46 protein-coding genes and 8 pseudogenes (2 of these 54 cut by a window edge) are annotated in these 57,671 nt (G+C 55.1%); 43 read left to right on the plus strand and 11 right to left on the minus strand.

Translation table 11 applies throughout. The annotated features are described in order from the left end of the window. The 6 genes in view from E4P00_RS01915 to E4P00_RS01940 are tightly spaced (at most 31 nt apart) and all read left to right on the plus strand, a layout consistent with a single transcriptional unit that may run on beyond the window. Positions 1-372 carry the 3' portion of a proline iminopeptidase-family hydrolase gene (locus E4P00_RS01915; RefSeq protein WP_248130566.1) on the plus strand. It extends 516 nt beyond the left edge of the window, so the window shows 372 of its 888 coding nt (coding positions 517-888); its start codon lies off the left edge, out of view; its stop codon occupies positions 370-372. Between the two features lie 3 nt (positions 373-375). Further along, positions 376-1,323, plus strand: a complete 948-nt coding sequence (locus E4P00_RS01920) for an ABC transporter permease (protein WP_148852332.1) — start codon at positions 376-378, stop codon at positions 1,321-1,323. Continuing rightward, a complete protein-coding gene (locus tag E4P00_RS01925) occupies positions 1,320-2,177 on the plus strand; it encodes an ABC transporter permease (RefSeq protein ID WP_103733563.1) in 858 nt (285 codons plus the stop codon). Before E4P00_RS01920 ends, E4P00_RS01925 begins: the two co-directional genes overlap by 4 nt. Continuing rightward, positions 2,174-3,130 (plus strand): ABC transporter ATP-binding protein, encoded by a 957-nt coding sequence (locus tag E4P00_RS01930; protein WP_248130567.1) that lies wholly within the window; start codon positions 2,174-2,176, stop codon positions 3,128-3,130. The genes E4P00_RS01925 and E4P00_RS01930 overlap by 4 nt, the downstream gene beginning before the upstream one ends. Next, positions 3,127-4,098: an ABC transporter ATP-binding protein gene (locus E4P00_RS01935; RefSeq protein WP_032877183.1), complete on the plus strand. Its 972-nt coding sequence runs from the start codon at positions 3,127-3,129 to the stop codon at positions 4,096-4,098. The genes E4P00_RS01930 and E4P00_RS01935 overlap by 4 nt, the downstream gene beginning before the upstream one ends. A 31-nt stretch (positions 4,099-4,129) precedes the next feature. After that, positions 4,130-5,644 (plus strand): ABC transporter substrate-binding protein, encoded by a 1,515-nt coding sequence (locus E4P00_RS01940; protein ID WP_248128204.1) that lies wholly within the window; start codon positions 4,130-4,132, stop codon positions 5,642-5,644. Between the two features lie 131 nt (positions 5,645-5,775). Here the strand turns inward: E4P00_RS01940 and E4P00_RS01945 are convergent, their stop codons facing one another. From E4P00_RS01945 to E4P00_RS01960, 4 genes are all read right to left on the minus strand, one after another. Continuing rightward, positions 5,776-6,516 carry a YciK family oxidoreductase gene (locus E4P00_RS01945; RefSeq protein WP_032877181.1) on the minus strand — a complete coding sequence of 247 codons (741 nt, stop codon included), beginning with the start codon at positions 6,514-6,516 and terminating at the stop codon, positions 5,776-5,778. Between the two features lie 186 nt (positions 6,517-6,702). Then, positions 6,703-7,374, minus strand: coding sequence for an N-acetylmuramic acid 6-phosphate phosphatase MupP (gene mupP / locus E4P00_RS01950; protein WP_032877180.1), 672 nt, complete (start codon positions 7,372-7,374; stop codon positions 6,703-6,705). Positions 7,375-7,378: 4 nt separating this feature from the next. Beyond that, positions 7,379-8,077: a bifunctional 2-polyprenyl-6-hydroxyphenol methylase/3-demethylubiquinol 3-O-methyltransferase UbiG gene (ubiG, locus tag E4P00_RS01955; RefSeq protein WP_003172645.1), complete on the minus strand. Its 699-nt coding sequence runs from the start codon at positions 8,075-8,077 to the stop codon at positions 7,379-7,381. 64 nt (positions 8,078-8,141) lie between these two features. Further along, entirely contained in the window at positions 8,142-9,473 is a 1,332-nt protein-coding gene (locus E4P00_RS01960; protein WP_103733568.1) for a TRZ/ATZ family hydrolase, read from the minus strand. A gap of 109 nt (positions 9,474-9,582) precedes the next feature. Here E4P00_RS01960 and mtnA point away from each other — a divergent pair, with 109 nt between their 5' ends. From mtnA to E4P00_RS02110, 30 genes and pseudogenes are all read left to right on the plus strand, one after another. After that, positions 9,583-10,653, plus strand: coding sequence for an S-methyl-5-thioribose-1-phosphate isomerase (mtnA, locus tag E4P00_RS01965; RefSeq protein ID WP_078820661.1), 1,071 nt, complete (start codon positions 9,583-9,585; stop codon positions 10,651-10,653). A gap of 424 nt (positions 10,654-11,077) precedes the next feature. Continuing rightward, entirely contained in the window at positions 11,078-13,732 is a 2,655-nt protein-coding gene (gyrA, locus tag E4P00_RS01970) for a DNA gyrase subunit A (RefSeq protein ID WP_005786294.1), read from the plus strand. A gap of 245 nt (positions 13,733-13,977) precedes the next feature. Then, positions 13,978-15,063, plus strand: a complete 1,086-nt coding sequence (gene serC / locus E4P00_RS01975) for a 3-phosphoserine/phosphohydroxythreonine transaminase (protein ID WP_032877177.1) — start codon at positions 13,978-13,980, stop codon at positions 15,061-15,063. Then, positions 15,063-16,157, plus strand: coding sequence for a prephenate dehydratase (pheA, locus tag E4P00_RS01980; RefSeq protein WP_003172650.1), 1,095 nt, complete (start codon positions 15,063-15,065; stop codon positions 16,155-16,157). The genes serC and pheA overlap by 1 nt, the downstream gene beginning before the upstream one ends. Positions 16,158-16,166: 9 nt before the next feature. Continuing rightward, positions 16,167-17,279, plus strand: a complete 1,113-nt coding sequence (gene hisC, locus E4P00_RS01985; RefSeq protein WP_032877176.1) for a histidinol-phosphate transaminase — start codon at positions 16,167-16,169, stop codon at positions 17,277-17,279. A gap of 28 nt (positions 17,280-17,307) precedes the next feature. Continuing rightward, positions 17,308-19,518, plus strand: coding sequence for a bifunctional prephenate dehydrogenase/3-phosphoshikimate 1-carboxyvinyltransferase (locus tag E4P00_RS01990; protein WP_248130593.1), 2,211 nt, complete (start codon positions 17,308-17,310; stop codon positions 19,516-19,518). Beyond that, positions 19,515-20,204, plus strand: a complete 690-nt coding sequence (cmk, locus tag E4P00_RS01995) for a (d)CMP kinase (protein WP_005786302.1) — start codon at positions 19,515-19,517, stop codon at positions 20,202-20,204. Before E4P00_RS01990 ends, cmk begins: the two co-directional genes overlap by 4 nt. Before the next feature lie 120 nt (positions 20,205-20,324). Further along, positions 20,325-22,010 (plus strand): 30S ribosomal protein S1, encoded by a 1,686-nt coding sequence (gene rpsA / locus E4P00_RS02000; RefSeq protein ID WP_005786304.1) that lies wholly within the window; start codon positions 20,325-20,327, stop codon positions 22,008-22,010. Positions 22,011-22,170: 160 nt separating this feature from the next. Then, a complete protein-coding gene (locus tag E4P00_RS02005; protein ID WP_248130568.1) occupies positions 22,171-22,455 on the plus strand; it encodes a hypothetical protein in 285 nt (94 codons plus the stop codon). A 131-nt stretch (positions 22,456-22,586) separates the two neighbouring features. Then, the gene (gene ihfB / locus E4P00_RS02010) at positions 22,587-22,883 is read left to right on the plus strand and encodes an integration host factor subunit beta (RefSeq protein ID WP_003189779.1); all 297 of its coding nucleotides are present in this window, start codon (positions 22,587-22,589) and stop codon (positions 22,881-22,883) included. A 24-nt stretch (positions 22,884-22,907) separates the two neighbouring features. Beyond that, a complete protein-coding gene (locus tag E4P00_RS02015; protein WP_248130569.1) occupies positions 22,908-23,138 on the plus strand; it encodes a lipopolysaccharide assembly protein LapA domain-containing protein in 231 nt (76 codons plus the stop codon). 332 nt (positions 23,139-23,470) lie between these two features. Further along, entirely contained in the window at positions 23,471-24,853 is a 1,383-nt protein-coding gene (locus E4P00_RS02020) for a Wzz/FepE/Etk N-terminal domain-containing protein (RefSeq protein WP_248130570.1), read from the plus strand. A gap of 510 nt (positions 24,854-25,363) precedes the next feature. Then, positions 25,364-26,500 (plus strand): UDP-N-acetylglucosamine 2-epimerase (non-hydrolyzing), encoded by a 1,137-nt coding sequence (gene wecB, locus E4P00_RS02025; RefSeq protein ID WP_248130571.1) that lies wholly within the window; start codon positions 25,364-25,366, stop codon positions 26,498-26,500. A 2-nt stretch (positions 26,501-26,502) separates the two neighbouring features. Next, positions 26,503-27,768, plus strand: coding sequence for a UDP-N-acetyl-D-mannosamine dehydrogenase (gene wecC, locus E4P00_RS02030; protein WP_248130572.1), 1,266 nt, complete (start codon positions 26,503-26,505; stop codon positions 27,766-27,768). Next, positions 27,765-29,213, plus strand: a complete 1,449-nt coding sequence (locus E4P00_RS02035) for a mannose-1-phosphate guanylyltransferase/mannose-6-phosphate isomerase (RefSeq protein ID WP_034126694.1) — start codon at positions 27,765-27,767, stop codon at positions 29,211-29,213. Before wecC ends, E4P00_RS02035 begins: the two co-directional genes overlap by 4 nt. Positions 29,214-29,239: 26 nt before the next feature. Beyond that, a complete protein-coding gene (gene gmd / locus E4P00_RS02040) occupies positions 29,240-30,277 on the plus strand; it encodes a GDP-mannose 4,6-dehydratase (protein WP_248130573.1) in 1,038 nt (345 codons plus the stop codon). Then, positions 30,261-31,175, plus strand: a complete 915-nt coding sequence (locus E4P00_RS02045) for a GDP-mannose 4,6-dehydratase (protein WP_248130574.1) — start codon at positions 30,261-30,263, stop codon at positions 31,173-31,175. Before gmd ends, E4P00_RS02045 begins: the two co-directional genes overlap by 17 nt. 81 nt (positions 31,176-31,256) lie before the next feature. Further along, the gene (locus E4P00_RS02050; RefSeq protein WP_248130575.1) at positions 31,257-32,237 is read left to right on the plus strand and encodes a glycosyltransferase; all 981 of its coding nucleotides are present in this window, start codon (positions 31,257-31,259) and stop codon (positions 32,235-32,237) included. 46 nt (positions 32,238-32,283) lie between these two features. Then, positions 32,284-33,531, plus strand: coding sequence for a hypothetical protein (locus tag E4P00_RS02055; RefSeq protein ID WP_248130576.1), 1,248 nt, complete (start codon positions 32,284-32,286; stop codon positions 33,529-33,531). Positions 33,532-33,548: 17 nt separating this feature from the next. Further along, positions 33,549-34,859, plus strand: a complete 1,311-nt coding sequence (locus E4P00_RS02060; protein WP_248130577.1) for an oligosaccharide repeat unit polymerase — start codon at positions 33,549-33,551, stop codon at positions 34,857-34,859. A 10-nt stretch (positions 34,860-34,869) separates the two neighbouring features. Next, positions 34,870-36,798: an asparagine synthase (glutamine-hydrolyzing) gene (gene asnB / locus E4P00_RS02065; protein WP_248130578.1), complete on the plus strand. Its 1,929-nt coding sequence runs from the start codon at positions 34,870-34,872 to the stop codon at positions 36,796-36,798. A 99-nt stretch (positions 36,799-36,897) separates the two neighbouring features. Then, positions 36,898-39,042, plus strand: coding sequence for a bi-domain-containing oxidoreductase (locus E4P00_RS02070; protein ID WP_248130579.1), 2,145 nt, complete (start codon positions 36,898-36,900; stop codon positions 39,040-39,042). Positions 39,043-39,323: 281 nt separating this feature from the next. Further along, positions 39,324-40,868 carry a heparinase II/III-family protein gene (locus E4P00_RS02075; protein WP_248130580.1) on the plus strand — a complete coding sequence of 515 codons (1,545 nt, stop codon included), beginning with the start codon at positions 39,324-39,326 and terminating at the stop codon, positions 40,866-40,868. Positions 40,869-40,870: 2 nt separating this feature from the next. Then, positions 40,871-42,088: a glycosyltransferase family 4 protein gene (locus tag E4P00_RS02080; protein ID WP_248130581.1), complete on the plus strand. Its 1,218-nt coding sequence runs from the start codon at positions 40,871-40,873 to the stop codon at positions 42,086-42,088. Then, positions 42,085-42,681 carry a sugar transferase gene (locus E4P00_RS02085; protein WP_034126702.1) on the plus strand — a complete coding sequence of 199 codons (597 nt, stop codon included), beginning with the start codon at positions 42,085-42,087 and terminating at the stop codon, positions 42,679-42,681. The genes E4P00_RS02080 and E4P00_RS02085 overlap by 4 nt, the downstream gene beginning before the upstream one ends. Then, entirely contained in the window at positions 42,678-43,304 is a 627-nt protein-coding gene (locus tag E4P00_RS02090; RefSeq protein WP_248130582.1) for an acetyltransferase, read from the plus strand. The genes E4P00_RS02085 and E4P00_RS02090 overlap by 4 nt, the downstream gene beginning before the upstream one ends. 99 nt (positions 43,305-43,403) lie before the next feature. Continuing rightward, positions 43,404-44,582 (plus strand): DegT/DnrJ/EryC1/StrS aminotransferase family protein, encoded by a 1,179-nt coding sequence (locus E4P00_RS02095; RefSeq protein ID WP_047710372.1) that lies wholly within the window; start codon positions 43,404-43,406, stop codon positions 44,580-44,582. Between the two features lie 151 nt (positions 44,583-44,733). Beyond that, a complete protein-coding gene (locus E4P00_RS02100; protein ID WP_248130594.1) occupies positions 44,734-46,728 on the plus strand; it encodes a nucleoside-diphosphate sugar epimerase/dehydratase in 1,995 nt (664 codons plus the stop codon). Between the two features lie 241 nt (positions 46,729-46,969). Next, positions 46,970-47,209, plus strand: a complete 240-nt coding sequence (tnpB, locus tag E4P00_RS02105) for an IS66 family insertion sequence element accessory protein TnpB (protein ID WP_248130583.1) — start codon at positions 46,970-46,972, stop codon at positions 47,207-47,209. Positions 47,210-47,249: 40 nt separating this feature from the next. After that, positions 47,250-48,766: pseudogene (locus tag E4P00_RS02110) on the plus strand (IS66 family transposase). 20 nt (positions 48,767-48,786) lie between these two features. Here E4P00_RS02110 and E4P00_RS02115 read toward each other — a convergent pair. From E4P00_RS02115 to E4P00_RS02125, 4 genes and pseudogenes are all read right to left on the minus strand, one after another. Then, a pseudogene (locus E4P00_RS02115) lies at positions 48,787-48,984 on the minus strand (transposase domain-containing protein); the annotation flags it as partial. Positions 48,985-49,103: 119 nt separating this feature from the next. Further along, positions 49,104-50,141, minus strand: a complete 1,038-nt coding sequence (locus E4P00_RS02120) for a hypothetical protein (protein ID WP_248130584.1) — start codon at positions 50,139-50,141, stop codon at positions 49,104-49,106. Positions 50,142-50,297: 156 nt separating this feature from the next. Then, positions 50,298-50,516, minus strand: a pseudogene (locus E4P00_RS29015) (hypothetical protein); the annotation flags it as partial. Next, positions 50,429-50,701: a hypothetical protein gene (locus tag E4P00_RS02125; RefSeq protein ID WP_348984602.1), complete on the minus strand. Its 273-nt coding sequence runs from the start codon at positions 50,699-50,701 to the stop codon at positions 50,429-50,431. The gene E4P00_RS02125 and the pseudogene E4P00_RS29015, both read right to left, overlap by 88 nt. 154 nt (positions 50,702-50,855) lie before the next feature. Here E4P00_RS02125 and E4P00_RS02130 point away from each other — a divergent pair. Next, positions 50,856-51,194, plus strand: a pseudogene (locus tag E4P00_RS02130) (integrase); the annotation flags it as partial. Positions 51,195-51,294: 100 nt separating this feature from the next. On the opposite strand, the pseudogene E4P00_RS02135 reads toward E4P00_RS02130, so the two are convergent. Next, positions 51,295-51,414, minus strand: a pseudogene (locus tag E4P00_RS02135) (maturase); the annotation flags it as partial. A gap of 2 nt (positions 51,415-51,416) precedes the next feature. On the opposite strand from E4P00_RS02135, the pseudogene E4P00_RS02140 reads away from it, so the two are divergent. Further along, a pseudogene (locus tag E4P00_RS02140) lies at positions 51,417-51,599 on the plus strand (integrase core domain-containing protein); the annotation flags it as partial. Between the two features lie 30 nt (positions 51,600-51,629). Here the strand turns inward: E4P00_RS02140 and E4P00_RS02145 are convergent. Continuing rightward, positions 51,630-52,754, minus strand: a complete 1,125-nt coding sequence (locus tag E4P00_RS02145; protein WP_248130585.1) for an acyltransferase — start codon at positions 52,752-52,754, stop codon at positions 51,630-51,632. A 620-nt stretch (positions 52,755-53,374) separates the two neighbouring features. On the opposite strand from E4P00_RS02145, the pseudogene E4P00_RS02150 reads away from it, so the two are divergent. The 5 genes and pseudogenes from E4P00_RS02150 to E4P00_RS02170 all read left to right on the plus strand — a co-directional run bounded on the left by E4P00_RS02150 (position 53,375) and on the right by E4P00_RS02170 (position 57,592). Then, positions 53,375-54,861, plus strand: a pseudogene (locus E4P00_RS02150) (IS66 family transposase). A 3-nt stretch (positions 54,862-54,864) separates the two neighbouring features. Continuing rightward, positions 54,865-55,425 (plus strand): annotated as a pseudogene (locus tag E4P00_RS02155) (plasmid pRiA4b ORF-3 family protein). Between the two features lie 186 nt (positions 55,426-55,611). After that, positions 55,612-55,944 carry a ComEA family DNA-binding protein gene (locus tag E4P00_RS02160; protein ID WP_005786335.1) on the plus strand — a complete coding sequence of 111 codons (333 nt, stop codon included), beginning with the start codon at positions 55,612-55,614 and terminating at the stop codon, positions 55,942-55,944. Positions 55,945-56,084: 140 nt separating this feature from the next. Beyond that, on the plus strand, positions 56,085-56,729 hold the full coding sequence (locus tag E4P00_RS02165; protein WP_103733583.1) for a GntR family transcriptional regulator: 645 nt from the start codon (positions 56,085-56,087) through the stop codon (positions 56,727-56,729). A gap of 14 nt (positions 56,730-56,743) precedes the next feature. Beyond that, entirely contained in the window at positions 56,744-57,592 is an 849-nt protein-coding gene (locus E4P00_RS02170; protein ID WP_032877162.1) for a DUF1989 domain-containing protein, read from the plus strand. Between the two features lie 8 nt (positions 57,593-57,600). On the opposite strand, the gene E4P00_RS02175 is transcribed toward E4P00_RS02170, so the two are convergent. Further along, positions 57,601-57,671: the final stretch of a DUF2897 family protein gene (locus E4P00_RS02175; protein ID WP_003172675.1), read on the minus strand. 97 nt of this gene lie beyond the right edge of the window; only the last 71 of its 168 coding nucleotides appear in the window; its start codon lies off the right edge, out of view — the gene reads right to left on this strand; it ends in the stop codon at positions 57,601-57,603.

Raw genomic sequence — 57,671 nt, forward strand, 5'->3', positions numbered from 1 at the left:
CAGGCCGCCATCACCTTGCTCAACTACCGCCATGTGTGCCGCCTCGACGAGTGGCCGGAGCCGCTCAAACGCTCCCTGGGCGACTGGAACATGGGGCCCTACGCAACCATGCAGGGCCCCAACGAGTTCCTTTATATCGGCAATCTCAAGGACTGGAACCGCCTCAAGGAGATGGCTGAATTCAGGATGCCGATCCTGATCACTACCGGCCAGCACGACGAACTGACCCCCGCCTGCGCCATGCGCATGAAGCTGGCCGCCACACACGCCGAACTGCACGTATTCCCCAATAGCAGCCATATGCCGTTTTATGAGGAACCTCAAGCGTACTTCCCGGTGCTGCTGGACTTTCTCGCTCGCAACCGAGGCTGACGGATGAACCTGGCGCGTTACCGTTTTGTCCTGTCCCGGCCGTTGCAACTGCTGCCGGTGCTGTTTGGCATCAGCCTGATCACTTTTGTGTTGGTGCGCTCGATCCCCGGCGACCCAGCGCGGGCTTTGCTTGGCTCGCGCAGTACGCCGGATGCGCTGTTGAAAATCCGTGCCCAGTTCGGCCTCGACCAGCCCTTGTGGCTGCAATACTTCTACTTCCTGAAAAACCTGCTCAAGGGCGACCTGGGCCAATCGCTGCTGTACAAGGTCGACGCGCTGAAACTGATCGTTACCCGCATCGAGCCGACGCTGGTGCTGGTGCTGGGCAGCGTGGCCCTGGCGTTGCTGATCGCGGTGCCGCTGGCGACAGTAGCGGCGCGCCACAAAGGCGGTTGGGCGGACAACCTGATCCGCGTTTTCACCACGGTCGGCCTGGGGATGCCGGCATTCTGGCTGGGCTTGATGCTGATCCTGCTGCTGAGCGTGCAATGGGGCCTGTTCCCGGTGTCTGGCTATGGGCGGACCTGGCTGGACAAGGCCCACCATATGGTGTTGCCGTGCCTGACCATCGCCCTGGCGCTGTCGGCGGTGCTGGTGCGCAACCTGCGGGCGAGTATGTTGATGGAGCTGCAGGCCGATCATGTCACCGCCGCCCGGGCCCGAGGCTTGTCCGAGGCTGCGGTGTTTCGTCGGCATGTACTGCCCAACTCGCTGGTGCCGGCCGTCAACCTGCTGGCGGTCAACATCGGCTGGCTGATCAGCGGTACGGTGGTCATCGAAAGCCTGTTTGCGATTCCGGGCATCGGCCAATTGCTGGTGCGCGGTATTTTCACCCGTGACTACATGGTGGTGCAGGGCGTGGCGATGGTGCTGGCCTGCGCCACGGTGGTGGTCAACTTCGTCGCCGACGTAGTGACGGTAGCGCTCGACCCTCGGGTGAAGATGCAATGAGCAGCCGCCCACTGATTGCACCCTGGCGCTTGCGCCTGCGCTTTGGCTTTCGCAATGGCCGCCTGACCGCCGCCTGGGGCCTGCTGATCCTGTTGACGTGGCTGGCCCTGGCGCTGTTTGCGCCGTGGATCGCACCGTTTGACCCCATCGCGCAAAACACCGACATGAGTTTGCTGGCGCCCAGCCTTGCCCATCCGCTGGGTACCGACAATTACGGCCGGGATGTGTTATCGCGGGTGATCTGGGGCGCGCGCATCGACCTGCAACTGGCGATTGTCGGGGTGATTTTCCCGTTCATCATCGGCACTTTCGTCGGCGCGGTGTCCGGTTATGTGGGTGGGCGTTTCGACAGTTTCTGTATGCGCGTGATCGATGTGGTGCTGGCGTTCCCGTTCCTGGTGCTGATGCTGGCGATCATGGCCATTCTGGGGCCTGGCTTGCAGAGCTTTTATATCGCCATGGCACTGGTGGGCTGGGTGTCGTATGCGCGGTTGATTCGCTCGCAGATCCTGGTGCTCAAGGAAAGCGAGTTTGCCCTGGCCGCCAAGAGCCTGGGGTTTGGCCATGGGCGCATTCTGTTCCGGCATTTGCTGCCCAATGCCCTGTTTGGCTCCATCGTGTTTTCCATGTCCGACGCGGTGCTGGTGCTGCTCAACGGCGCCGCCGTGAGTTACCTGGGCCTGGGCGTGCAACCGCCTACCGCGGAATGGGGGACGATGGTGGCCGAGGGGCAAGCCTTTATCACCACGGCCTGGTGGATCTGCACCTTCCCGGGGTTGGCCGTTGTGACCCTGGCCATGGGCTTCAGCCTGTTGGCCGACGGTGTCGCGCAAGTGTTGGGGGACCGCTCGTGAGCCTGCTGCACGTGCGCGACCTCAGCGTGATCGCCAACAACAGCGGGCGTGATGTCACCTTGGTGGATCGCGTGTCCTTCGACCTGGCCGAAGGTGAGATTCTCGGCCTGGTGGGTGAGAGCGGGTCGGGCAAGACCATGGCCTGCCGCGGCTTGATGCGCCTGCTGCCATCGCCCAGCCTGCGTGTGCAAGGCGGCGCCGTACGCCTGGCCGGCCAGGACCTGCTGCAACTGGATGACGCCGGTATGCGCGCCGTGCGTGGCGGGCAACTGGGCATGATCTTCCAGAACCCCAGCAGCCACCTGGATCCGCTGATGCGCATCGGCGAGCAGATCGCCGAGGGCATCCGCCTGCATCAAGGTGCGTCGAAAAAGGACGCCCGCTTGCAGGCTATCGAGGTGCTGCGCCAGGTCGGGATTCCTGACCCGCAGGCGCGGGTCGACAACTATCCCCATGAGTTTTCCGGCGGTATGCGCCAGCGCGCGATGATCGCTGTGGCCCTGGGCTGCAACCCGAAAGTGCTGATTGCCGACGAGCCGACCACGGCCCTGGATGTGACGGTGCAGGCGCAAATCCTGCGCCTGTTGCTCGACCTGCGCGACCAGCGTGGCCTGTCGATCATCATGATCACCCATGACCTGGGCGTGGTCGCGCAAACCTGCGATTCCATCGCGGTGATGTACGCCGGGCGCCTGTGCGAGCACGGCAGCAAATACGAACTGCTGGCGCGGCCGCAACATCCCTATACCGCTGGGCTGATCGACTGCCAGCCGGCCCACTGCAGCGGTCATGCGTTGTTGCGCACCATCCCTGGCCAGCCGCCGTTGCTCGATGCCTTGCCTGACGGTTGCCGCTTTAATCCGCGTTGCCCGCAGGCCGGGGCCTTATGCACCGAGCTGTTGCCCCAAGGCGCACGCGTGGCCTGTCACTATCCACTGGGAGGTCGCCCATGAGTCTGTTGCAGATCAAGGACCTGGAGGTGCGCTTTGCCGCGTCCGGCAGTGGCCTGCTCGGCCTGAACAAGCAGTGGGTGAGGGCGGTGAACGGGGTGTCGCTGAACCTTGCCGCCGGTGAAACCCTCGGCTTGGTGGGCGAGTCCGGCAGCGGCAAGAGCACCCTGGGCCGGGCGATTTTGCACCTCAACCCGATCAGCGCCGGCCAGGTGCTGTTTGACGGTATCGATATGGCGCACGGCAGCGCCATCGACATCGCCCGCCTGCGGCATGAAACCGCGATGATTTTCCAGGACCCGTACGCCGCGCTGAACCCCCGGCACAGTATTGGCGAAACCCTCGCCGAGGTGTTGCGCGTGCAGCGCAAGGTGGCTGTGGAGCAGATCCCGGCACGCGTCAACGAGCTGCTGGAACTGGTGGGCCTGCGCCCCGAGTTGGCCGGGCGCAAACCGGGCTCCCTCAGCGGCGGCCAATGCCAGCGCGTGGGTATCGCCCGGGCACTGGCGGTGGAGCCGCGCCTGATCATTGCCGATGAATGCGTGGCCGCGCTGGATGTGTCGATCCAGGGCCAGATCATCAACTTGCTGCTGGAACTGCAACAACGCATGAACCTGGCGATCCTGTTTATCGCCCATGACCTGGCCATCGTGCGGCGCCTGTGCGACCGCGTGGCGGTGATGTACCTGGGCAAGATCGTCGAAGAAGGGCCGGTGGAGGCGGTGTTCACCACGCCGCGTCATCCGTACACGGCGGCGTTGATCGAGGCGATTCCCGAGATTGACCCGCATCGGCCATTGCCCGCGCACCCCTTGCCGGGTGAGCCACCAAGCCCACTGAATCTGCCTACAGGCTGTGCGTTTCACCCGCGTTGCCGGTATGCGCGAGCCGTGTGTTCCGCGGTGTTGCCGCCGACCCATTTCCTGCACGAGCATCGGTACAGTTGCGTGCTTGAAGAACCTTTGCCTTGACCTCTGCCATTCATTAACAAGGAGTTGTGATATGCAATCGCGCCACTTGAAGTTGCTCGCCGCCGCTACGCTGACCGCCTGGTCGCTGACCGCAGGACTGGCCCAGGCCGCTGGTGTCCTCACCATCGGCTGCCGTGAAGACAGCACCACCTTTGACCCGATCAAAAGCGCGCAAAACCGCGACACCTGGGTGTTTGCCAACGTCTACGACACCCTGGTGCGCGTGGATAACCTGGGCACCAAGATGGAACCGGGCCTGGCCGAGAGCTGGGAGATATCCGAGGATGGCTTGACCTACACCTTCAAACTGCGTGAAGCGAAGTTCTCCGACGGATCAAAGATCACCGCGGCCGACGCGGCGTTCAGCCTGTTGCGCATCCGCGACAACAAGGCGTCGTTGTGGAGCGATCCGTTCAGCCTGATCAACACCGCCAAGGCCAGCGATGCGAAGACCCTGGTGGTCACTCTGAAAACCCCGGCGGTGGCCTTCCTCTCGCAATTGGCGTCGCCGACGGTGTCGATCCTGTCGGAAAAAGCCATGACCACGATGGGCGAAGACGCCTACTCGGAAAACCCGGTGACGTCCGGCGCGTTTACCGTGGAAGAGTGGCGCAAGGGCGACCGGGTCATCCTGAAGAAGAACCCGAATTTCTGGCAGGCCAATAACGTCAGCCTCGACGGCGTGGAGTGGGTGTCGGTGACCGACGACAACACCCGTATGCGCATGGTGCAGAACAACGAACTCGACACGGCGATCTTCGTACCGTTCTCGCGGGTCGAAGAGCTGAAGAAAGACAAGAACGTGGTGATCCACGCCGACCCGTCTACCCGTGAAGATCACTTGTTGATCAACCACGAGCACGGCTTGCTCGCCAAGCCGCAGGTGCGCCAGGCATTGGACATGGCCATCGACAAACAATCGCTGGTGAAAACCGCTACTTACGGTCAAGGCACCGTGGCGTATTCCTACATTCCCAAAGGCTCGCTGTACCACTACGCCAACAACCTGCAACGTCCTTATGACCCGACTGAGGCCAGGAAACTGCTGGAGGAGGCTGGTGCCAAGGACTTGAAGCTCAACTACGTGGTCAACGCCGGCAACGAGGCCGACGAGCAGATTGCGGTGATCATCAAGGACCAGTTGGCCAAGGTCGGTGTGACCGCCAACCTGCAAAAGGTTGACCCGACCCAAAGCTGGCAGATGCTGGTGGACGGTGAGTACGATATTTCGGTGATGTACTGGACCAACGACATCCTCGACCCGGACCAGAAGACCACCTTCGTGCTGGGCCACGACACCAACCAGAACTACATGACCCGCTACAAGAACGACAAGGTCAAGGCGCTGGTAGCTGCGGCGCGAGTCGAGGCAGACCCGGCCAAGCGTGAGCAGATGTATGTCGAGTTGCAGAAACTGGCGAAACAGGATGTGAACTGGATTGACCTGTACTACAGCCCGTACATCAATATTTCACGCAAGAATGTGAGCAACTTCCTGCAGAACCCGCTGGGCCGTTTCACCCTTGAAGAAGTAGTCAAAAACTAAAGATTGCTGGGAATCAATGTGGGAGGGGGCTTGCTCCCGATAGCAGTGGATCAGTCAATAAATGCAGTGACTGATCCACCGCTATCGGGAGCAAGCCCCCTCCCACATTTTGATCTGGGTTGTGTCAGTTATTATTGCGCGTCAAACGCCTGCCCATTGATGCCCGCACTGTCCGGCCCCATCAGGTACAGGTACACCGGCATGATGTCTTCCGGCGCCGGCCTTTCCATCGGATTCTCACCGGGATACGCCTGGGCCCGCATACTCGTGCGTGTACCGCCCGGGTTGATGCTGTTGGCGCGCACTGCCGCTACATCTTCCAGCTCATCGGCCAGGGTTTGCATCAAGCCTTCGGTGGCAAACTTCGATACACCATAAGCCCCCCAGTACGCCCGCCCCTTGCGCCCGACGCTGCTGGAGGTGAACACCACCGATGCATCCTGGGACAGCTTGAGCAGCGGCAGCAAGGTGCTGGTCAGCATGAACATCGCGTTGACGTTCACATGCATCACGCGCATGAAATTCTCGCCGGACAACTGCTCGATGGGCGTGCGTGGGCCGATGATCGAGGCGTTGTGCAACAGGCCGTCGAGGCGGCCGAATTCTTTTTCGATCATCGCTGCCAGCTCATCGTATTGATGGGGCAGGGCGGTCTCCAGGTTGAACGGGATCACCACCGGTTGCGGCTGGCCGGCGGCTTCGATCTGGTCATACACCTGGGCCAGGTTGGCTTCGGTCTTGCCCAGCAACAGCACGGTCGCGCCATGGGCGGCATAGGTCTTTGCCGCTGCTGCGCCAATCCCGCGGCCGGCGCCGGTGACCAGGATGACCCGGCCTTTGAGCAGTTCTGGAGGGGCAGAATAATCAAACATAAATAGCCTCGACAAAATTCAGTAGGTAATACCAATTTTGAGTGCATTGAAAATCCAATGTGGGAGGGGGCTTGCTCCCGATAGCAGTGTGTCAGTCACTGCATTTACTGACTGACCCACAGCTATCGGGAGCAAGCCCCCTCCCACATTTTTTAATCTTCATGGGTCATTAGAGTGTGGGAGCCATCAGCAACTGCACAGCGCGTTATCCAGCACCTTGCGCAATTCCAGCGGGTGATCCACCACCACATCCGCGCCCCAGTGACGTGGGTTGTCATCCGGGTGGATATAGCCATAGGTGACCGCCGCCGTGCGCGTACCGGCATCGCGGCCGGATTCGATATCACGTAGGTCATCGCCCACGAACAATACGCTCGCCGGGTCGAGGTCGAGCAGCTTGCACGCCAGAATCATCGGCTCCGGGTCCGGCTTGCTGTTTTTCACGTGGTCCGGGCAGATCAGCACGGCCGAGCGCTCGGCCAGGCCCAGTTGCTGCATGATCGGTTCGGCAAAGCGCACGGGCTTGTTGGTGACCACACCCCAGATCAACTTGGCCTTCTCGATGTCTTCCAGCAACTCGGCCATGCCGTCGAACAGTTTGCTGTGCACCGCGCAGCCCTTGAGGTAGCGATCGAGGAATTCCTGGCGCAGCTCTTCAAAGCCTGGCGATTCAGGATCCATCGAAAAGGTCACGGCAACCATCGCCCGCGCACCGCCGGAGATTTCATCGCGGATGTGCTGCGGGTTGATCGGTTCCAGGCCGCGGTCGGCGCGCATGGCCTGGCAGATGGCGATAAAGTCCGGCGCGGTATCCAGCAGGGTACCGTCCATGTCGAAGAGAACCGCTCGCAACTTCACAGGCTTACTCCTCGCGCAGGGTCTGGATCATGTAGTTGACGTCAACATCGCTGGCCAGCTTGTAGTGCTTGGTCAGCGGGTTGTAGGTCAGGCCGATGATGTCCTTGACGGTCAGTCCGGCCTGACGGCTCCACGCACCCAGCTCGGAGGGGCGGATGAATTTCTTGAAGTCATGGGTGCCACGCGGCAGCAGCTTCATGATGTATTCGGCGCCAATGATCGCGAACAGGTAAGCCTTGGGGTTGCGGTTGATGGTGGAGAAGAACACCTGGCCGCCCGGCTTGACCATACGGAAGCACGCACGGATGACCGAGGATGGGTCCGGCACGTGTTCCAGCATCTCAAGGCAGGTCACCACGTCGAACTGCTCGGGCATTTCCTCGGCCAGGGCTTCGGCGGTGATCTGGCGGTATTCCACGCTCACGCCGGATTCGAGCTGGTGCAACTGCGCCACGGCCAATGGCGCTTCGCCCATATCGATGCCCATCACGGTCGCGCCGCGTTGAGCCATGGCTTCGCTGAGGATGCCGCCGCCGCAACCCACGTCCAGCACCTTCTTGCCGGCCAGGTTGACGCGCTCGTCAATCCAGTTGACCCGCAACGGGTTGATGTCGTGCAGGGGTTTGAACTCGCTCTCGCGGTCCCACCAGCGGTGGGCGAGGGCTTCGAATTTGGCGATTTCGGCGTGGTCGACGTTGCTCATGATGAATCCTCTAAATCTGAAAAATCGGTGAGTGGGTGCCGAGCGCATGGGCTCAGCGCCTTCGTTATTCGCTGTGCCCGCTGATGCGTTGGCCCCAGGCAATGGCGGTGGCGGTCAACTGTTGTTCATCCATGCGGGTCAATTGCCGGTCGTCGAGCAATAGCTTGCCGGCGACCCAAAGGTGTTTCACGCAATCGCGTCCGGTGGCATATATAAGCTGTGAGACCGGATCGTAGATCGGTTGTTGCGCCAGCCCCGACAGATCGAAGGCGACTATATCTGCGGCCTTGCCGACTTCCAGCGAGCCAATCTCGCTTTCCAGGCCCATGGCCCGTGCACCGTTGAGCGTTGCCATGCGCAGGGCACGGTGGGCGTCCAGGGCGGTGGCCGAGCCGGCGACGGCCTTGGCCAGCATCGCGGCGGTACGGGTTTCGCCCAGCAGGTCCAGGTCATTGTTGCTGGCGGCGCCGTCGGTGCCGATGGCCACATTGACCCCAGCCTGCCACAAGCGCTCAACCGGGCAAAAGCCGCTGGCCAGTTTCAGGTTCGATTCCGGGCAATGGATGACGCTGGTGTTGCTTTCTACCAGCAAAGCCAAGTCTTCTTCGCTGATTTGGGTCATGTGAACGGCCTGGAAGCGCGGCCCGAGCAAGCCGAGGCGACCCAGGCGCGCCAATGGCCGCTCGCCGGTCTGCTCCACGGCTTGTTGTACTTCAAAGGCGGTTTCATGCACATGCATATGGATCGCGGCGTCCAGCTCTTCGGCGATCACCCGGATCTTTTCCAGGTTGGCGTCGCACACGGTGTAGGGCGCGTGAGGGCCGAAGGTGATCTTGATGCGCGGGTGGTGCTTGAGGTCGCCGAACAGCTCGATGCCCTGGCGAAGCGCCTCGTCGGCAGTGCTGGCGCCGGGAATCGGGAAGTCGAGGATCGGCATCGCGATCTGCGCGCGCATACCGCTATTGTGCACGCAATCGCTGGCGACCTTGGGGAAGAAGTACATGTCGGAGAAGCAGGTGATGCCGCCCTTGATCTGTTCGGCGATGGCCAGGTTGGTGCCGTCGCGCACAAAGGCTTCATCGACCCATTTGGCTTCGGCCGGCCAGATGTGTTTTTCCAGCCAGGTCATCAACGGCAGGTCATCGGCCAAGCCACGGAACAGGCTCATTGCCGCATGGCCGTGGGCGTTGATCAAGCCGGGGCTGAGCAACATGCCGGGCAGTTCGCGCACCTCATTGGCCGCCAGCTTCAATGCGGCGGCCCGTGGGCCGATAAAGGCAATGCGCCCATCGCGGATGCCCAGACCATGCTCTTTGAGCACCACGCCGGCAGGTTCGACCGGTACCAGCCAGGTCGGCAAGAGCAACACGTCGAGCGGGGCGGCAGTGGAGGTCATCGCAGGCTTCTTCCCAGGCAGCTATAAAAGAAGGGCGAAGTATACCCGAGCGTCCTGGCTGGCGGATCGCTATAATCCGCGGCTTTTGTTCATGAGTGCGGGGTAAGGGATGCGCGACCGACTGTTGGCTGCAGAGAAAGTGAAGGCCATCGATTGGCGTGACGGCGCGCTGTACCTGCTCGATCAGCGCGTGTTGCCGTCCCGGGAGAGCTGGGTGGCCTGCCATACCGTCGCGGCGGTGGCCGAGGCCATTCGTTCGATGGTGGTGCGGGGCTCAGCAGCCATCGGCATCAGTGCCGCCTATGGCCTGGTGCTGGCTGCCCGTGAGCGCATTGCCGAGGGTGGCGACTGGCAGGCAGCGTGGGAAGAAGACTACGCGCTGCTGGCCGATAGCCGCCCGACCGGGTCGAATCTGTTCTGGGCACTCAAGAATATGCGCGACTGCCTGGACCGCCTCAAGCAGCACGCCGACCCGGTTGCCGTGCTGGAAGCCCAGGCCATTGTGATCCATGAAAGCGACCGGGAGGCCAATGTGGTCATGGCCCAGTTGGGTATGGAGCGGATTCGCAAGCACCAGGGCAACGCCCAGGCGATCCTCACCCATGGCAACGCCGGTGCATTGGCCACGGGCGGTGTCGGCACGGCCCACGGCGTGATTCGCGCGGCGTTCCTGGAGGGGCTGGTCGAGCAGGTCTATGTCAACGAAACCCGTCCATGGCTGCAAGGCTCGCGCCTGACGGCGTGGGAGTTGGCGGGCGAGGGCATCCCGGTGACGGTGAATGCCGACTCCGCCGGGGCGCATATCCTCAAGACCAAAGGCGTGACCTGGGTGGTGGTCGGTGCTGACTGTATTGCCGCCAATGGCGACGTGATCAGCAAGATCGGCACTTATCAGCTGGCCGTCTGTGCCATGCACCATGGCGTGCGCTTTATGGTGGTGGCGTCGAGTTCGACGCTCGATTTGATGATGGCTACTGGCGATGATGTTGCACTGGAGGCGCGCGATCCCGCTGAGCTGCTGGACGTCATGGGGCAGCGCCTGGAGGTGGATGCGTTTAATCCGGTATTTGATGTGACCCCGGCCGACCTGATTGATGTGATCGTGACCGAGAAAGGCGTGGTCGAGCGGCCGGATACTGCCAAATTGGCCAGGTTGATGTGCCGTAAGCGGCTGCATTGAGGACAGTGGTGTCTGTGAAATAGCAATCGGGGGCAAGCCCCCTCCCACATTTTGACTGTGTTCACAATTCAAGTGTGGGAGGGGGCCTGCCCCCGATTGGGCCCGAAAGTCAATAAAACCCTCGGATCCATCCTCAAAAAACAGCATCACCCCACCTCTGAGCCCCTCTCGTCCCCTTCAAGCCTGTCATCCGTCAAATTACTAGCCTCCATGCGCATCAGGGGGATAGGTGCGTGGCGGCGATTGTGATAACATCCGGCGGTTTCCAGGGCTGCCCCGAGGGGTTGCTCATAACGCGCAGATCCGTGTCATAACTCGTTGATTTGTCGTAAGTCGTTGTCAGGCACCGTGCCGGCAGCGGCGAGCTTCGTTCGTCCCGAATGGATGTGACGAGGTTTCACCCGAAAAAGGAATCAGGCTTCTCATGGGCGAACTGGCCAAAGAAATCCTCCCGGTCAATATCGAAGACGAGCTGAAACAGTCCTACCTCGACTACGCGATGAGCGTAATTGTCGGTCGGGCACTGCCTGATGCGCGCGATGGCTTGAAGCCCGTGCACCGGCGTGTGCTGTTCGCGATGAGCGAGCTGGGTAACGACTGGAACAAGCCGTACAAGAAATCTGCCCGTGTTGTCGGTGACGTGATCGGTAAGTATCACCCTCACGGCGACACTGCGGTGTACGACACCATCGTTCGGATGGCCCAGCCGTTTTCCCTGCGCTACCTGCTGGTAGACGGCCAGGGCAACTTCGGTTCGGTCGACGGCGACAACGCCGCGGCCATGCGATACACCGAAGTGCGCATGACCAAGCTGGCGCACGAGCTGCTGGCCGACCTGCATAAAGAAACCGTGGACTGGGTGCCGAACTACGACGGCACCGAAATGATCCCGGCCGTCATGCCCACCAAGATCCCCAACCTGCTGGTCAACGGCTCCAGCGGTATCGCCGTGGGCATGGCCACCAACATCCCGCCGCACAACCTCGGTGAAGTCATCGATGGTTGCCTGGCCCTCATCGACAACCCCGAGCTGACTGTCGATGAGCTGATGCAGTACATCCCCGGCCCGGACTTCCCGACCGCCGCGATCATCAACGGTCGCGCCGGCATCATCGAAGCCTACCGCACCGGTCGCGGGCGCATTTACATGCGTGCCCGTTCGATGATCGAAGACATCGACAAGGTCGGTGGCCGCCAGCAGATCGTCATCACCGAACTCCCGTACCAGTTGAACAAGGCGCGTCTGATCGAGAAGATCGCCGAGCTGGTTAAAGAGAAGAAGCTCGAAGGCATTACCGAACTGCGCGACGAGTCCGACAAAGACGGTATGCGCGTGGTGATCGAACTGCGTCGTGGCGAAGTGCCTGAGGTGATCCTCAACAACCTCTACGCCCAGACCCAGCTGCAAAGCGTGTTTGGTATCAACGTGGTTGCACTGATCGACGGCCGCCCACGCATCCTGAACCTCAAGGACCTGCTGGAAGCCTTCGTACGTCACCGTCGCGAAGTGGTCACCCGCCGTACCGTGTTCGAACTGCGCAAGGCTCGCGAGCGCGGCCACATCCTGGAAGGCCAGGCCGTTGCGTTGTCGAACATCGACCCGGTGATCGCCCTGATCAAGGCCTCGCCAACCCCGTCGGAAGCCAAGGAAGCGTTGATCAGCACGCCTTGGGAATCCAGTGCCGTGGTGGCCATGGTTGAGCGCGCAGGCGCCGATTCTTGCCGTCCGGAAACCCTGGACCCGCAATACGGCCTGCGCGAAGGCAAGTACTTCCTGTCGCCGGAGCAGGCCCAGGCCATCCTGGAACTGCGCCTGCATCGCCTGACCGGTCTTGAGCACGAGAAGCTGCTTGCCGAGTACCAGGAGATCCTCAACCAGATCGGCGAGTTGATCCGCATCCTCAGCAGCGCCGTGCGCCTGATGGAAGTGATCCGCGAAGAACTGGAAGTGATCCGCGCCGAGTACGGCGACGTGCGCCGCACCGAAATCCTCGATGCGCGCCTGGACCTGACCCTGGGTGACATGATCCCGGAAGAAGAGCGCGTCGTGACCATCTCCCACGGTGGCTATGCCAAGACCCAGCCGTTGGCTGCGTATCAGGCCCAGCGTCGTGGCGGTAAAGGTAAGTCGGCTACCGGCGTCAAGGATGAGGACTACATCGCTCACCTGCTGGTCGCCAACAGCCACACCACGCTGCTGCTGTTCTCCAGCAAGGGCAAGGTGTACTGGCTCAAAACCTACGAAATCCCGGAAGCTTCCCGTGCTGCCCGTGGTCGCCCATTGGTCAACCTGCTGCCGCTGGACAGTGATGAATACATCACCACCATGCTGCCGGTCGAGGAATACACCGAAGGTCACTTCATCTTCATGGCTACCGCCAAGGGCACCGTGAAGAAGACCCCGCTGGAATCCTTCAGCCGTCAACGCAGCGTGGGCCTGATCGCCCTGGAACTGGATGAAGGTGACGTACTGATTTCCGCCGCCATTACCGATGGTGAGCGCGAAGTCATGCTGTTCTCCGATGGCGGCAAGGTTACGCGCTTCAAGGAATCCGACGTGCGCGCGATGGGCCGTACCGCCCGCGGTGTACGTGGTATGCGCCTGCCGGAAGGGCAGAAGCTGATTTCGATGCTGATCCCGGAAGAAGGCAGCCAGATCCTCACCGCTTCCGAGCGTGGCTATGGCAAGCGCACTGCCATCAGCGAGTTCCCGGAGTACAAGCGTGGCGGCCAGGGCGTGATCGCCATGGTCAGCAACGACCGCAACGGCCGCCTGGTTGGCGCGGTACAGGTGCTTGATGGCGAGGAGATCATGCTGATTTCCGACCAGGGCACCCTGGTGCGTACCCGTGTGGCTGAAGTGTCGAGCCTGGGCCGTAATACCCAGGGCGTGACCCTGATCAAGCTGGCCAAGGATGAAAAACTGGTCGGCCTGGAGCGTGTGCAGGAGCCTTCGGAAGTTGAAGGTGAAGAGCTGGAAGGCGAGGAGTTCGACGGCGAGGTGATCGCAGCCGGCGATGACAACGTCGACGAGCCAACCCTCGATGCTGCCGCAGACGAAGAAGAACCGCAGGAATAAGCGGACACACAGGGGGCGGATGAAGATTCGCCCCCTTGTTGTTTGTCCCCTTTGAAAAATACACGTCCTTTGCCTGGACGCGGTCCATGTGGGAGCTGGCTTGCCTGCGATAGCATCACCGCGGTATCACTGGAACTACCGAGGTGCCTGTATCGCAGGCAAGCCAGCTCCCACATGGGTTGGCTTCAGAAAAAGGGTGTTGCCGAACATGATTGCAGCCCCACCAGATCAGAGTGAGATTGGATGTGAGCAAGAGAGCCTATAACTTCTGTGCCGGTCCCGCGGCGCTTCCTGAAGCAGTCCTGCAGCGTGCGCAGGGTGAACTCCTCGACTGGCATGGAAAAGGCCTCTCCGTGATGGAAATGAGCCATCGCAGCGATGAGTTCGTGTCCATCGCCACCAAGGCCGAGCAGGACTTGCGCGACTTGCTGGACATCCCCTCCGACTACAAAGTGTTGTTCCTGCAAGGCGGCGCGAGCCAGCAGTTCGCTCAGATCCCACTGAACCTGTTGCCCGAAGAGGGCACTGCCGACTATATCGACACCGGTATCTGGGGTCAGAAAGCCATTGAAGAGGCCTCGCGCTACGGTCACGTCAATGTGGCCGGTACCGCCAAGCCCTACGACTACTTCGCCATTCCAGGTCAGAACGAGTGGAAGCTGACGAAGGACGCGGCCTACGTTCACTACGTCGCGAACGAAACCATCGGTGGCCTGGAATTTGATTGGGTGCCTGAAGTCGGTGACGTTCCGCTGGTGTGCGACATGTCCTCGGACATCCTCTCGCGCCCGATCGACGTGTCCCGGTATGGCATGATCTACGCCGGTGCGCAAAAGAACATCGGCCCGAGCGGCATCCTGGTCAATATCATCCGCGAAGACCTGCTCGGCCGCGCCCGTTCGCTGTGCCCGACCATGCTCAACTACAAGGTCGCGGCCGATAACGGCTCGATGTACAACACCCCGCCGGCGTTTGCCTGGTACCTGTCCGGCCTGGTCTTCGAATGGCTCAAGGAGCAGGGCGGTGTGGCTGCGATGGGCAAGCGCAACGAAGAGAAGAAGCGCACCCTGTACGACTTCATCGATGCCAGCGGCCTGTACAGCAACCCGATCAACCTTACCGACCGCTCGTGGATGAACGTGCCGTTCCGCCTGGCCGATGATCGTCTGGACAAGCCGTTCCTGGCCGGCGCCGACGAGCGTGGCTTGCTGAACCTCAAGGGCCACCGCTCGGTCGGTGGTATGCGCGCCTCCATTTATAACGCTGTCGACATCCACGCCATCAACGCGCTGGTTGCCTACATGGCAGAGTTCGAAAAGGAACACGGCTAATGTCTGAGCAAGAACTCAAAGCCCTGCGCGTACGCATTGACAGCCTGGACGAGAAAGTTCTGGAGCTGATCAGTGAGCGCGCGCGCTGCGCCCAGGAAGTGGCTCGGGTGAAAATGGCGTCCCTGGCGGAAGGCGAAGTGCCGGTGTTCTACCGGCCTGAGCGCGAAGCCCAGGTGCTAAAGCGCGTGATGGAGCGCAACAAGGGGCCGCTGGGCAATGAGGAGATGGCGCGGTTGTTCCGTGAAATCATGTCTTCGTGCCTTGCCCTTGAGCAGCCGCTGAAAGTGGCCTACCTGGGCCCCGAAGGCACTTTCACCCAGGCGGCGGCCATGAAGCACTTCGGCCACGCGGTGATCAGCAAGCCGATGGCGGCCATCGACGAAGTGTTCCGCGAAGTGGCGGCCGGCGCGGTGAATTTTGGCGTGGTGCCGGTGGAAAACTCCACTGAAGGCGCGGTCAACCACACGCTGGACAGCTTCCTCGAGCACGACATGGTGATCTGTGGCGAAGTCGAGTTGCGTATTCACCACCACCTGCTGGTGGGCGAGAACACCAAGACCGACAGCATCAGCCGTATCTACTCTCACGCTCAGTCCCTGGCCCAGTGCCGCAAGTGGCTGGACGCCCATTACCCGAATGTCGAGCGCGTGGCGGTGTCCAGCAACGCCGAAGCGGCCAAGCGGGTCAAGGGTGAGTGGAACTCGGCGGCGATTGCCGGCGATATGGCTGCGGGCCTCTACGGGCTGACACGCTTGGCCGAGAAAATCGAGGACCGCCCGGACAACTCCACGCGCTTCTTGATGATCGGCAGCCAGGAAGTGCCGCCAACCGGCGACGACAAGACTTCGATCATCGTTTCCATGAGCAACAAGCCCGGCGCGTTGCATGAGCTGCTGGTGCCATTCCACGACAACGGGATTGACCTGACGCGCATCGAGACTCGTCCTTCGCGCAGCGGTAAATGGACCTACGTGTTCTTTATCGACTTCATCGGCCACCACCGCGACCCGCTGGTCAAGGGCGTGCTGGAGAAGATCAGTCAGGAAGCCGTGGCACTCAAAGTGCTGGGCTCCTACCCGAAAGCGGTTTTGTGAGGCTTTGACATGAGTGGCAACTTCCTCGCCCTGGCTCAGCCGGGCGTGCAACAACTCTCGCCTTACGTTCCAGGCAAGCCTGTGGACGAACTGGCCCGTGAGTTGAATCTGGACCCGTCCAGGATCGTCAAGCTGGCGAGTAACGAAAACCCGCTGGGTCCGAGCCCCAAAGTATTGGCGGCGATTCGGGAGGAGCTTGCCGAGCTGACCCGTTATCCCGACGGCAATGGCTTTGCCCTCAAGTCCCTGCTGGCAGAAAAATGCCGGGTCGAGCTCAATCAGGTGACCCTGGGCAATGGCTCCAACGACATTCTTGAACTGGTCGGGCGTGCCTACCTGGCGCCCGGTTTGAATGCGGTGTTCAGTGAGCATGCATTCGCGGTCTACCCGATCGTGACCCAGGCCGTAGGGGCTGATGCGCGCGTCATTCCTGCCAAGAACTGGGGCCACGACCTGCCGGCGATGCTGGCAGCGATCGATGCGCAAACCCGCGTGGTGTTTATCGCTAACCCGAACAACCCGACCGGCACCTGGTTCGATGCGCAGGCCCTGAACGAGTTCCTGCAGAACGTGCCGGAGCATGTGCTGGTTGTGCTGGACGAAGCCTACATCGAGTACGCCGAAGGCGGCGACCTGCCCGATGGCCTGGATTTCCTCGCGGCCTACCCGAACCTGCTGGTGTCGCGCACCTTCTCCAAGGCTTATGGCCTGGCGTCGTTGCGGGTTGGCTACGGCCTGTCCACAGCGGTAGTGGCCGATGTGCTGAACCGCGTACGCCAACCGTTCAACGTCAACAGCCTGGCCCTGGCGGCTGCGTGTGCGGCGGTGAAGGATGCCCAATACCTGGAAGAAGGGCGCCGCCTTAACGAAAGCGGCATGTTGCAGTTGCAGGACGGCTTTCGCGAGTTGGGCCTGGGCTGGATTCCGTCCAAGGGCAACTTCATCTGCGTCGACCTCGGCCAAGAGGCTGCACCGGTATTTCAGGGCTTGTTGCGCGAAGGCGTGATCGTGCGTCCGGTGGCCAACTACGGTATGCCGAACCACCTGCGTATCACCATTGGTTTGCCGGCCGAGAACAGCCGCTTCCTGGAGGCGTTGGCCAAGGTTCTGGCCCGTGGTTGATGTCACTGCATTGCAACCTGCTGTGCCTATGATCGGTCGCCTGGTGGTGGTCGGCCTGGGGTTGATCGGTGGTTCGTTCGCCAAGGGCCTGCGGGACAGCGGGCTGTGTGGCGAAGTAGTCGGCGTGGACCTTGACCCGCAATCGCGCAAGCTGGCGGTGGAGTTGGGTGTCGTGGATCGCTGTGAAGCGGACCTGGCAATCGCTTGCCAGGGCGCGGACGTGATCCAGCTTGCGGTGCCGATCCTGGCCATGGAGAAATTGCTCGCCGTATTGGCTGGCATGGACTTGGGGCAGGCGATCCTCACGGACGTCGGCAGCGCCAAAGGCAATGTGGTGCGCGCGGCACAATTGGCGTTTGGTGCTATGCCGCCGCGCTTTGTGCCGGGCCATCCGATTGCCGGTTCCGAGCAGAGCGGGGTGGAAGCGTCCAATGCGCAGTTGTTCCGTCGGCATAAGGTGATCCTGACGCCGCTGGCGCAGACTGATCCGGCGGCGTTGGCCGTGGTGGATCGGCTCTGGCGCGAGCTGGGCGCGGATGTGGAGCATATGCAGGTCGAGCGCCACGATGAAGTGTTGGCCGCGACCAGCCATCTTCCCCATCTGCTTGCATTCGGCTTGGTGGATTCGTTGGCCAAGCGCAACGAAAACCTCGAGATTTTCCGTTACGCCGCCGGTGGTTTTCGCGATTTCACGCGGATTGCCGGCAGTGACCCGGTGATGTGGCATGACATCTTTCTCGCCAATCGCGAAGCGGTGTTGCGCACCCTGGACACGTTCCGCAGTGACCTCGACGCCTTGCGCGATGCGGTGGATGCGGGTGATGGCCATCAGTTACTGGGTGTGTTCACCCGGGCGCGGATGGCGCGAGAGCATTTCAGCAAGATCCTGGCGCGCCGGGCCTATATGGAAACTGCAGTGAACGCCGATGAGCTGACTTTTATCGCCAATCCGGGTGGCCGCTTGAGCGGATGCATTCGGGTGCCAGGTGACAAGTCGATCTCCCATCGATCGATCATGCTGGGTTCATTGGCTGACGGCGTAACGGAGGTCGACGGTTTCCTTGAAGGCGAAGATGCCCTGGCGACCTTGCAGGCGTTTCGCGACATGGGCGTGGTGATCGAGGGCCCGCACCATGGGCGAGTGACTATTCATGGGGTTGGCCTGCACGGCTTGAAGGCAGCGCCAGGACCGATCTACCTGGGTAACTCCGGTACATCGATGCGCCTGTTGGCGGGTCTGCTTGCGGCGCAAAGCTTCGATAGCGTCCTGACCGGTGATGCATCGCTGTCCAGGCGCCCGATGAGTCGCGTGGCCAAGCCGCTGCGGGAAATGGGCGCGGTGATCGAGACCGGTCCTGAAGGGCGTCCGCCGCTGACCATTCGTGGTGGGCAGACGCTCAAGGGCCTGACTTACGCGTTGCCGATGGCCAGTGCGCAGGTTAAATCCTGCCTGTTGCTGGCGGGCCTGTATGCACAAGGTAAAACCGCAGTCACCGAGCCTGCGCCGACCCGCGATCATACCGAGCGCATGTTGCGTGGCTTTGGTTATCCGGTGGCGGTGGAGGGCGCGACGGCGTCGGTGGAGTCGGGTCATCGGTTGACGGCTGCCCACATTGAAGTGCCTGGGGATATTTCGTCTGCGGCGTTTTTTCTGGTGGCGGCCTCGATTGCCCAGGGTTCGGAGTTGCTGCTTGAGCATGTCGGCGTCAATCCTACCCGCACCGGCGTGATCGATATCCTGCGGCTGATGGGGGCTGATATCAGCCTTGAAAATCCGCGTGAGGTAGGTGGCGAGCCTGTTGCGGACTTGCGTGTCCGGGCAGCTGTCTTGAAGGGTATCGAGATTCCAGTGGCGTTGGTGCCGTTGGCGATCGATGAGTTTCCCGTATTGTTTGTCGTCGCTGCCTGCGCCGAGGGGCGCACCGTATTACGCGGTGCCGAGGAGCTGCGGCTCAAGGAATCGGACCGTATCCAGGTTATGGCCGACGGTCTGCTGGCCCTGGGTGTGAAGTGCCAACCCACGCCTGATGGGATTATCATTGACGGTGGCCCGATAGGCGGTGGCGAAGTGCATGCCCATGGCGATCACCGCATTGCCATGGCGTTCAGCGTGGCCTCCCTGCAGGCAGCGGCGCCGATTCGTATTCGTGACTGCGCCAATGTTGCTACGTCTTTTCCGAACTTTCTTACACTGTGTGCCCACGTCGGCATTCGTGTTGCCCAAGAGGCTCAATTGTGAATATCAAAGCACCGGTGATTACCATCGACGGGCCAAGCGGCTCGGGCAAAGGCACCATCGCCGGCATCCTGGCCAAGCGCCTGGGCTGGTGCCTGCTCGATTCCGGCGCGCTGTACCGCCTGCTGGCATTCGCTGCGCGCAACCATGGCGTCGACCTGACCAACGAAGAGTTACTGACGAAAATTGCCGCCCATCTGGACGTGCAGTTCATCGCGGCGACCGACGGTCAACTGCAGCGCATCATTCTGGAAGGCGACGAAGTCAGTGATGTGATTCGTACCGAGAGCATCGGTGCCGGCGCCTCCCAAGTGGCTGCTTTGCCGGCGGTTCGTGAGGCTTTGCTGCAGCGCCAGCGTGCGTTCCAGGAGCCGCCGGGCCTGGTGGCCGACGGCCGTGACATGGGCACGGTGGTGTTTCCCGAGGCGCCGTTGAAGATATTCCTCACGGCCAGTGCCGAGGAACGAGCGCGCCGCCGCTACTTGCAGTTGAAGGGCAAAGTCGATGGTGTTAGTCTGTCGAGTCTGCTAGATGAGATCCGTGCACGCGATGAGCGTGATACCCAGCGTGCGGTAGCCCCGCTCAAGCCGGCGGCTGACGCCATACAGCTGGATTCCACGGAGTTGTCCATCGAGCAGGTGCTGGAACGCATCATGAGTGAAATCGCCATTCGCGATATCGCCGGGTGATCAAGAAGGCCGCAGGGGACCAGTCATAGTCCTGCGGTGGCTTCTTTTAACTGAAACTGACCCACACCGTCTGGGGTGTGGAGATGGGCGTATTCTTCGCCCTTATCAACAGGAATTAAAATGAGCGAAAGCTTTGCGGAACTCTTTGAAGAAAGCCTAAAAACCCTGAACCTTCAGGCAGGCTCCATCATCACCGGTGTTATCGTTGATATCGATTACCAAGCTCGCTGGGTAACCGTTCACGCTGGTCTGAAGTCTGAAGCTCTGATCCCGCTGGAACAGTTCTACAACGATGCTGGTGACCTGACTATCAATGTCGGTGACGAAGTTCACGTTGCTCTGGACTCGGTTGAAGACGGTTTCGGTGAAACCAAGCTGTCCCGTGAAAAAGCCAAGCGCGCTGAATGCTGGATTGTTCTCGAAGCAGCCTTCGCAGCTGAAGAAGTGGTCAAGGGCGTTATCAACGGTAAGGTTAAAGGCGGCTTCACTGTCGACGTTAACGGCATCCGTGCGTTCCTGCCAGGTTCTTTGGTCGACGTTCGTCCTGTGCGCGACACCACGCATCTGGAAGGCAAAGAACTCGAATTCAAAGTCATCAAGCTCGACCAGAAGCGCAACAACGTTGTCGTTTCCCGTCGCAGCGTGCTGGAAGCAGAGAACTCCGCCGAGCGTGAAGCTCTGCTGGAATCCCTGCAGGAAGGCCAACAAGTCAAAGGTATCGTCAAGAACCTCACCGATTATGGCGCATTCGTCGATCTGGGTGGCGTCGATGGCCTGCTGCACATTACCGACATGGCTTGGAAGCGTATCAAGCATCCTTCCGAAATCGTCAACGTTGGCGACGAGATCGATGTCAAGGTTCTGAAATACGATCGTGAGCGTAACCGCGTTTCCCTGGGCTTGAAGCAGCTGGGCGAAGATCCATGGGTTGCTATCAAGGCTCGTTACCCAGAAAGCACTCGCGTAACCGCGCGTGTTACCAACCTGACCGACTACGGCTGCTTCGCAGAGCTGGAAGAAGGCGTGGAAGGCCTGGTACACGTTTCCGAGATGGACTGGACCAACAAGAACATCCACCCTTCGAAAGTCGTACAAGTCGGCGACGAAGTGGAAGTCATGGTTCTGGACATCGACGAAGAGCGTCGTCGTATCTCCCTGGGCATCAAGCAGTGCAAATCTAACCCATGGGAAGATTTCTCTGGCCAGTTCAACAAGGGCGATAAAATCTCCGGCACCATCAAGTCGATCACCGATTTCGGTATCTTCATTGGTCTGGACGGCGGCATCGACGGCCTGGTTCACCTGTCCGACATCTCCTGGAACGAAGTTGGCGAAGAAGCTGTTCGTCGTTTCAAGAAGGGCGACGAGCTGGACACCGTTATCCTGTCGGTTGACCCAGAGCGCGAGCGCATCTCCCTGGGTATCAAACAACTGGAAAGCGATCCGTTCTCCGAGTACGTTCAAGAGAACGACAAAGGCGCCATCGTTAAAGGCACTGTGAAAGAAGTTGACGCTAAAGGCGCCATCATCACTCTGGCCGACGATATCGAAGCGACTCTGAAAGCCTCCGAAATCAGCCGTGACCGCGTTGAAGACGCGCGCAACGTTCTGAAAGAAGGCCAGGAAGTAGAAGCCAAGATCATCAGCGTTGATCGCAAGAGCCGCGTGATCCAACTCTCCATCAAGTCGAAAGACGAAGTGGAAGAGAAAGAAGCTATCCAGAGCTTGAAAGAAGCTGCTCCGGAAGCTGCTGCTGACACCACCATGGCGGCACTGCTGCGCCAGGCAATGGCCAAGCAGAACTAAGTTCTGTAAAGCTGTTGAAAAAGGGCGACTTCGGTCGCCCTTTTTTGCGCCTGAAATTTGATGAAGCAACTGCATCGAACGAAGGCGTTCAGCCCAATGTCAGAACTGACTATAGTCTTTGAAACGGCTATTTCGCGTTGCTGACTCAATAAGGGTTTGAATGAACAGGATTATCGTAATACTTGCATTGGCAGTGCTTGCCGGCTGCTCCTCCACCAGCGCCAAGACGCACGCCAAGCGAGGTGTCAGTGGCATCGAGATCGACTGTTCCGGCTTGGGTAATAAATGGGAGAGGTGCGAGAAGCGTGCTGCCCGTGAGTGCAAGATGCAGGGCTACAAAGTCATCACTCGCTCCAGTGATGCAGAGGATGAAGAGGGTGACTACCTGTTCGGCTGGAACCCGGCTGGCGCAGTTACGCGGACGATGTTGGTGATCTGTAAATGAGTAACGGTAGGGTGGCTGAAGGCGTTTATGCGGTCGGCAGATAAGTTTACACATGGGCTGTTCAAATTCATCAAGTCATGCTAAAACCTTCGAAGCGCTTTTCCTAGCTGCTTGAAAAAGAAGGGAAAAATATGACGAAGTCGGAGTTGATCGAACGAATTGTCACCCATCAAGGGCTGCTCTCATCCAAGGATGTGGAGCTGGCTATCAAGACCATGCTTGAGCAAATGTCCCAATGCCTCGCCACCGGAGACCGCATCGAAATCCGTGGCTTCGGCAGTTTCTCACTGCACTACCGCGCACCGCGCGTAGGCCGCAACCCAAAAACCGGCCAATCCGTCAGCCTCGATGGCAAATTCGTACCCCACTTCAAACCGGGCAAGGAATTGCGTGACCGGGTGAACGAAGAAGAGGAAGAAGGCGTCTGAGTGTTTTTGGGGAAGGAGAAGGGTATGCGTGGGGTTAAGCGCGTTGTTGCGGTATTGATTGCAGTGCTTGCGGCGTTGGTGGTCTTGGCATTTGTGCTGGAGAACCAGCAGGGTGTGGCGCTGTCGTTCCTGGGTTGGAGTACTGCGCAGATGCCGGTGGCGGTGTTTGTGGTGGTGGCTTTGATTGTGGGGATGGTGATTGGGCCGGTGTTGGGGGTGGTTGTGCGTAGGCGTCGGGGGAAGGGGGTGGCTTAGGGTTTAGTTTTAGGGGGGGGGTATGGGATGGGTGGCATTGGCGACCGTTTGTCAGAAACCATACCATGTCGCGCGCTTTGAACTGCCTACCTACCTAGCCCTGTTGGTTGCGACAGTTCTCCTAGAAAAATCAGAATCGCCTGACATACATGTCAAGACTTGTAATATGCCAAAGAGATGGCAGAATGGAATCTGTTCTCGATAACAGGCATTTTGTGCGCTCAAAATTTGGCAGAGACGCTGGGTTTTGGCGGCCAACCAATTAGAATAAAAAAACGCAATTTTGTCTGCATAACGAGCCCGCAGTTTCTCTTTGAAGGCAGGTTTTTGTTGTGAGTAGTAGCCTCCGCATTCCCCCAGCACCTATATCCGACGGGATTGACCTTGTCGCGATGTTTCAATCTGTTTGGCAGCAAAAAAAGCTGCTGGCTCTGGTGACCTTAAGCTGCGTACTAATAGCAGCTTCTTATGCTTTCCTCGCAACTCCTCAATATAAGGTCAGTTCTGTGCTGCGGCCGGCTGCCATCAATGAATTGGATGCGCTCAATCGCTCGGAGATTTATAAGTTGCCACCCTCCGAAGCTCTTCTCAGGGTCGGCGCGGCTTTGGATTCTTACGATGCCCGATTGGCTTTCTTTAGGGCCAACCCCAAGTTGTTCGAGAAATTTGTGCGTCCGGGTCAAACGCTTGAGCAAAGTTTTGAAGATTTCAACCGAAACTCCATCCGGTTGATTCTTCCAGAGCCTGAAAAGAAGAATTTGCTGAGCTCTTATGTGAAACTTGAAATGACCTATCCCAAAGGCGTTGATGGGGTCGCTATTCTCAATAGCTTTGTCGATTATGCCATCGCCAGTGAGCGTAAAAAAGTTGCTGCCGACTTGGAGGTGATTGTCAACAACCGTCTTAGCGAGTTGAAGGGGAAGCTTGAAGCCGCTCGCTCGGGTTATGATATTGAAAAAACTGCCAAAATAGCATCGTTGCAGGAGGCTGACTCATTGAGGCTTGCGCAGCTTCAGGATGAGTTAAGGGCGCTTCGTGCCCAGTTGAAAACGCTTCGTAATGATCGAATAGCTCAGTTAAATGAGGCAATTGGTATAGCCAAATCCTTAGGCATCCAAAAACCTACTACACCCTCTTCATTGGGTGAGTCGGGAAGTGCTGTAGCTGGCAGCGTGATGCGAACAGAGATCAATAACCAGCAAACGCCGCTATATTTTATGGGGGTGGATGCGCTAAAGGCAGAGCACGCTCAGTTAAGAAGTCGGGTTTCGGATGAATTTACTGAGCCGCGTATCGCTGAGATTGCCAAAGAAATTCAGCTATTGGCATCCAATCGAGAAGTTGAGGTGCTGAAAGCTCGGAAAAATGAAGAAATTTTTCTTGCTGGGGTTCAGCCGCTACGAGCTGAGATGTCTCGACTAAGCAGTCTAAATATTGACATGACCAAGCTGAAGTTGGTGAGTGTCGATCAGCAGGCACTTGAGCCGTTGGCGCCAGCGAGCCCTAATCGGCCGCTGGTGCTTCTGCTCGGCTTGCTCCTGGGCGGGGTGCTTGCGATATGTATTGCGCTCTCCAGGCAGGCAATACAGGGAGGCAATATTATCGCGCATAACGGAAAGGTTGACTCTATGTCTATTGCTAGTTCTGACTCTCGTTCAGAAGGGGGTTTATCCGGTCGGCGTTCACAGAGCGGTAATAGTTTACTGGCGAAATGATCCGCTATTCGTGAGGTGTTTAGCCTCACTTTTTTATGTGTTAGGGAGCGCTGGCTAGCTGGCTAGCTGGCAACGTCGGCCTGAGAGGCGTTGGCTGGGGCTCTGGGTGATGTGTTCTCTACGTAGGTTTGGGCCCCAGGTAGAGGGCACTATCGCTAATCGGCGAATGATCTCATGGGGGGGTAACCAAGGTCGTTATGGTGTTGTCGAGAGGCTTGGTTGCTCACAGAAAGCCCTTGCGGCGATCGGTATAACTGGGGGAGCGCAGGTTTGTTTGGGCTGTCAGGGTAAAGGCGGCGACCAGTTTCCGATGGCTGGAATTGCGAGGGGGTGCGAAATGGGCTTGCCCGAAGAGAGACGTTATGTCGTCAGTACGCTTGTTAATGTTATGCTGCCAGGCAGAAACGGCCATGGCCTGAACAGTATAACCGGTAGGTTTGGCAGGAACATGCTCAGATCGCCAGTTTCGAGCTTATTCTCTGACTAAATTATGATATGGAATCATCGGTAATGACTTTGAAGATTTTGAGTGTTTTCGGTACGCGACCGGAAGCTATAAAAATGGCTCCCTTAGCTCTGGCGTTGCGCGCAGATGAGCGATTTGACGCTAAAATCTGCGTCACGGGGCAGCACCGTGAAATGCTGGATCAAGTGTTAGAATTGTTTAAGCTCGAACCTGATTTTGATCTCGCTATTATGAAGAGTGGTCAGGATCTTACTGATGTGACTACTTGTATTCTTCAAGGGATGAAAGAAGTATTTCATAGTTATAAGCCTGATATTGTACTGGTACATGGTGATACTGCAACCACATTTGCAACTACTTTGGCAGCTTACTATAAGCAAATTCCTGTGGGTCATATTGAGGCCGGTCTGCGGACAGGTAATCTTTATTCCCCTTGGCCAGAAGAAGCCAACCGAAAGTTGACAGGAGCCCTGGCATGCCTCCATTTTGCTCCGACCGAAAGATCTCAGCAGAATCTCCTTCGTGAAGGGATAGCATCTAGTTCTGTGTACGTGACGGGCAATACCGTTATTGATGCACTACTTGAGGTCGTGCAGAGGCTGGAATCCGATGATCAGCTTAAACAGAAATTTTCAGAGCAGTTTTCATTTTTGCGCGACCAGCGTCGCATCATTCTTGTTACTGGCCATCGCCGTGAAAGTTTTGGTGATGGGTTCGAAAGGATATGCAGTTCGCTCGCTTCGATTGCGCATGAATTTGATGATGTTGAAATCGTGTATCCGGTTCATCTGAATCCAAACGTTCGTGAGCCTGTCAATCGTTTATTGGCTGGTATCGATAATGTTCACCTTGTAGAACCGTTAGATTACCTTCCGTTCGTATATCTTATGAATCGTTCGTACTTGATTTTGACGGATTCTGGTGGCGTGCAAGAGGAAGCGCCTTCCTTGGGTAAGCCTGTCTTGGTCATGCGTGATACGACTGAGCGCCCCGAGGCAGTTGAAGCGGGCACGGTCAGGTTGGTTGGCACCAACAGAGAGGAAATAACTCATCATCTACGTGAACTTCTCTTGGATAAAAACGCCTATCAGGAAATGAGTTTTGCTCATAATCCTTATGGTGATGGTAACGCTTGCGCGCGAATTATCACGGCTCTTGCCAATTTTGATATTAAGGTTTAAATATGGGCTTTTCCACGGTTTCTGTAATCGGTTTGGGTTATATTGGTCTGCCAACCGCCGCCGTTTTTGCCGCGCGTAAGGTGAAAGTTGTTGGTGTTGATGTTAATCAGAAGGCTGTCGATACTATTAATGACGGAAAAATTCATATTGTTGAGCCTGACTTAGATATAGTTGTACATGCCGCCGTGACTGAAGGTTATCTCCGCGCTAGTACTAGTCCTGAGCCGGCCGATGCCTTTTTAATAGCAGTACCTACTCCTTTCAAGGGTGATCACGCTCCGGATCTTTCCTATATTGAGTCCGCAAGTAAGTCTATTGCACCTGTTCTTAAAAGTGGGGACTTGGTCATCCTCGAGTCCACTTCACCTGTCGGTGCGACTGAAAAGATGGCTTTATGGTTGGCGGAGGCTCGTCCCGACTTGACGTTTCCTCAAACTCATGGTGAATCATCCGATATTCGTATCGCACACTGTCCGGAGCGGGTGCTTCCTGGTCACGTGTTACGTGAGTTGGTACAAAATGATCGTGTCATTGGTGGAATGACTCCCAAATGCTCTGATGCCGCAGCACGATTGTATAAGTTGTTCGTGGAGGGTGAATGTATCATAACAAACGCCCGAACTGCAGAGATGTGCAAGTTGACTGAGAATAGCTTTCGCGACGTTAACATCGCGTTTGCCAATGAGTTGTCTATGATATGCGATAAGTTTGATGTGGATGTATGGGAGCTTATAAAGCTTGCCAATCGACATCCGCGTGTCAATATCTTGCAGCCGGGGCCTGGTGTCGGTGGGCACTGTATCGCTGTTGATCCTTGGTTCATTGTAAGTCAGGCAGAAGGCCAGGCCAGGTTGATCAAGACTGCGCGGGAGGTTAATGATTCGAAACCGCAGTGGGTTATGAATAAGGTCGATGCTGCGGTGGCTGATCATCTTTCGACTCACTCAGAGAAGTCTGAGAAAGACGTCGTCATTGCTTGCTTCGGTCTTGCATTCAAGCCAGATATTGATGATCTGCGCGAAAGCCCGGCTCTGGAAATTACGCGTAATATTTCAAGTCGCCACGCGGGAAAAATTTTAGTCGTAGAGCCTAATATTCTTTTTTTACCTGGCTCGCTCAAAAATGCTGAACTCTGCACAGCAGAAGAAGCAATTTCTCGTGCTGACGTTCTATTGTTACTAGTAGACCACAAACCATTTAAATCTATTCCCGCATCGGTTCTTCAAGGCCGCCAGATTGTTGATACACGTGGAATTTGGCTGGTATGAAGATACTACCCGTTATTATGTCAGGGGGGGCGGGGACCCGACTTTGGCCTCTTAGTCGAACTCTCTACCCAAAGCAGTTTCTGGCTATTTCAGGTCGGGAAACTTTGTTTCAGCAGGCTGTTGATCGAGTTTTGAAGGTAGGTGGGCAAGGTGTCGAGGTACTGCAGCCTTGCATCGTTGCGAATGATGAGCACCGCTTCCTTTGCCTAGATCAGATCCGGGAAATGAATGTTTCTAAAGCTGTTGTCATTCTTGAGCCGGTAGGACGCAATACAGCCCCTGCGCTTACGTTGGCGGCGCTCTATGCACGCGATGAAGTTGGGATGGAGGTTGACCCCGTCCTGGTTGTGGTCCCGGCCGACCAAATGATTCTCGATATTCAAGCCTTTACTGATACGGTCAGTAAAGCTGTAGACGTTGCAAAAGACGGCAGCATTGTAATCTTGGGCATCAAGCCTGATCGCCCTGAAACGGGTTATGGTTATATCCATTCTGCAGACCCCTCTGCTGTCAAGAGGGTGGATTCGTTTGTTGAAAAGCCTGGGCGGTCAACTGCAGAAAAATACTTGGAAGATGGAAGCTATTTCTGGAATAGCGGTATTTTTGTGCTGCGTGCGTCAATCTGGTTGAAAGCACTGAGCGCGTTCAGAAGAGACATCTTCGATGCCACTGAAGCCGCCTGGAAGGGCCGGGCCCAGGATAACGGGTTTATACGACCACAACTGGACGCGTTTTCCCTGATACCGCCAGAGTCGATTGACTATGCTGTGATCGAGCATTGTGCGAAAACGCCGTCAGCCGGCCTGACGTTGAAAATGCTGACGATGGACGCCGGTTGGTCCGACCTGGGGGCATGGGATGCTGTTTGGCGTTCGAGTGAGAAGGACGAAAAACAGAACGCTACCCATGGGGATGTAATATTAGACTCCAGTTCTAATACATTGGTTTACGCCTCTCACCGTTTAGTAACGGCCGTGGGGCTTGAAAATATCGTTATCGTCGAAACGCCTGATGCTGTGTTAGTCGCGGATAAAGACCGCAGTCAGGGCGTGAAGGCCATTGTCGAAGCGTTGAATGTCAAGGTCAGGCCAGAGTCAAAGCTCCATCGCCGCGTTCATCGACCCTGGGGCTGGTACGACAGCATAGATTCCGGCTCGCGCTTTCAGGTGAAGCGTATATTGGTGAAGCCTAAAGCAACGCTAAGTTTGCAGAAGCATTACCATCGGGCGGAGCATTGGATTGTTGTGTCTGGCACCGCAGAGGTGACCTGTGAAGATCGTGTTTTTCAGTTGAATGAAAATCAGAGTACTTATATCCCTATTGGCCATGTTCATCGCCTTTCCAATCCCGGCACTATTCCTCTTGAGATCATAGAAGTGCAGTCAGGAACGTATTTGGGCGAAGATGATATCGTTCGATTTGACGATACTTATGGACGTGTTTAGGGTTTAAATTTTTAGGAGTTGTATCGATGCAGAAGCACGCGCTGGTTACGGGTGTTACAGGTCAAGACGGGGCGTACCTTGTCGAACTACTGTTGTCCAAGGGTTATAAAGTCTATGGCGCTTATCGCCGGACAAGTTCTGTAAGTTTCTGGCGGTTAGAGGAGCTGGGAGTTCTTGAGCATGACGATCTCCACCTCGTAGAATTTGATTTAACTGATCTGTCCGGGGCTATTCGTTTAATTCAGAATTGCGCACCGGACGAGGTTTATAATCTCGCGGCTCAAAGTTTTGTAGGTGTTTCGTTCGATCAGCCAATCACAACGGCGCAGATTACTGGTGTCGGTGCGCTCAATTTGCTCGAAGCAATTCGTATAGTAAATCCCAAGATTCGCTTCTATCAAGCTTCGACATCTGAGATGTTTGGATTGGTCCAGGCGGTTCCTCAATCTGAGAGTACACCCTTCTATCCGCGTAGTCCTTACGGTGTTGCGAAGCTGTTCGCGCATTGGACAACGATTAACTATCGTGAGTCGTACGATATCTTTGCTACCAGCGGCATTCTATTCAATCATGAGTCTCCTCTGCGAGGGAAAGAATTTGTTACTCGCAAGATTACTGATGCTGTTGCCAGTATCGAAATTGGCAAGCAGCAAGTCCTGGAACTTGGAAATATGGATGCCAAGCGGGATTGGGGGTTCGCTAAAGAGTATGTAGATGGCATGCATCGAATGTTGCAAGTCGACACGCCGGAAACTTTTGTGCTCGCTACCAATCGCACTGAAACCGTTCGTGATTTTGTTTCGATGAGTTTTAAAGCTGTGGGTGTTGATATCGAGTGGTCTGGAAGCGCTGAGAACGAGTTTGGTGTTGACCGTCGAACTGGTATCACTAGGGTAAAAATCAACCCGCGCTTCTATCGACCTGCAGAAGTAGAATTGTTGATTGGCGATGCGTCATTTGCAAAAGAGCGATTGGGTTGGAAGCCAGAAACCACACTAGAGCAACTGTGCCAGTTGATGGTTGACGCTGATCTAAGAAGGGTTCGCAATGGCACTTCAAAGTAAAGAGCGGACGGTGCTGATTACGGGGCTCTCGGGTTTCACTGGAAAGCACTTGGCGGAAAATCTCACCAAGACCGGCTGGCGCGTTGCTGGCCTGGGAGGAGTGCGGCTCGCCTGTGAGTTTGATCACCTAGACGCGGATCTTAATGATACGAAGCGACTAAGTGATTGGATAAAGCAGGTTCAACCTACTCATATTATTCATTTAGCCGCGTTGGCCCATGTTACTGGCAGCGATGCCTTATCATACTATCGCGTCAATGTATTGGGTACGGAAAGCCTTCTTAATGCGATTAAGGAGGCGGAGATAGTTGTAGAAAAAATTATAATTGCGAGCAGTGCAAATATTTACGGAAATGCAATCTCGTCGCCTGTTTCTGAAAGCAGTGAGCCGCAGCCTGTTAATCACTATGCGTTGAGCAAACTAACGATGGAGGCGCTTGTTCGCAAGTGGTTTTCTCGTATGCCCATACTGGTAGTGCGGCCTTTCAACTACACTGGCCCCGGCCAATCGGAGTCGTTCGTTTTCTCCAAGATCGTGGGCGCGTTTGCTCGAGGGGAAAAAGAGCTCAGATTAGGTAACCTGGATGTTTCTCGTGATCTATCTGATGTGGGTTTCGTGGTTGAGGCATATACAAGATTGTTGACGACTAATCAGCGCAGCGAGTTTATAAATATATGCTCGGGTCGTAGCATTTCCTTGTTAAGCGTGATTGATGAGATGGAGCAGATCGCAGGTTATCGGCCAGCGGTTGTAGTTGATCCTGCCTTTGTCAGAGAGGATGAAGTTAAAGAACTTTACGGCAGTCCAGCCAAACTCTTTGATACGGTAGGTAAAATTGATGTGCCTAGCTTGCACGATACATTGCTATCAATGTATCAGCAGAAGGCATTTGTTTAATATCGTGGCTGGTAACAGGTCGGTGCTCTAGTGCGCATATGTTTTTTTGCTAATATGTCTGCTCATGCTAATTGGCGCGAGATGTTTGACAAAGTCGAGTTTTATCGGGTGGATATCCGAATTCTCAAGGAGCTTGGGCATGAAGTTGTTTTGTCCGGGACGCCAGGCACATTAGACTGGAAGGCGGATCTTTATTTTTGTTGGTGGTGGGGGCACTCGCCGCTTCCATTGCTCGCCGGAAAGCTGCGCCGTCGGCCGGTGATAGTGACTGGAGCTTTTGATTATTCTACCTGCCGGAAGGAAATTCCGGGTCTATGTTACCTAGATCGGCCTTTGTGGCAGAAGGCGGTACTGCGTACCTCTTTGTTGTTAGCTGATCGAAACCTGTTTATCTCAAGATCAGAGTGTGAAGAGGTTACCGCTAACCTGCGTGTCAGAAATCCAGTGTATGCAACGCTAGCGATCGACACCGATTACTATTCTCCTGACGAGGCTCTAACTGTTGAGTCGGATTATTTTTTCACGGTAACTTGGACGAGCCGTACCAATGCCATTCGCAAAGGGCTCATTCCGACGATAGAGGCGTTCGCGCGGGTTTCGGCTAGTGCCAGCCATCTTCGACTGGTCGTTGCTGGTAAGCATGGTGATTATCTGCAGGAGCTAAAGGCCCTGACACAGCGCTTGGGCATAGAAGAAAAGGTAGAGTTTGTCGGAATGATTTCTGATGAAGAGAAACTGCACCATTATCGAAATTGCCTGGCCTATGTTCAGCCAACGCTTTACGAAGGTTTCGGGCATGCAATCGGTGAAGCACTGGCGTGTGGGTCGCGAGTTATAACTTCTCCACGGGGGGCGGTGCCAGAAGTTGCGGGTGACTTCGCTTACTGGGTCCAGCCAGACAGCCCAGAGGAAATTGCATCCGCCATGGAGGCTGTTGTCGCAACGCCGGTTTGTGCTGAAGACGCCAAAGCCAGACACCAATGGATTTCCTCGAACTATTCCATCGCAGCTCGTCGTTCGGCGCTGAAAAGTGTTCTGGATTCCTTGTCGCTGGCGAAATAAGGAGAGTTCCAGTGAGAGTACACATAAAAGTCGATGGTGGTACCGCGTGTTGAGTCGTCTGATCGGCATGTTTGAAAACTCGAAGCTATTACAGCTTGTTGTCATCACCGCCTGCATTCAAGGTGGGGTAATAATAAGTCAGTTTTTAATCACGCCTTGGGTTGACCCATCAGTTGTTGGCATGGTGCGCTCGCTGGAAACAATTATTGCTCTTGTTATCCTTGCAGGTAGCTTGGGTATGCAGAGTATCGCCATTCGTGATACCGCGGCAAGTAATGACACTACTGATAAAAATGAAGTGCTTCGACAGGTTTTTCTGCTAGTAGTTATAGCATCAATCGGTGTCATTGCCTGTATATATGTTGCAAATAAGTTCGTGTGGAACTCTGTAATGAGCTCCTACGTGTTTACCACCTGTGGCTTAGTGCTGTTAACTAACTTGCTCCGTGTAACTACGGGGTTTGCGCAGGGTGCGAAGGTGATACGTGAGATTTACTTTGCACTGATGTTGGTTACGGGTGTCAGCATTGTTCTGCATGTTGTGTTGACCAAGTTTTTTGGTATCGAAGGCTGGATGACGGCTCGTTATATTGGAGAGTTGCTCTGTCTTGTTGCTGTGTGGTGGAAGCTGCGGTCGTATATTTTTAGCGCGCTGGATTTTCGCTTGGTAAACAGGCGTGAGTTGATAATGACCGCTAAGTCCGGGGTGACTGTCAATGCAAGTCTATTTGTGCGTTTGATGGTCGATAGTTTGCCCGTACTTATGTTGACTGCTTATCATGTGAAAATTGATGAGATCGGTTTTTTTGGTATAGCTTTGTTGAGTCTTAGTCTTGGTTTGCTTCCATTGACAATCATCGCGCAAAGGGCTATCCCGGATTTGGTGGAAGTAGTCAACGATAAAGAGATATTGCGTGAAAGGCATCATGCGTTCTTCAGAAGTATGTTGAAGATATCCTCTTCGGTTGCGTTGTTGTTGATAGTGATTTCCCTTGTATGGTTTTTGCTTGTGGGAGGTGTTTACAAACAGGCAGCCATTTATATGTTTGTGCTGGCATTAACGCTGCCGTTGAAAGCTATTGCTCTTGTGAGTGGTACTATGTTGCTTGCACTGCGTGTATTTAGTTTGAGTTTGAAAGTCAATATAGTCGAAGGGCTGAGCGTTGCTTTGATTTTATACTTGAGCATTACGCATTTTGGGGCGTGGGCGGGTGTTTTGGGGTATGCAACGGGTGTTGTTTTGTCCTCTATGCTGCTTTTGGTTGCGGTGAGACTCCGTCTCGCTGATTTATGACTCTAGAGGATAATGCCTTGGAAGATAAATATTCGGAGCAAGGGCGTTTACAAACGCCTATTGGAAAGAGAGTATTTGATTGTTTTGGTTTTGGTTTTTTCTTCGTGGTGATCTGGTTTGCCGGCGTGATCGTTCCGCTGTATCCATTCATTATGGGGTTCGATGGGTTTAGTCTGTATTGGGATTTCAACTATTCGGATAAAGGTAGTTCTATAGATTATGCTGTTTTGTTATATGTTCTGGCTTTGGTTTTTGTTTTAATGGGCTGTTGGTTAGGGCGAAAGACTCACTTGAATTTTCCCGTTAAGGTTCGCTACATAGTGAGCTCCAGAATCTTCTCTCAAAGGTCTACAATATTTACGTTAATGGCACTGCTGGCCTTTGCAGCCATTCTTATAATCCTCGGAGGGGTATGGGGGCTGCTTTATGGTGCGAGCGATAGAATAAGAGCATTTGCAGGGTTGAACGGCCTGTTTCTTCTTCAGAATCTGTTTCTGTCTGTCTCGCTTGCCTGGTTTATACGCCTGACGGGCAGTAAAAAAAGAACGCTGTCCGAACGCTTTTGTTTTTGGTTATATTTTTTTAGTGGTTTGTTTATTTGCGCGCTTCAAGGTCAGAAGTCGACAATTTTCATCATTATATTGGCGATGATTGTCGTTAGACATTATCGTGTTAAACGTGTCAACGTCATAAAAGGGGCTGTGCTTGGCGGAGTGATGTTTATCTCTTTAATGGCGTATCATCTTTTTAAGCAAGAATTTCTTGTGGCTGGCAAGTTCTTTTTTATTAACGAAGAGCAAGGCGTTTTTCTATCCTTCATTCACTTTTTGGCGACTCAGTTCACAGGCAACCTAATGCAGTTGCAAACAATGACTGTGCTGGTAGATGCGATGCCTGAGAGGCTTGAATGGCAAAACGGAACAACTCTGTTGATGCTCGTGTTGATTTTGATCCCTTCGGGTCTTTTTCCCGATAAGCCGCTCACTGCCGCGGGCGTATTTACAGAAGCCTTTTGGCCAGATAAATGGCTTTTGCAGGGCACGACAATGCCACCGGGTATTTTTGGTGAGCTTTACATGAATTTTGGTACCTTAGGTGTACTGTTTGGCGGTTTTTTCCTTGGGCTTATAGGAGGACGGCTTTATGGCGCGGTTATCTATAACCCTCAAAGTGATCGAGCGCTAGGTCTATATGCATTGGCGGTGGCCTCCCTGCTTCACCTTTTTCGAGGCGAATTGGCTTCGGTCGCTCTTCTCATAGCGTCTATATTAATACCTTTTTTGTTCTTGAGCTCAAAGCGCGACGAGCCTGTTAACAACCCAATTTAGAGAAATTGATATGTGTGGAATTTTGGGCTACATTCATAACGGAACGCGAGAGTCTATTGATTTCTCTTCAGCGCTTTCGTTTATTCGACGTCGCGGGCCAGATGATCAAGGTGTTTGGTCTGATACCGACGTTGGTGTATGGCTGGGTCAGGTGCGCCTTTCCATTCTTGATACGACTTCAGCCGGGCATCAACCGATGGTCTCTGCCGATGGGCGAGTGGTGATGGTGTTTAATGGTGAAATCTATAACTTTCGTGAGTTAAGAGCTCATCTCGAAGCTGCGGGAGATCATTTTTCCAGCCAGTCAGATTCCGAAGTATTGCTCGCGCTCTTCTGTCGCTACGGAATCGAGTGTTTGAATCGGTTAAACGGGATTTTCGCGGTCGTATTCTGGGAACGTGATACTCAAACACTTTGGGTGGCCCGGGATCAGCTCGGCGTCAAACCGCTTTATATCCATTCCAATAATGGTTGCTTTGCATTTTCAAGTGAAATGAAAGGCTTGATTAGAGGGGGCTTCAGTAAAACTGAAATTGACCCGCAAGCCGTGCTGGCGCACCTTGGTTTTCTTTGGTCGCCAGGCGATCGCACGATTGTGCGGGATATCAAAAAGGTTTTACCTGGCCAAGCCTTATGTGTCCGTAATGGGCATATCGAGAAGAGCTGGTTCTACTATGAACTGCCTATTTCAGAGAAACCCCTGAAAAAGACGGTTGCCGATGTCGCTGTCGATGTCGCCGATGCAGTCAGGACTGCCGTCCAGCGTCAGTTGGTGTCTGATGTACCGTTGGGTTCATTCTTGTCAGGCGGGTTGGATTCCAGCGCCATAGTTGCGTTTGCCGCACAGGAAATACGCGATAAAGGGCGGTTGCAGTGCTTCAGTATTCGTGTCGACAATGGATCCACTGCAAACGAAGGCTTCGCGGATGACCTTCCGTACGCACAGCGCGTTGCCAAGCATCTGGACGTCGACCTACATGTTGTAGGCGTCGGTGACGAGATGATGGATCGTCTACCAGAAATGGTTTATCTGCTTGATGAGCCTACACCGGATCCAGCTGCACTGAATGCGTTGTTCATTTCCGAGCTGGCAAGCCAGAACGGCATTAAGGTTCTGTTGTCCGGTGCTGGGGGGGATGACATTTTTACCGGCTATCGCCGTCATTTCGCTTTGGCGCAAGAGCGTTGGTGGGGAGGGATGCCTCGCCCGCTGCGCTCGGTACTGGCCCGTAGTTCAAGTTTGCTTCCGGCATCCTCTCCGCTGTCTCGCCGTCTCGGGAAGGCTTTTCGATACGCGGACTTGCCGGCAAATGATCGCTTGATCAGTTATTTCCTTTGGCTTGAGCCTGATCAGGCTTATAGTTTGTTAGCCCCGGACTTGCGACGTGAGTTGGCAGCAGATGATCTGTTTGCCCCCATGCGAGAAACACTCTCGCGGCTACCTTCGGATGCTACGCCCCTGGATAAAATGCTTACCCTGGAGTGCAAGCATTTTCTCACCGATCACAATCTCAATTACACCGATAAAATGGGTATGGCGACGGGCGTTGAAGTGCGTGTACCGCTGCTGGATCTTGATTTGGTACGCCTGGCAGGTTCATTGCCTTCGGATATCAAACAAAAAGGTCGGGAGGGGAAATGGATTTTCAAGAAAGCCATGGAACCCTATCTGCCTCACGATGTTATCTACCGACCCAAGACCGGCTTCGGTGTGCCGCTTCGCAACTGGTTGCAAGGACGTTTGAAGCCTTTGGTCGATGAGGTGCTTTCCCCAGCATCCCTGCTTAAGAGGGGGATTTTCGACCCTAAGGCAGTGGCGCATCTGATCGATGCAGATCGTTCTGGTCGGGTAGACGCTGCCTATACGTTGTTCGGCATCGTTTGCATGGAACTCTGGTGCAAGCAGTACCTGGACGGCAATTTCGCCCTCGACGGTTGAGTGGGCGCCGACGCCCCGACCATATCCGATGGTAGGATAGACAGCTCTATACAAGTTTCTCAGTGATGAGTGAATTTTTAACTTTATTGGTGTGAATGCATGAAGCAGGTTGTTCAGAACATGGCTAGCGGTGAGACGTCATTGGTTAACGCGCCGGCTCCCGCTGTTCGCGGTGGTGCGCTAAAGATCAATACAACCAATACGCTGATTTCTGCCGGCACGGAACGCATGCTGGTAGGGTTTGGGCGGGCCAACTGGTTGGAAAAAGCTCGCCAGCAACCTGACAAGGTTCGTATGGTTCTGCAAAAGGTTCAGACCGATGGCTTGGCGACAACCGTCGAAGCCGTTCGCTCGAAGCTTGCACAACCGTTGCCCCTGGGATATTGCAATGTAGGTGTCGTGGGTGCCGTCGGGAAGGATGTGACCGGCTTCAAGCCCGGCGACCGTGTTGTTTCCAATGGTCCTCATGCCGATATCGTTGTTGTTCCCAAGAATCTGTGTGCCTTGATTCCCGACTCGGTGAGCGATGAAGCCGCCTCGTTTACGGTGTTGGCCAGTATTGGCTTGCAGGGTATCCGGCTCGCTCAACCGACACTAGGGGAAACCTTCGTAGTCACCGGCGTTGGTCTGATCGGATTGATGACGGTTCAACTCCTGCGGGCTCAAGGCTGTCGAGTACTTGCCATTGACTTCGATGAACAAAAGCTGGCTTTGGCTCGCAGTTATGGTGCCGAAACCTGCAATCCCGGCAAGGGAGAGGATGTTGTTTCTGCGGGGATGACGTTCAGCCGCGGAAGAGGGGTGGATGGCGTCATTATCACGGCATCTACCAAGTCTTCCGATCCTGTCACCCAAGCGGCACATATGTGTCGCAAACGGGGGCGTATTGTTCTGGTCGGGGTAACCGGGCTTGAGTTGAGTCGAGCTGACTTCTATGAAAAGGAACTGACATTTCAGGTTTCATGTTCTTACGGGCCCGGGCGCTATGATCCAAGTTACGAAGATCAAGGCAACGACTTCCCGATAGGTTTTGTCCGTTGGACTGAACAGCGCAACTTCGAAGCCGTTCTGGATATGCTCGCCAGCGGCCAATTGGAGGTTAACTCGTTGATCTCCCATCGGGTTGCATTCGAAGAAGCAGCGGATGCCTATCAGACGCTTACGACGGATAACTCGGCGCTGGGCATCATTCTTCAATACACCTCCCAAGATACCGAGCGAAACATCAAGGAAGTAGTACTGGCACCCGGTGCGGCGGCCAGTTTCGACCCCGTCAAACCTGTTGTTGGCTTCATTGGCGCAGGAAACTATGCATCAAGAATGCTGATACCGGCATTTAAGGCCGCAGGTGCTCAGTTCCATACGATTGTTACTGCCGGCGGTATCAATGGTGTCATTCACGGTAGCAAGGCAGGATTTGCACAGGCCTCGACTGATATCAATGCGATGCTTGGCGAGCGTACGATCAACACCGTCGCAATTGTCACTCGTCACGACAGCCATGCTCATTTTGTCAGCCAGGCGTTGGAGGCAGGTAAACATGTCTTCGTCGAAAAGCCTTTGGCAATTGAAGCCCAGGATCTGGTGACGGTTGAAGAAGCCTATCGAAATGCCGTTGAAAAAGGGCTCAAACCACATTTGATGGTTGGGTTCAATCGACGTTTTTCGCCTCAGGTACAAAAGATGAAGGCGTTGCTTGCGGCTGTCAAAGAGCCTAAGTCTTTCATCATGACGATGAATGCCGGAGCGATTCCCTCGAATCACTGGACCCAGAACCCCTCAGTCGGCGGTGGCCGTATTATTGGTGAAGCGTGTCATTTCATTGATCTGATGCGCTTTCTGGCAGGTAGCAAAATTGTTTCGATCCAGGCCCGTAGAATGGGGGATACGCCAGCTGTAGCAATTACTGAAGATAAAGCGGCAATTACCCTCGGGTTTGAGGATGGCTCTTTCGGCACAATCCACTATCTGGCCAATGGAGCTTCAAGCTTTCCAAAAGAGCGGGTTGAAGTCTTCGCTGCTGGGCGTGTCCTGCAATTGGATAACTTCCGCAAGTTGAAAGGTTTCGGTTGGCCGGGCTTCAGCAAGCTGAATCTCTGGAAGCAGAACAAGGGGCAAAGCGAGTGTGCTGCGGCTTTCCTGGCCGCGGTGGAAAATGGGACTGTCACGCCGATCACCTCTGATGAAATATTCGAAGTGGCACGCGTGAGCATTGAAGTTGCCCGGATTCTGCGCGAGCAATGAGCCTTCTTCTTGTTAAGGCCAAAACTGCGATAGCTCTCGGTTTTGGCAATCTGGCGCGTGCATTGGGCTACCGGCTTGGGGTCAAGACGGGCTTGAACCCGGTCCGACGCCTTCGGGCTGAAGTTCCCCAGGGGCCGTTTTTTGCGGAAAGTGCTAGGCAGGCCGCCTCGTTACCATGTGCATCCCAATGGGATTCCCAGGTCCGATATTTCGGGGCATGGGAATGCCCGATATCTGACGCACCTCCTGATTGGCATTTGAATCCTCTGAATGGAGTTCGAGTGCCTGATCCTGGACGGGAATGGTGGCGGATTCCTGATTTTGATGCCGCTGTCGGTGATATAAAGAATATCTGGGAAGCGTCGCGCTTTGACTGGACGTTGACCTTTGCCCAGAAGTCCTGTGTTGGCGGCTCTGCGGGAACTGTACAGTTAAACGCTTGGCTGGCGGATTGGTGCGTCAATAATCCTCCCTATTGCGGTCCTAACTGGAAGTGCGGCCAGGAGGCGTCCATTCGAGTCCTACACTTGGCAATGAGTTCGGTCATTCTCGAACAGTTTGCCAGCCCATTACCAGGTCTCGTGGACCTGGTTCTGCTGCATCTCCAGCGTATTGAGCCGACGCTGAGCTATGCGATGGCTCAGGATAATAACCACGGGACTTCGGAGGCGGCTGCGCTTTTTGTCGGCGGCAGTTGGTTGACGTTAAGTGGTCGCCCTGAGGGCGAACGCTGGCAGCGTTTGGGGCGCAGATGGCTTGAAAATCGTGCCGCTCGGTTGATTGAGCAAGACGGCAGCTTCAGCCAGTACTCCGTCAATTATCACCGGGTGATGCTCGACACTTTTTCCATGGTTGAAGCCTGGAGAAAAAAACTGGCGCTCCCGGCGTTCTCTGCCACCTTCCAGCTCAGGGCTCGCGCAGCCGCGCATTGGTTATTTTCTTTAGTCGACGAGCATTCGGGTGATGCTCCGAACATTGGCGCAAATGATGGCGCCCGACTGCTCCCTCTGACGGATACGGACTATCGCGATTTCAGGCCTGCCGTCCAGTTGTCCATGGCGTTGTTTGCCGGAAAGAGAGCCTACGAAGCTGCAGGTGAGTGGGATCTGCCACTGCGCTGGCTGCTGCTGCCGAGTCCATCGGCTGTAGCGGCACGGCCAGCTAGTCAACTGTTTGATCATGGTGGTTATGCATTGTTACGGCGTGAGCAGACCTACGCCGTATTGCGCTATCCGCGATTCCGATTTCGGCCCAGCCAGGCAGATGCCCTGCATGTGGATCTATGGCGTGCAGGTATTAACTTGCTCCGGGACGCAGGTACTTTCAGCTACAACACCTCAGCGCAGTGGTTGAGTTATTTTCCTGGAACCGCCAGCCACAACACGCTTCAATTTGATGGGCGAGACCAGATGCCCAGACTCAGCCGGTTTCTTTTTGGGGAATGGCTGCGAACGCGAGAGGTCGAAAGCCTGGTTGACCAGGTTGCCGACAGCTCATGCGGCGCCACGTATGTCGATGGTAGCGGAGTCCGTCACGAGCGGCACGTCAGTCTGACGGATGTCGGCTTGCAGGTCAGAGATGAATTTACCGGGTTCAAGGATCGTGCAGTTCTACGATGGCGCTTGCAGCCGGGGGACTGGCGGCTTGAAGGCGACGTTCTGACCAACGGCTCGCATCGAATATCGGTCATTGGCAGCATGCCTATCGTTCGTCGAGAGCTCGTCCAGGGTTGGGAGTCTCGTTACTACTTACAAAAAACTGAAGTGCCGGTGCTAGAGGTTGAGGTGACTTCGGCGGGCGTTTTGACTACGGAGTATCACTGGTAGACATGAAAGTCCTTTATTTTCATCAGCATTTTTCGACTCCGAAAGGAGCGACCGGTATTCGGTCTTATGAGATGGCTTGCCGTCTGGTTGCCAGGGGGCACCAGGTGACAATGGTCTGTGGCAGCTATGGTGGTGGCCAAACCGGGCTGGAAAGCCCTTTCGTTGGTGGAAAACGCCAAGGTATGGTCGATGGTATCGAGATCATCGAATTTGACTTGGCGTACTCCAACAGCGATGGCCTGTTTGTCCGAGCGCTGAGCTTTTTGAAGTTTGCCGTGCGCAGTATCGGTATTGCGTTAACCGAGCGTTACGACCTGGTTTTTGCGACCACTACGCCATTGACAGCTGGTATCCCCGGAATATTCGCCCGGTGGTTTCGCAATAAGCCTTTTATATTCGAGGTTCGGGATCTCTGGCCCGAGCTGCCGAAAGCGATGGGCGTCATTCGTAATCCAGTGATCCTTGCTGCCATGTCTTTCCTTGAGTGGGCGAGTTATCGTTCGGCTCACCGTCTCATTGGCTTGTCACCCGGTATTGTGAAAGGTATTGCGCACCGCGGTGTAGCACATGATCGAATCGAAATGATTCCAAACGGTTGTGACCTTGATATTTTCAACACGCATGCTGCGCCATGGTTGCCGGCTGGCGTGGATAAAAGTCATCTGGTTGCGGTTTTTGCCGGCACTCACGGGGTGGCCAACAACCTGAATGCGGTACTGGATGCGGCTCGAGAACTGAAACTGCGAAAGCGCGATGATATCCGGCTTGTTTTGATCGGGCAGGGCAAGCTCAAACCCGCGCTTCAAAAACGCGCAGCGCAAGAACACTTGGACAATGTGATATTTCACGACCCGGTGAACAAGGCCCGGTTGTCGGGTTTGATGGCCAGCGCAGATCTGGGCCTGCAAATATTGGCAAACGTACCAGCCTTTTACTACGGTACGTCGCCTAACAAGTTTTTCGACTATATCGCTTCGGGGTTACCTGTTTTAAATAACTATCCTGGTTGGCTTGCTGAGATGATCGCCAAGGAAAACTGCGGTTTTGTCGTACCTCCTGACGATGCTGCGCTTTTTGCAGATGCCTTGATACAGGCGGCGGATGATCGTGACGACCTGCTGGACAAGGGCGCACGCGGCAGAGAATTGGCGGTCAGAGAGTTTGATCGACGCAAGTTGGCCGATCGATTTGTGGATTGGCTGGAGGGTGTTGCCAGATGATCAAGCGTGGGTTTGATTTATTTGCGTCCTTGCTTGGACTAATTCTGCTTTCCCCGGTCATAGCAGTAATTGCCTGGAACATCCGCAAGAAACTGGGATCTCCCGTTCTGTTTCGTCAGGTACGTCCAGGACGTCATGGCAAACCGTTCGAAATGATCAAGTTCCGCACGATGCGAGATGCTCATGATGCGAACGGCGAACCTTTACCAGATTCACAACGCATGACAGTCTTTGGGAGTTTCCTGCGGTCCAGTAGCCTGGATGAATTGCCCGAGTTGTGGAATGTGGTTAAAGGCGATATGAGTCTTGTGGGCCCTCGTCCGCTGCTTATGGAATATCTGCCTCTCTACAACGCAGAGCAATACCGTCGTCATGAGGTGCGCCCGGGCGTGAGTGGTTGGGCGCAAGTCAACGGGCGCAATGCAATCGAATGGGAAGAAAAGTTCAAGCTGGATACTTGGTACGTTGATAATCAGTCTTTTTGGCTGGATATTAAGGTCATTTTCCTGACGATCAAGAAAGTTCTGGTACGTGATGGTATCAGTGCCGAGGGCGAAGCTACAGCATCGAAGTTTACGGGCTCCAAGTCATGAGCCGCCTTGCGGTATTAGGTGCAAGCGGCCATGGCAAAGTCGTCGCGGATACAGCCGAATGCTGTGGATGGGACATCATTGAGTTCTTCGATGACGCGTGGCCTGGCTTGGTTCGAAATGGTGCCTGGAATGTCGTAGGCAACACCGAGAGGCTGATGGCCGCTGTGCATGAATATGACGGAGTGCTGGTGGCGATCGGCAACAATCGGGTCCGCCAAGCAAAACTGTGCCAACTAAAGGCGGCGGGCGCTAAACTGGTTACGCTGCGCCATCCGGGTTCAACAGTCAGCCGGTATGCCACGGTTGGTGAGGGATCGGTGATTTTTGCTGGAGCGGTTGTGAATGCCGATGCGAGAGTTGGCAGTGGCGCTATTCTCAATACGGGCTGCAGTGTTGACCACGATTGTCTATTGGGGTCGTGTGTGCACATCAGCCCCGGCGCCCGGCTTGCAGGGGGCGTCTGCGTTCAGGATATGAGCTGGATAGGCATAGGCGCCTGCGTACGACAACTTGTGAGCATCGGTTCAAAGGTCATGGTTGGCGCTGGAGCCGTAGTAGTCAGAGACGTGCCAGACGAGGTTACAGTCGCCGGAGTACCGGCCAGGTTATTGCACGGTTCTTGAAAAGTCGTCGCTGCGCGAACAACGTGTCAAGCGAATTGCAACGGGGCTCATGTTGACGAGTCTTTCATATTTTCGAATGAAAACTGACGGGTACTGGTTGTGTTGAATTCACCATTTTCTCCTTGGCCTTCTTTTACTGAAGAAGAGGCTGATGCCGTACGTGATGTGGTTCTGTCCAATAAGGTTAACTACTGGACCGGTACACAGGGGCGTGAGTTTGAAAAGGAGTTCGCGGCATGGGCGGGAACCGAATTCGCCATCGGGCTGGCCAACGGAACGGTTGCCCTGGACCTTGCCTTGAAGGCCTTGGGCATTGGTGCCGGCGATGAAGTAATTGTCACCTCACGCACTTTTCTTGCTTCTGTTTCCAGCATTGTAAATGCCGGGGCTGTTCCGGTTTTCGCTGATGTGGATCGCGATTCTCAGAACTTCAGCGCGCAGACTATCCGCGCTGTGCTGACTCCTCGCACCCGAGCCCTAATCTGTGTGCATTTGGCCGGCTGGCCTTGTGACATGGATCCGATCATGGCTTTGGCCGAGGAGTTCGATCTTAAAGTGATCGAAGATTGTGCCCAAGCTCATGGTGCTCGTTATAAGGGGCGCCCAGTGGGGTCAATTGGCCACATCGCAGCCTGGTCCTTTTGTCAGGACAAGATCATGACGACAGGCGGAGAGGGCGGAATGGTCACAACCAACGATCGTAAGCTCTGGTCGGATATGTGGTCGTTCAAGGATCATGGCAAAAGCTGGGAGGCAGTCTATGAACGTGACCATCCCCCTGGCTTTCGCTGGTTGCACGAAAGCTTCGGTACGAACTGGAGAATGCTAGAGGTTCAGGCCGTAATCGGTCGGATTCAACTCAAACGCATGACAGATTGGCAAGCCAGTCGGCTTGCGAATGCGGGTCAGATATGGGAGTGCGCCAGCCAACTCAAGGGTTTGCGTGTGCCAATCGCGCCTGAGGGTAGTGTTCACGCGGCGTATAAGTGCTACGTGTTTGTCGAGCCTCAGGCACTCAAGGCCGGGTGGGATCGTGATCGTATTCTGGCGGAGATTTCGGCACGAGAAGTTCCGGTATTTTCTGGGTCCTGCTCCGAGGTCTATCTCGAGAAGGCGTTTGACAATACTGGCTGGCGGCCAGCGAGCCGGTTGCCGGTGGCGAGGGAACTCGGTGAAACGAGTATGATGTTTCTTGTGCATCCAACGCTGACGCGGTCTGAAATTGAAAAAACATGTTCGGTCCTAAAAGCGGTCATGCAGCTAGCTACCGAGGAGTAATCGGTTAGTACATGGGTAGTGGCATGTGTTTTTCCAAGCTTAAGCATATTCTTAACGTCTTGGTCAACGAGAATCCTTCAAGAGTTTTCTTGCCGTTACCCAACAAGGCGCAGGTGTGATCTTAGGAGTAGCAGAGGTGTTTCAAGGTGTTATGGATAAGTTAAGAGTCTTTTTATTGGGGCTGACGCGACGGCAAAAACGCGCCTTTCAAGTAGTGACCGACGTTTTTCTCGTCTGGTTTGCTCTGTGGATGGCCTTTGTTGTTCGCTTAGGGGTTGATGAGTTGATCAATCCGTTCAAGGAGTACCTTTGGTTGTTCTTGAGCGCCACAATCGTTGCTATTCCTCTGTTTGTGCGTTTTGGCATGTACCGCGCGGTAATGCGCTACTTCGGCAACGACGCATTAATTGCTATTATTAAAGCTGTGAGTTTGTCAGCATTAATTCTCGCTCTGATAGTTTATTGGAACAACAATCAACAAGCCTTCGTTCCGCGCTCGGTCATCTTCAATTACTGGGGATTGAGCATGATTATGATTGGCGGCCTACGTCTTGCTATGCGTCAATATTTTCTAGGCGATTGGTTCGCTGCTGCACAGCATGTTCCGTTCACTAGCCGAGACGATGGATTACCGAGGGTGGCTATTTATGGGGCTGGCGCAGCGGGTAATCAATTGGTTGCGGCCTTACGGATGGGGAGACTCATGCGTCCTGTCGCGTTTATTGATGATGATAGCAGTATTGCTGATCGGGTCATTTCGGGGTTACATGTTTATAAACCCAAGCATATCCAACAGATGGTTGATATGACTGGTGCCCAGCAAATACTTCTTGCAATCCCTTCTGCCAATCGTGGGCGCCGCCGAGAAATATTGAGTTTTCTTGAGGGTTTTTCCCTTCACGTGCAAAGCGTACCTGGCTTTATGGATCTGGCCAGTGGGCGAGTGAAGGTTGATGATATTCAGGAAGTTGATATAGCCGACTTGCTGGGTCGAGACTCCGTGCCTCCGCAAGATGATTTGTTGGAACATTGTATCAAGGGGAAGTCGGTCCTTATAACCGGGGCCGGCGGTTCAATAGGATCGGAACTTTGTCGACAAATTCTTGCTCTTCAGCCGACAACATTACTGCTTTATGAACATAGTGAGTTCAATCTCTACAGCATTTTGCAAGAGTTGGAGCAGCGGGTTTTACGCGAGTCTTTGACTGTAAGATTATTACCTATCCTAGGGTCTGTCCGTAACCAGGAAAAACTCTTGGATATCATGAATACTTGGCATGTTGATACGGTATATCATGCAGCAGCCTATAAGCATGTACCTATGGTTGAACACAATATTGCTGAAGGAGTAATGAATAATCTGATAGGCACATTGAGCACTGCGCAGGCGGCTTTAAGAGCAAAGGTAGCGAATTTTGTGCTTATTTCTACTGATAAGGCTGTGCGTCCAACCAATGTAATGGGGAGTACCAAGCGTCTTGCTGAAATGACGCTGCAGGCATTGAGTAAGGAGATGGCTCCGGTCTTGTTTGGTGATAAAGCCAATGTTTCCTATATTAATAAAACCCGCTTTACAATGGTGCGTTTCGGAAACGTTTTGGGTTCTTCCGGGTCAGTGATTCCGTTGTTTCATAAGCAAATCAAGTCGGGTGGCCCAATAACAGTTACACATCCAAAAATCACTCGATATTTCATGAGTATTCCCGAAGCAGCCCAATTGGTTATCCAGGCCGGCTCAATGGGGCAGGGTGGGGACGTATTTGTTCTGGATATGGGCGAGCCAGTGAAGATCGTTGAGTTGGCAGAAAAAATGGTTCATTTATCGGGTCTGAGTATTCGGTCTGAGAAGGCCCCTCAAGGTGATATCTCCATCGAGTTTACTGGGCTGCGGCCGGGCGAGAAGCTCTATGAAGAACTTTTAATTGGTGACAATGTTGTAATGACGTCGCACCCAATGATTATGAGCGCGAGTGAGGACTATTTGTCTTGGGATATATTGAAGGAGCGTCTGACAGAATTGCTTAATGCTGTTGAGAAGGACGATTACAGCCGCGTTCGTCAGCTTCTACGTGAAACGGTCAGTGGTTACTCTCCTGACGGTGAAATCGTCGATTTGATATATCAGCAACGACGACTTGATCCCTGATTTTTTCTCTACAGTTCTTGTTGCCTTTTCAAAAAATAATAATTCAGGCATTTGTGGCGACTTCACAAGTACAAGTTTTTGTTTGCTTAGAGTCAACTATTCTCCAACCTCTTCGATCTCTTGGGTTTATCGAGGGGTTGGGGGCCTTCATTGATTGTAACCGCTCTACGAACCCACATTCCAAGCAACTAACTGAAGCCCGATGCTGCGCTCCCGATTTCTTTCTGGGGGGCTGCCAGCCATGATGCGCCCCGACAGCAAAGTCGAAAAAGTCTATCTCTACCCCAAGCCCGTGGACTTTCGAAAGTCCATCGACGGCCTTACAGCCTTGGTTGAGCTAGATATCAAGGTGGCCGTGTTTGACCCTGTACTGTTCGTCTTCCTCAACAAAGCCCGTAACCGCATCAAGGTCGCCCGATGCCACGGACGAGGCGATCATCCTCAGCGTTCAGGAACTGAACTAGTTGCTCGACGGTTTTGATCTCTGGAATCGTCCCCATCAGGTTTTGACGCCGCGCTATGTGGCCTGACCCGATGACCTTCCTGATGATCTGTCTTGCTCAAGCAATTGCTGCTTGAGGCGCTCAATCGCCAGGAGAAATCGTCCCAGGCTTATTAGACGCACATCGTCGATCTGAAAGAACAGATCAAGTTGTTGAGCGACCGTCTGTTGGGGCGAAAGTCCGAGCAAACCGGTGAGCCCAATACGCCGCAACTGGCCTTGTTCAATGAGCCTGAAAGTGAGCCGATGCCTTCAGTCGGTGACGCCGATGAAGAAGTTGTTTCGCCGACAGCACGCCGTGGCAAGCGTAAACCGTTGTCGGCCGATCTGCCGCGTATCGAAGTCATCCATGAACTGCCCGAACACGAACTGACCTGTACTTGCGGTTGCCGCAAACATGCCATCGGCGAAGAGACCAGCGAGCAACTGGACATCGTGCCGATACAGATCCGGGTCATCAAACATATCCGCAAGGTCTATGGGTGCAGAGGCTGCGAATCAGCCCCGGTCACGGCTGATAAACCTGCGCAACTGATCGAAAGGAGCATGGCCAGCCCAAGCGTACTGGCCATGCTGCTAACGACCAAATACGTCGATGGTCTGTTGCTGCACCGCTTCGAAAGTGTGCTGAGCCGACACGGCATCGAGATCCCTCGGCAAACGCTGGCTCGCTGATTATCCAGTGCAGCGAACACTTTCAGCCGCTGATCAATTTGATGCGTGACCGGCTGCTGGAAAGCCCGGTCATCCACTGCGATGAAACCCGTGTCCAGGTGTTGAAAGAACCGGATCGAGACCCGACCAGTCAATCCTGGATGTGGGGGCGGGCCAGTGGCCCACCTGATCGAAAAGTCGTGCTGTTTGATTACACGTCCAGCCGTGCGCAGGAAGTGCCGTTGCGCTTGCTGGAAAGTTACTGTGGCTATGTCATGACCGACGACTACGCCGGCTATAACGCGTTGGCTTTGCAGCCAGGTGTGGAACGTCTGGCGTGCATGGCCCACGCGCGTCGCAAGTTCGTGGACGCGCAAAAAGTGCAGCCCATGGGTAAAACCGGACGGGCCGATATCGCGCTGACGATGATCAACAAGCTGTACGGCATTGAGCGTGAGCTCAAGGACGTCAGCGATGAACAGCGGTTTGTCGGTCGACAGGAGAGAAGCCGCCAATCCTGATCCAACTGAAAAGCTGGCTGGATAAAACCCAGTCGAAGGTGACGGCACAAAGTGCGTTGGGCAAGGCCGTGCATTATCTGGCGAATAACTGGAGCCGGCTGGAGCGTTATGTCGAAGCGGGTTACTTGTCCATCGACAACAACGCGGCCGAAAGAGCGATCAAGCCGTTTGTCATCGGGTGCAAGGCCTGGCTATTCAGTGATACCGTCAACGGTGCCAGTGCCAGCGCGAAGATCTACAGCTTGGTCGAGACCGCCAAGGTCAACGGCCAAGAGCCTTTACGTGGCTGCCGCACGCCTCGTCAGTAACAGACTACGAAGCTCTGCTACCGTGGAACTACTCACCCGAAATGCCACAGTAAACCGTTGGGCAGGTGGGGTTTATGGATCGCATACGAAACAACGCCATCCCCAGAACGAGCCAAAGCACCTGATCGGCTGGCAAGCGGCGCCTACGGATGGTGGCTTGGGAGGAGAGCCCGAGTGCCGATGCAACCCACTCGACCGGGATGTTCTGGGTGAAGGTGCTCAGGTCTGAGAAGTTAAAAAGGTCGCCAAGGTCGAGCAGTTCTTGCTGAATAGACATAAAAAATCCGATGCTAGGAGTTTGGCATCGGATTTTCTAGGAAGCCCAGCGTGAGCTCAAATGCTTAAGTGAACAGCATTACGCGTTCTGCGGGCTTTCCTTTCACTAAAAATTCACGAAAAAGGTAGTGGCTCGACCATATAGCAATCCACACAATCATCCGTGATCACTGTATCTAGAATAATCCCGCCCTCAACAGTAGGTCGGAGAAATCCAGTCCGAATTGACGAAGTATAAACTCCAACATTTACTGTGTTGAGCTGCGCGCGCGCATTAATTGACACGCAATCAATACTGTAATTCATGCCCATCCCAACGCCACAGTTCTCACCGCCTGAATTGATCACGCGGGTGGAGTCCTGTCCTTCAATGACAACGCCCCATGCGGTTTGACCGGATTCAATACCAGGCTCCGTCGCAGTGCAGTAACTATTAAGAATCGTGTTGTACTCACCGCCATTATCAAGCAAAAGCATGCAGCGGCCAGTCCAATCTACTGATGTAATGTTCTCGAACACACAGTGCTGCGCGTAGTGCAAGTGCAAGCCAACAGTGGCGTTACCGGTGAACTCGAGGTTCCGAATGTAAACATTCTTGATGGGTTCGCACAAGGCAACAATAGCGTTCTCGGGGTGATCACGCTTCATAACTCGGTTAAGAATCAGAGAGTCTGCCAATACATAGATGACCTGGCGCACCTCGAGCGGCCCATCAAGCGGCATCGAGTAGGTGTCGAAGTCGGTGGATGCGTCCGAGATCACGATCCACGACCCATTTGTATAAGGCGTCGTGTCAGCGACAAATATTTGAGTCGTATTTACGTATGCCGGCGCCGTCAGGTAGCTTCCCGGGCGCACGTTCCCCTGGTAGTCGATGCCGGCATAGCTAGGATCGGTCGGCTGTTCTGAATTTCTCCCAACGCCAGAAACGTCAATTGTCACCTTGTCGATGCCTGGTGCCGGCTCGATTATCTGGCCGCTATAGGGCCAGTTGTCGTCACGGTTGAGAAGGACCGTGGTTCCAATTGGGCATTCAGGACCATTGATTTGCAGCCAGCGGTAGCCAGCTTTTAGCAAGGACTGAATCTGAGGGCCGTTGTCATTTTCAGGGTCGGGGGTGAAAACGTAAGGGGTATCTTTATAGATTGGCATGATTCTCCTCGTAACTATTTAAGTAACGCCAAATCGGCGCACCAACAACTGTACATATATACAGCTATTTTTTAAAGTAATTACGTAACCAATTGATAAATATATTTTTTCTACACCTCAGCTGATCCAGATCACCTCACCACCAATAGCTGCCAGTTAGTCCTTTAAGCGCAGCCAACAGGTAAACGCACGCGCGTAAGCCTGACACGCGCACTGGACTATTACGGCTTTGTTTCCGTCGTCGGTTATGGCAGTAATTCTTGGAACATGCGCGGGGTCAAGCTTTGCTAGATGGGCTGCATGAACCACGCCACCGGCGCTACGAGTGGCAGGCTCATTTCAGCCACTGGCTGAATCCTCGAGGAAAACTGACAGCCAGCCGGAGATAAGCAATGCAAGCTGGAGGCATCGGCATTACTGATCGCGGCCGGGACATCACTGTGCAGCCCCTCGTGCTCGGCCAACTTCTGGCTCATGCGCGAGTCCAGCACCTGCCATGTGCCGGTGGCGCTGATCACCATCGCCAGCAGGATCGCGCCCAGTATTTGACGGGGCATCATCACTACACGTCCTTGAAGAAGTTGTGGTGACCCAGGCGTAGCGTCTGCTTTGCCGCAGTGCCACGTCCTTGATCGATCCGGGCGTTCCGCTCTCATAGAGCCGCATCGGCACGCAGTTCGCCTCCCGCTCCGACTGCTCGCCAAGACGGCCTTTTCACCATACCTTGTATACTGCAAGTCGGCCCGGCTGAAACATAAGCAGGCACAGACAAAGGACACTGGACGCAGATTGAGGAGCGGTATTTGACGTAAGTGCTCAAGGAGGCCGGAGAGGCCGCAAAACTGCTACGTAGAATGGGAGGAGGAAGAGATGCCACGCTTCCATGAGGTGTGAGCGCTGTCGCTGCACCTGTACAAGAAAGCCGGAAAGGATGGGCAGAAGATCGCAGGCCATGCGAGTGAGGGCATGACCAAAAACTACCAGCGAGATCGCGAGGAAATCATTTGGTCCGAGGCGATCCCGGACGTGAATATTAGCGAAATCACCGGATAGTTTTGCGCAGGCATCGGCATAGGGGGCGGCCTTCACAGGCCGCTCCCCTGCCACACCACCCGGCATGCGGCTCCGCACCGGGCGGTTCGAGAGATTGAGGTTATGAGAGACGTACTAATCCCTGCCTGTCGAACCACGCAATAGTAAGCACGCGATTCAGCTCCAGACGACTGTTATGCCACCAGTGGCAGGTGTTTCCTGCCACCTTCTGCGCCACCTGGTTACCAGAATGCTCTGGCGGAGAGGATAAACGGCATTTTGAAGACCGAGTTCCTGCTGTATCGCCCTAAAAATCTGGCGGACGCAGTGAAAATGGTGGATGAGTCGGTGCTGATCTACAACGGGGAACGGCCACACCTGTCCCTGAAATACAAAACGCCCGATGCGGTGCATCGGGCGTTTTGAGACTGAAACAGGTGTAAACCTATTTCAGGACTAGACAGTAGATCTAGTGAACCTGCTTATCTGTCGTGACTTCCCTATGCTTGCGACTATCCTTTTCCCCATACGGTGAGTTGGGTCTTCAACCGCCTTGTGGATGATCCATGAAACAAAAATAGTAACCGTCGTTTGGATGATTAGGGCAGGAATGGCACCAATTCCATGATCTATCATAATTCTCATGCCAACAAAGCCTAGTGCGCCATGGCAGGCATATAGCGGATAGCTGATGTTTGAAAAAAAAGTGAAGATAGGGCCGCCCGCCCAACTGCTTGCAAAAAGATATAGAACTGTGAAAAAGGCAAAAGCCATAAAGTAGGCCGCGATTACTTCAAAGGGCCACCCCTCGGTGAATCCACTGTAACCAAAAACGCATAGCATACTGATACTTATGGCAAAGAGTTTTTCGCTGCTAATAAAACCCCGGTAGTGATAGTTGAATGCCACGCCGATCATCATGAAGAAAATGTATTTTATCGGAAAAACGAAGGCGGCTAGCGCGCCGGCCTGGTGGATATTCCCCGGATAAAAGTTAGCCACCATCACGGTAGATACGCTTAGCGCGTATAGAGGGAGAAGTTTTCCCCGGCTAATCATCGACCAGAACAGCAACACTGCTAGATAGAATTTAACTTCAACCTCCAGCGTCCACACCACCCCATCCAGCGGCGCCGAGCTGCCGAACCAATCACGGAATAGGGACATCTGCATGAGAACCTGCGAAGCGGTATAGGGAGCGTTATTGTCCATATACGCGGCCGCTACGCTGAGGGCTCCAAGGGTGACAAGCAGGCCAACGGCGTACGTCGGCCAGATACGGAAAATACGACCGATCACAAATTTTGTTTTTGCGAGAGCGCTTCCATTAAGACTTGCGACAGAAATCGGAATGACCAAGCCGCTGATCAGAAAGAACAAGGCCACGCCAAAGCCGCCCATGTTCATGTTTCCGATAGGATTGAAGGTTTCGAGCATCCAGGATGGGAATACAGGCTCCGTCAGGGGAAGCAGCCCGCCGTATGCGCCCTTGATGTAATTGAACATCAGGACGTAGTGGGCATTGACCACGCAGAGGGCGGCGATACCGCGCAAGGCGTTCGCAAAAGCGATCCTATGCATGATGATTCCTTTGTATTGTTGTAATCGAGGTCCGTTCGAGTAACAGAGACTGTAGACGTGTTTTGAAATTGCGACAGGGCAGTCGGTAAATTTCGTTCGGCAGGACGCCGAGGGAAGGTGGACCGTTCCAGAACTAAAGGCGCCCCCCTTGTAGAGTGCGGTCTCCAGCCCTATCATTTCCTTGAGGTAATGGAGCGCTTTGCGCTTTTGGGGGGCGGCTTATGAGAGGAGTTCCGAAACTTTGCGCTTTGGAGGGGTTAGCGGTTGCGCCAGTCCTCCTGTAAAACCAGGCAGGCTCGCTTGTCAACCGCCGCCGCCATCACTGCCGACGGAGCCAGCGCCATAATGGCTGTGCTTGCGTACCAAGCCTACGGCACGGGCTATGCCGGCGTTAAATGACGTTCCGCAGCTTAATGAAGGTAACCGTCCGGTCAGCACCCTCTCCTGGCCGCCCTCCAAATTAGCCAAGATAGTGGACACCATTTTTTAGTGGACACTATCTTGGATACAGTTGCCCCCGCTCGTCGAACCGGTCGCCACCCCAACTTTTCGCTGGCGTTCAAACGCCAAGTCGTCGAGGCGACCCTCCAGCCTGGCGCCTCCGTGTCGCGACCGACTCCCTGCCTAACGATCTTCAAGCCTTGAAAGCTCTGGTCTCTGCCCAGCGGGCAGAGATTGAGCGGTTGAACATGATGATCGCCAAGCTGCGTTGTATGCAGTTCGGTCGCAGTTCCGAGCAATTGGGCGCGATGATCGATCAACTCCAGTTGAGCCTTGAAGAGTTGCAAGTCATCCAGACTGTGAACTGACGCCGCCAACCGAATCGCCTCCTCGCGTCGTCTCTCGGTGCAAGCCGTTGTCTGAACATCTGCCTCGCGAAATCCACGTGCATCAGCCCGAGTCGCAATGTTCTGGCTGCGGTGGGAAGCTGCGCCAGTTGGGTGAGGATGTGTCTGAGGTGCTGGAGTACGTCCCGGCGCGTTTTAAAGTGATCCGGCATGTGCGCCCGAAGATGGTTTGCAGTTGCTGCGAGCACATTGCCCAAGTGCCTGCAACGAGTCGCCCGATAGTCCGAGGCCTTGCAGGCCCTGGGCTGCTGGCTCACGTGCTTGTCTCTAAATTTGTCGATCATCTGCCTTTGTATCGCCAGTCTGAGACCTACGCCCGTGAGGGCGTGGATCTGGAGCGCTCAACCCTGGCCGACTGAGTGGGCCAGAGCAGCCAATTGCTCAGGCCACTGGTCAACGCGCTTGAGCGCCATGTCATGAGCGGGCACAAAGTTCATGCCGACGACACACCAATTGGCGTGCTCGCGCCGGGCCACGGCAAAACCAAAACGGCTCGCCTCTGGACATACGTGCGCGACGACCGGTCTGCTGGTTACACGACGCCCGCGGCTGTATGGTTTGCCTACTCGCCAGATCGCAAGGGAGAACATCCCCGCGCTCATCTCAAGAGTTTCAGCGGGATCTTGCAGGCTGACGGCTATGCCGGTTTTGCTCAGTTGTATGCGACGGGCATTATTCGGGAAGCCGCCTGCTGGGCTCATGCCCGCCGCAAGTTTTACGATGTCTACAAAGACCAGGCTTCACCACTTGCTGGTGAGGCGCTGCAAAGAATTGCTGCCCTGTATGCCATCGAGAGCGAAATTCGAGGGCAACCGCCAGACCAACGCAAAGCGATTCGGCAAAGCCGGGCCAGTCCGCTGCTGGAACAACTACACACATGGCTTAACCAGACGCTCACTCAACTGTCGAAAAAATCGACATTGGGCGGTGCAATCCTGTACGCCCTAAACCGGTGGCAGGCTTTAACGCGTTACTGCGATGACGGCCGAATCGAAATCGACAACAACGCCGCCGAATGGGTGCTGCGCGCCGTCGCGCTGGGGCGCAAAAACTATCTGTTTGCCGGTTCCGATACCGGCGGAGAACGAGCAGCGGCGATTTACAGCCTGGTGGGTTCGGCCAAGCTAAACGGATTGAACCCACAGGCGTATCTGACTTATGTGCTGGAGCACATTGCCGAACACCCAATCAATCGGGTAAGTGAGTTGCTGCCCTTGAATATTTCTTTGAACCACTCTGAACACTGCGAGGCCGCCTGATCCATGGTTAAAATTGTCCGTTTACCCAAACCCGCCTCCGACCTGTTGCTGCTGCGCATTGAGCTGAAGTGGATCAATCCGAAGATTTGGCGCCGGTTCGCGGGGCCTGAAACACCACCTTGGGCAAACTGCACCGTGTCATCCAGGCCGTGATGGGTTGGAGATGATAGCCATCTGCATGAGTTTGAAATTGCCGGTGAGCGTTATCCCAATGGCTGGGAGGCCGACGGTTAATCCGGAAGCTCGTAAAACGCTGATCAAGGCGTTGAACGGAAAGCGGACATTTAATTATCTCTACGACTTTGGTGACAGCTGGCATCACAGTATCAAGGTCGAAAAAACGTTACCCGCTATTGCCTGTCCTCAGGTGCCGTATTGCATCGATGGCGCCAATGCTTGCCCACCGGAAAATGTGGGTGGCGGGGCTGGCTATGAGGACTTTTTGGCGGCGATGGCCCACCCCAATCATCCAGAGCATGACGACATGGTTGAATGGCATGGCGATGTTTTTGATCCAGCGGCATTAAGTGCGAGCGCGTGAGTCAGTGGTTTAAACGAATTTAGGTTTGAGCCGCAAGGCGGTGAAGCTCGGACGCTTACGTTTGATCGGCCCTGGTGCAATTTTATGACCTGATTTTTAAACACACACGGTTACTTATCAGTTTTTGACAGTCTCTAGCAATCACCTAAGTTAGAAAAGCAGCTTCGGAAAAGCTGCTTTTCTCTTACTGATGTCATGGAGCGTCACCAATGCAAAACCTCTACATTTCATCCCTCGTCTTCGCCTTCCTCACTAGCCTCTCCGTCGCCACCATCGCTGCGCCCTCCATCAAGCCGGAAGCTTCAAGCCCAATCTCCACCCAAATGACCAAGATCGAGCAATCCACCAAGGTCAACCTCAACGCCGCCGATGCCGAAACCCTGCGCCGCGACCTGTTCGGTATCGGCGCTTCCAAGGCGAAGGCAATCGTTGCGTATCGCGAAAGCAACGGTCCGTTCACGGCGGTGGATGAGTTACTGGAAGTAAAAGGCATCGGTAAAGCACTGCTGGAGAAGAATCGCGACAGATTGGTTATTAATTGAAGATGCGAAGATAGCCCCAGAAGGCCGGTCATTGACCGGCCTTTCCTTTATCAAAGCTGCGTCTATTTACTCTCAGGCCGCGTTGGCATGAAACGTGATTACATTCAACTCAACGATTGTTCAACAATCTTGAGGTGTACATGACGTCCAGCTTGTCTTTAGCCGACCAAATCGCCCTGGAATTACGCGCCGACATTATCGGCGGGCGGCTGCTGCCGGGTGTGTCGCTCGTCGAGGCCGACTTAGTCAAGGGCTACAACGCCTCGCGCAATACTATCCGTGAGGCGCTGCATCGCTTGGGCCAAGAAGGGCTTACCCGCTATGTCCGCAATAAGGGCGTAATGGTTCGGCGCCTGCAGCGGGCAGAAGTACGTGACCTCTTCGTAGTCCGCCGCACCCTGCAATTGCAGGCCATAGCCCAAAGCGGCCCGCTGACGGACACTCAATCAGGCCGCATGCAAAACGCTATCGACGCCACCACCCTGGCCCGGGAGCGCGAAGATTGGCGAGCGGTGGCTACCCACAGTCTTGTTTTCCACCAACAGATCGTCGCGTTGATGGACAGCCCACTGTTCGACGAGTTTTTTGCCCAGGTGATCGCCCAGCTGCGCCTGGTGTTTTGCGCCGCGCCGGATGAGCAGAGTTTCCAGTTACCCTGGCTGGAGCGCGACCATGAGATATACACGCTGTTAACCCGCAACCAAACCCAGGCCGCCAGCGAGGCGATGAGCCTGTACCTGGATGATTCGGAACATCTTTCCCTGGCCTTGTTTGATCACCCTTGATGGAGGATTGCCCCATGTACAAAGACTATCCGGCCGCGTACCAAGTCAGCAAAGGCTCAGCATTGCAGGTGGATACGGCGTTCTATGAGCGCATTCGTGATCAGAAAACCCAGCGCACGTTGATCGAACAGTTCGAGGTACCTATCCGTACGGGCAGGGCATGGAAAGTGCCGGCCGGGCATGTGTTCCGTGTGACCACGCCGGTGGGCCCGCAGGTGGGGGACTTCAACGTATGGAACGCCAATGACCCGCGCGAGCGTTTGTGGGCTGCGCGCACTCGGCAGCTTCAGGGTGCCCATGTCAGCACCCATGATCGCTTGTGGTCGAACCTGCCTTTTCTACGGCCACTGGTGACCATCACCGACGACAGCCTCGCCAGTTACGGCATCGATGAATACGGCGGACGCCTGCACGATTTGCTCGGTACGCGCTGCGATCCCTATGTGAACCGGATGCTGACTGGGGAGGACTTTCATCACCATTGCCACTCGAACCTGACCCGTGCGGTATTGCCCCATGGGCTGACGGAATTCGACGTGCATGACGTGTTGAATATTTTCCAGTGCACGGGCCTCAATCACGATGACATGTACTTTATGAAAGCCTGTCCGGCGCAGAAGGGTGATTACCTGGAGTTTTTTGCCGAGATTGATTTGCTGTGTGCGTTGTCGACGTGCCCTGGCGGGGATTTATCGCTACCGATGTGGGGGCCGGATGCGCAGGATCCGCTGACGGTGTGTCGTCCGTTGGGGGTGGAGATCTACCGGTTGGAGGATGAGTTGCTCAATGGCTGGAGCCAGCCGGAACGTGCTGCCTACAAGGGGCAGCACGGTTTGCATATCGCCAAGGCGGATTGGGAGTAACTCAAGGTTCAGCGATCCTGCGCATCCTTGGCATCCGCCTGCGCATTGCGCTCGGCCACGCGTTTACGTTGTTCGTCGG

The sequence above is a fragment of the Pseudomonas sp. B329 genome (genome assembly GCF_023127835.1).
In the GTDB taxonomy this organism is placed as follows: domain Bacteria; phylum Pseudomonadota; class Gammaproteobacteria; order Pseudomonadales; family Pseudomonadaceae; genus Aquipseudomonas; species Aquipseudomonas synxantha_A.

Bases quoted from the DNA above. Each gene is read 5' to 3' on its own strand.
- E4P00_RS02120 (WP_248130584.1), bottom strand. From the start codon at position 50,141: ATGCCAATCTATAAAGATACCCCTTACGTTTTCACCCCCGACCCTGAA.
- E4P00_RS02145 (WP_248130585.1), bottom strand. From the start codon at position 52,754: ATGCATAGGATCGCTTTTGCGAACGCCTTGCGCGGTATCGCCGCCCTC.
- E4P00_RS01990 (WP_248130593.1), top strand. From the start codon at position 17,308: ATGATCGGTCGCCTGGTGGTGGTCGGCCTGGGGTTGATCGGTGGTTCG.
- pheA (WP_003172650.1), top strand. From the start codon at position 15,063: ATGTCTGAGCAAGAACTCAAAGCCCTGCGCGTACGCATTGACAGCCTG.
- rpsA (WP_005786304.1), top strand. From the start codon at position 20,325: ATGAGCGAAAGCTTTGCGGAACTCTTTGAAGAAAGCCTAAAAACCCTG.
- asnB (WP_248130578.1), top strand. From the start codon at position 34,870: ATGTGTGGAATTTTGGGCTACATTCATAACGGAACGCGAGAGTCTATT.
- E4P00_RS02090 (WP_248130582.1), top strand. From the start codon at position 42,678: ATGAGCCGCCTTGCGGTATTAGGTGCAAGCGGCCATGGCAAAGTCGTC.
- E4P00_RS02085 (WP_034126702.1), top strand. From the start codon at position 42,085: ATGATCAAGCGTGGGTTTGATTTATTTGCGTCCTTGCTTGGACTAATT.
- E4P00_RS01935 (WP_032877183.1), top strand. From the start codon at position 3,127: ATGAGTCTGTTGCAGATCAAGGACCTGGAGGTGCGCTTTGCCGCGTCC.
- E4P00_RS02080 (WP_248130581.1), top strand. From the start codon at position 40,871: ATGAAAGTCCTTTATTTTCATCAGCATTTTTCGACTCCGAAAGGAGCG.
- E4P00_RS02125 (WP_348984602.1), bottom strand. From the start codon at position 50,701: ATGATGCCCCGTCAAATACTGGGCGCGATCCTGCTGGCGATGGTGATC.
- E4P00_RS02170 (WP_032877162.1), top strand. From the start codon at position 56,744: ATGTACAAAGACTATCCGGCCGCGTACCAAGTCAGCAAAGGCTCAGCA.
- hisC (WP_032877176.1), top strand. From the start codon at position 16,167: ATGAGTGGCAACTTCCTCGCCCTGGCTCAGCCGGGCGTGCAACAACTC.
- E4P00_RS01920 (WP_148852332.1), top strand. From the start codon at position 376: ATGAACCTGGCGCGTTACCGTTTTGTCCTGTCCCGGCCGTTGCAACTG.
- E4P00_RS02015 (WP_248130569.1), top strand. From the start codon at position 22,908: ATGCGTGGGGTTAAGCGCGTTGTTGCGGTATTGATTGCAGTGCTTGCG.
- wecC (WP_248130572.1), top strand. From the start codon at position 26,503: ATGGGCTTTTCCACGGTTTCTGTAATCGGTTTGGGTTATATTGGTCTG.
- tnpB (WP_248130583.1), top strand. From the start codon at position 46,970: ATGATGCGCCCCGACAGCAAAGTCGAAAAAGTCTATCTCTACCCCAAG.
- mtnA (WP_078820661.1), top strand. From the start codon at position 9,583: ATGCGCGACCGACTGTTGGCTGCAGAGAAAGTGAAGGCCATCGATTGG.
- ubiG (WP_003172645.1), bottom strand. From the start codon at position 8,077: ATGAGCAACGTCGACCACGCCGAAATCGCCAAATTCGAAGCCCTCGCC.
- ihfB (WP_003189779.1), top strand. From the start codon at position 22,587: ATGACGAAGTCGGAGTTGATCGAACGAATTGTCACCCATCAAGGGCTG.
- wecB (WP_248130571.1), top strand. From the start codon at position 25,364: ATGACTTTGAAGATTTTGAGTGTTTTCGGTACGCGACCGGAAGCTATA.
- E4P00_RS02165 (WP_103733583.1), top strand. From the start codon at position 56,085: ATGACGTCCAGCTTGTCTTTAGCCGACCAAATCGCCCTGGAATTACGC.
- E4P00_RS01925 (WP_103733563.1), top strand. From the start codon at position 1,320: ATGAGCAGCCGCCCACTGATTGCACCCTGGCGCTTGCGCCTGCGCTTT.
- E4P00_RS01945 (WP_032877181.1), bottom strand. From the start codon at position 6,516: ATGTTTGATTATTCTGCCCCTCCAGAACTGCTCAAAGGCCGGGTCATC.
- gyrA (WP_005786294.1), top strand. From the start codon at position 11,078: ATGGGCGAACTGGCCAAAGAAATCCTCCCGGTCAATATCGAAGACGAG.
- gmd (WP_248130573.1), top strand. From the start codon at position 29,240: ATGCAGAAGCACGCGCTGGTTACGGGTGTTACAGGTCAAGACGGGGCG.
- E4P00_RS02070 (WP_248130579.1), top strand. From the start codon at position 36,898: ATGAAGCAGGTTGTTCAGAACATGGCTAGCGGTGAGACGTCATTGGTT.
- E4P00_RS01960 (WP_103733568.1), bottom strand. From the start codon at position 9,473: ATGACCTCCACTGCCGCCCCGCTCGACGTGTTGCTCTTGCCGACCTGG.
- E4P00_RS02005 (WP_248130568.1), top strand. From the start codon at position 22,171: ATGAACAGGATTATCGTAATACTTGCATTGGCAGTGCTTGCCGGCTGC.
- E4P00_RS02050 (WP_248130575.1), top strand. From the start codon at position 31,257: ATGTTTGACAAAGTCGAGTTTTATCGGGTGGATATCCGAATTCTCAAG.
- E4P00_RS02160 (WP_005786335.1), top strand. From the start codon at position 55,612: ATGCAAAACCTCTACATTTCATCCCTCGTCTTCGCCTTCCTCACTAGC.
- E4P00_RS02035 (WP_034126694.1), top strand. From the start codon at position 27,765: ATGAAGATACTACCCGTTATTATGTCAGGGGGGGCGGGGACCCGACTT.
- E4P00_RS02045 (WP_248130574.1), top strand. From the start codon at position 30,261: ATGGCACTTCAAAGTAAAGAGCGGACGGTGCTGATTACGGGGCTCTCG.
- E4P00_RS02100 (WP_248130594.1), top strand. From the start codon at position 44,734: ATGGATAAGTTAAGAGTCTTTTTATTGGGGCTGACGCGACGGCAAAAA.
- E4P00_RS01940 (WP_248128204.1), top strand. From the start codon at position 4,130: ATGCAATCGCGCCACTTGAAGTTGCTCGCCGCCGCTACGCTGACCGCC.